Below are 57,671 nucleotides of genomic sequence, written 5' to 3' on the forward strand. Positions count from 1 at the left end.
GGGGGGGCAGATTGAATCAGATGTTCAGCTGCAAGTTTCAACTGTGTTAATACGGAAGGGACATCGTGCTGCTCCAGCTTCTTGGCGTACTCCGTTATAATATGGCCTTCCAGATCGGTAAGAACACCCTTCAGGTGCTTTACGCTGAGCTCCAGACCAACCGCATATCCAGCCGTTCCCCGAAACAGCAGCATGAGCGGTTTGCGACCGCCACTGGACTCCCCCGGACCAATTTCCTGTACAAGCTCATCGCTGATCAGATCGGCAACAAGGTTGGATACGGTTGCTTTGTTGAGTCCCGTAATCTCGGATACCCGCGCGCGGGAAAGGGGGGCATGACGGCGAATGGTATCCAGGACAATGGACTTGTTTATTTTTTTGACCAGCATCTGGTCTCCGGTAATTTTCATAAGAATCAGGCACTCCTATTCTGTATATAAAAGGGTTCAATCATTCATCCCGTGCCGAAGCTATTCGACTATTATAGCGTAAACAACCCCGGAAAAAACAATTTTATTTTACTTTGTTTAACCAATAGACAAAGTATAAGCGATGTGTTAGGATAACGGTGTAAACGATTTCTTTAAAACTATTGAGGAGGCATTTTACATGGCCTATTTTGAATCCGTTAATAAAATCGCGTTTGAAGGCAAAGACTCCACCAACCCTTTTTCATTCAAACATTATAATCCGGAAGAAGTTGTTGCTGGCAAAACGATGGAAGAGCACTTCCGTTTCGGCATGGCTTACTGGCATACATTAACTGCAGGCGGCAGTGACCCGTTCGGTGCGGAGACAGCTGTTCGTTCTTGGGATAAATACTCCGGTCTGGACCTCGCGAAAGTACGCGTGGAAGCGGCTTTTGAATTTTTGGAAAAAATGAATCTTCCGTTCTTCTGTTTCCACGATGTGGACATCGCACCAGAAGGCAACAGCCTGCGTGAGTTCTACAGCAACATCGATACGATCGTTGATCTGATCGAAGACCACATGAAATCCAGCGGCAAAAAACTGCTCTGGAACACGGCGAACATGTTCTCCAACCCGCGCTTCATGTTTGGTGCAGCTTCCACATGCAACGCTGATGTGTATGCGCATGCAGCAGCACAAATCAAGAAAGGCCTGGAAGTGGGTAAACGTCTGGGCGCTGAAAACTATGTATTCTGGGGCGGTCGTGAAGGTTACGACACGTTGCTGAACACAGACATGCAACTGGAGCAAGACAACATTGCCCGCATGTTCCACATGGCTGTAGACTACGCGAAGGAAATTGGCTTTGATGCACAATTCCTGATCGAGCCTAAACCAAAAGAGCCAACCAAACACCAATATGACTATGATGCAGCAACTTCCATTGCATTCCTGCAAAAATACGGTTTGGACAAACACTTCAAACTGAACTTGGAAGCTAACCATGCAACTCTGGCGGGTCACACATTCGACCACGAAATCCGCGTTGCCCGCACAAACGGCATGCTCGGTTCCCTCGATGCCAACCAAGGCGACATGCTGATCGGTTGGGATACGGACGAGTTCCCGGTGGACATGTACGATGCTACATTGACGATGTACGAAGTATTGAAAAACGGTGGTATCGGCCGCGGTGGCGTGAACTTTGACGCCAAAGTACGCCGTGGTTCCTTCGAAGCAGACGATCTGTTCCTGGCTCACATTGCAGGTATGGATACGTACGCAAAAGGTCTGAAAGTAGCTGCGAAATTGATCGAAGACCGTGTATTCGATGACTTCATCGAAAAACGTTACAGCAGCTTCAGCGAAGGTATTGGTGCAGATGTGGTTGCAGGTAAAGCTACACTGGCTTCCCTTGCAGAATACGCGTTGAACAACGAAAACCCACGCAAGAACCAATCCGGACGTCAAGAATTGCTGAGAGCAAAACTCAACCAGTACATCCTGGCTGACTAATACCGGAAGAAACATGTACGAGGCAGGTCATTAGCATCTGCCTCTGTTTGTAAACAAGCTTGTACCATGGAACGCCTGAACAAGCATGACATTCGGACCGTCCCCGTCTTTCCCCTGGGAAGGCGGGGGCGGTTTTTTGATGCTTGAGCTAATGATGCACGAGTGACCTACATGCGTATCAAGGTCTCATTAATAACCAATGACGAACCAAAGTCATTGGATCAATCTTTCCACTATAAGAACGAGTACGTTTTTACTGTTTTGATATAAATGGTTGTCTCAAGATGGTATAGGCAGAACGAAGTGAGCAGAAAGGACCCGAGGAAGCGGTAGCGTTCGCTCAAAGCTTTCTGAAAGAAAGCTGGCTTCGGAAGCATAGGCTTATCCCTGGAATTCTCCCTTTTCAAAGGGAGTAAAGGAAATCCGGGGATAACGGCGATCCGAGGGTTTTCTGATCACGGAGTGACTTTCATGTATACATGGATTTTTCGTGGATATAACCTGTGATAAACGAGAGGAGTTAACCTATGAGTTACGTAATTGGTGTCGATCTGGGAACAAGCGCGGTCAAAACCGTACTGGTTAACCGTGAAGGAAAAGTGGCATTTGAAGCATCTGAGGCATATCCGCTCCACCAGCCAAAGGCTGGATACAGCGAGCAAAACCCAGAGGACTGGGTAGAGCAGACAATTGTCTCCCTGCGCAAATTGCTGGAAGTTTCCGGCGTACAGCCTTCGGAGATTGAGGGGCTTAGTTTCTCCGGGCAAATGCACGGACTCGTTCTGGTGAATGCCGAGGGCAAACCGCTGCGCAACGCCATTCTGTGGAACGATACACGTACAACAGCCCAGTGCCGACGCATCGAGAAGGTGCTGGATGGCAAACTGTTAAGCATTGCCCGGAATCGTGCGCTTGAAGGCTTCACGCTGCCAAAAATCCTGTGGGTACAGGAGAATGAACCGGAACTGCTGCAGCAAGCATCCTTGTTCCTTCTGCCAAAAGACTATGTTCGTTATCGCCTGACAGGGGATTACGCGATGGATTATTCGGATGCAGCAGGTACATTGCTGCTGGATGTAGCAGGCAAACAGTGGAGCACGGAGATTGCCGAAGCTTTTGATCTGCCGATCTCGCTGTGTCCACGTCTCGTGGAATCGTTTGAAGAAGTGGGTACATTGCTTCCGGAGATCGCAGATCAAACAGGTCTTGCGGCTGCAACGAAAGTATTCGCAGGCGGCGCGGACAATGCATGCGGGGCTATTGGCGCAGGCATTCTGAGTGAAGGGCAGACGATGTGCAGCATCGGTACGTCCGGAGTAGTGCTTTCTTATGAAGAACGCAAAGATCTCGATTTCGAAGGCAAAGTGCACTTCTTTAACCATGGGGAAAAGGATGCCTTCTATATCATGGGTGTAACTCTGGCAGCAGGGTACAGCCTCTCCTGGTTTAAGGATACGTTTGCAGCGGACAAATCGTTTGATGTTCTCTTGCAGGGCATTGATCAGGTTCCGGCTGGCAGTAACGGATTGTTGTTCACTCCTTATATTGTCGGAGAGCGTACGCCTCATCCAGATGCGAATATTCGCGGCAGCTTCATCGGCATGGATGCAGGGCATAAGCTTGAGCACTTTGGGCGGGCCGTGATGGAAGGAATCACCTTCTCCCTGCGGGAATCGATCGATATTCTGCGTGGTGCAGGCAAAACGGTCAATGAGGTCATCTCCATCGGAGGCGGCGCCAAAAATGAAGCCTGGCTGCAAATGCAGGCAGATATCTTTAACGCTACTATTGTGAAGCTGGAGAGTGAACAAGGTCCGGCAATGGGCGCGGCGATGCTTGCAGCGTATGGCTGTGGCTGGTTCCCATCCCTGCAGGATTGTGCGGAAGCCTTCATTCGTCCTGCAAAATCCTATGCACCGAATCCGGAAACAGTAGCCGTATATGATGGACTCTTTGCCCTGTATCAGGATGTATATGGACAGACACGCAGCCTGAATGATCGGTTGGCAGAGTATCGTTAATTCATGACATTAATCCAATTGTAGTTAACAGAGGCACTCGCTGAAGCGGGTGCTTTTCTTGTTTTTTATTCAACAGGAATTGAAACCTCGGAAATACGATAAGCGGGGAATCAGAGGGAATGGTGGGTCGTCAGACATAAGCGTATTCCAGATAAGCATAGATTGAGTATAGAGGGTTTTCGAGCCAGCTTACGTACGGGGGTGAGGCGTTGAATGATCGAGAGGAAGATGGAAGACCGCATATTACGCTGTCCATGATTGTTCGCAATGAAGAGCATCGATATCTCAGCCAGGCTTTGCAAACGCACAGGCCGTGGATTGATCGAGCAGTCATCATTGATGATGGGAGCACGGATGATACGGTTGCCATATGCAGAGACCTGCTGGAGGGGATCCCACTGCTATTGGTGGAGAACCCGGCGTCTGGGTTTGCCGATGAAGTGAGTCTGCGCAAACAGCAATGGGAGGCAACGGTGGCTACTGAGCCCGAATGGATTCTGAATCTGGATGCCGATGAAATTCTTACGGCTGATTTTGGTGTGCTGCGTAATCAGCTGCTGAGCGGGAACGAAGACGCCATTTATTTCAGACTTTTTGATATGTGGAGTGATACCCACTACCGGGAAGATCAATACTGGCAAGCGCATGCGTATTACAGGCCATTTCTCGTTCGTTATCGTCCTGAATGGAATTATGAATGGAAGGAAACGCCGCAGCATTGCGGACGTTTTCCGTTAACCATTCAGCATTTTGCCTATGGGTGCCACACTCCGCGTGTGAAACATTATGGCTGGGCTCGCCAAGAGGATCGTATACGAAAATATGAGCGCTATCAGGCTCTGGACCCGGAAGCCAGATACGGCTGGCGAGAACAGTATGAATCCATTCTGGATACAGATCCAAGGCTGCTGCCATGGTTGGATTAGGGAAGGGGGAACATGCATTTTGAAGAAGGTAAAACAAAAGGAAAAGGTGCTGATCGCCAGTCCGGTTCGTCAGACAGCTGCGGTGCTTCGCGAGTTTCTGGAATCTCTGGAACTGCTGGAGCGAACGACGGTGGAGACGGACTATTTATTTGTGGATGATAATGAAGAGGAAGCATCATCCAATAGCCTCCGTGATTTTGCTCTTCAGCATGAAGGAACCGTCTTTGCTTCAGATATTGATGATGAATCCGTTCAGGAAAAAGGGGTATACAACAGGGATGAAGGAGGCCATTATTGGCGTGACGAGCAGATTTGGCGAGTAGCCGGTTTGAAAAATCGCATATTGCAGTATGCCCTGGACCAGAAGTATGACGCTGTTTTCCTGATTGATTCGGATCTTGTTCTACATCCCCGGACGCTGGAGCAGCTTGTCTCCTCCAAAAAGGACATTGTATCGAATATTTTCTGGACGCGCTGGCAGCCGGACACAAGGGAAATGCCGCAAGTATGGCTGCAGGATGAGTATGCCTTGTTTCGCAAAGGCGGCAAGATCGAGGCGGGCAAGGAGATTGAAGACGAGAGCACTCAAACGGAGGCTTTTTTGAATCAATTGCGTGTGCCTGGCTGTTACGAAGTAGGCGGGCTTGGCGCATGTACGCTCATTCGCAAGTCTGCTCTGGAAGCAGGAGTTTCCTTCGATCAGATTCCCAATGTATCGTTCTGGGGCGAGGATCGCCATTTTTGCATACGTGCCCAGGCACTGGGTTTTCGTTTATACGTGGATACCCACCTGCCGGCTTATCATATCTATCGCTTATCTGAACTCCCCGGCGCAGCTGCTTATAATCGCAGGGTCAGACGAGGAGAAGAGGCGATCAGCATTACCCTGTGTATGATTGTAAAAAATGAAGAAGTTTCCCTCGCCAGATGTCTGGATTCGGTGAATGGCATTGCTGATGAGATTGTTATCGTGGACACCGGTTCAACAGATGGCACGCGCCAAATAGCTGCAAGATACACGGAGAGAGTTATCAATTTTGAATGGATTGACGACTTTGCAGCCGCGCGTAACTTTGCCTTTGATCAGGCAACCAATGAATACATATTATGGCTGGATGCTGACGATGTGTTTGAACCGGATGACCGGGCGAAGCTCATCGCCTTGAAACGTTACCTGGATCCCGCTGTCGACAGCGTTACCATGGCCTATAACCTTTCATTCACGCCAGAAGGGAAGGTGGCCTATAGTCTGAGACGGAATCGGCTGGTACGTCGTGATCGTAATTACCGCTGGATTGGTGCAGTGCATGAATATCTGGAAGTTGGCGGCAATCTGCTGCATAGCGATATTGCGGTGACCCATAAGAAAGATAAGGAGTACACGGATCGCAACTTGAGGATTTACCGCAAACGGGAGGAAGCAGGAGAACATTTCTCTCCGCGGGATCTTTATTACTTTGGCAATGAACTGAAAGATCATGGACAGCATGCGGATGCTATTGCGTATTACGGGAAGTTTCTGGATACCGGTCTTGGCTGGGTGGAAGATCAGATTGCGGCATGTCAGAAAATCGCAGACTGTGAAGCAGCACTTGGCCGCCCTGAACAGGAAGTTTCAGCCCTGCTGAGATCCCTGGCTTATGATCTGCCGAGAGCAGAGATCTGCTGCCGCCTGGGCGGTTATTTTGCGGACCGCGGAGATTACCGAAAGGCGCTGTTCTGGTATCAACAGGCGACCCTAGCTGTGCGTCCTGCAGATCCGATGGTTGTACTGAACGAAGCCGCATGGACGTGGATGCCCCATTTGCAGCTGTGTGTATGTTATGACCGGTTGGGCAACCGCGCCAAAGCAAAGGAGCATAATGATATTGCTATGGCGTATCACCCCACACACCCCAGCATGTTGTACAACGACCAGTACTTTAAGGATATGGAAAAGGAAGGTGTTCTGGAGGAGGCCTAACTCAAGGCAAAAACCTCTTTTATAGTTATGGTTCGGATGGGTGGAACTCCACCAACATTCGTCCATGATTACAAGAGAGGTTTTTTAGTTTTGTATTTCAACAAGTGGAGAATCGTTTTACAATATGAATTAACGGAAAAGCGGTGATACTAATACTGTCTTCGGCTGCCGAATCTATGAAGCAAGGGGAAGCTCGAATGAATTTGACGGAAGTGCTATTGGAGTCGAGGCTGGTTGCCATTGTTCGCGGCATTAGCCGGGAAGCTGCCATAACAGCAGGGAAAGGCATGACAGATGGGGGAATCCGGCTGATGGAAGTGACGCTGAATACACCCGGCGCGCTTGAGATTATTGGAGACTGGCGGACTCAGCATGAAGGACAAGCTTATGTTGGAGCAGGAACGGTCCTGAATGTGGAGATGGCTAAGGAAGCCGTCGCAGCGGGTGCGCAATTTCTGGTATCGCCCAATGTCGATCTGTCTGTAATTGAATATGCTGTAGAACATGGGGTGGAGATTTGGCCAGGAGCCATGACGCCTACCGAAATTGTAGCTGCGCATGAAGCAGGTGCACGTGTGGTGAAGTTATTTCCGATGGCGAGTCTGGGGCTGCCGTATTTGCGGGAGATCAAGGCTCCACTCAATCATATTCCACTGCTTGCAACGGGTGGAGCTAATCTGGACAATATTACGGACTATTTTGCTGCTGGTGCAGCGGCAGTTGGACTTGGCAGTGCACTTTTGCCAAGAGAGGCACTGGAGGCAGGAAATCATGAACAGATTGCTGCATGTACACATGCATTTGTGGAAGCAGCGAGAGGCATAAGGTAAGATAACACAATCAACAATATGTACATTTGGGTATATATAAAAGATGTGGCTGTTTAACAGGGCGTTAATGGTATTGTCGTAGAATAGGTGTATGACAAAGGCCGGAGAGGAGAAGTGCACAGTGAAAGCGAGAACGATGATTGGTGGAGTTATTGCTGTTGCCGCTGTAACGGCAGGTGGCTTATGGAAGGCAGCGGTGAAGAGCCAGACACCCAAAAAGATCCCCATTACGCTTACCCCACCTATGCCATTCGAAGATGTAACCTTCGAGAGTGGAGGTGGGCGGGTTCACGGATGGTTTATTCCAGCTGGGGTCCACGTTCCCAAACCGTGGCCGCTAATTATTATAGCCCATGGCTGGGGTTCCAATCGATCACGTGTACTCCGCTATGCCCGTCCCATCTGGGAAGCGGGATATGCTCTCTTCATGTATGATGTTCGAAGTCATGGAGCAAGTGATCCGGTAAAAGCGGCATCTGCCTACCTGTTCCGTGATGATCTGCTCGCAGCATTGCGCTACACGACTTCCCGGCCGGAGATAGATCCGGGTGCCATCGGTGTGTTGGGGCATTCGCTAGGCGGTTTGGGAACCATTATGGCAGTAACGGAACATATTCCGGTATCGGCAGTCATTACGGATTCCATGCCATCCCAGTTCGAAGTGATTGTCAGTTCGGAGCTGAAACGTCGGCGATTGCCCCTGTTTCCACTCGCCCAGTTGATTCCGCGAATCTGGTTCTGGCGGCTGGGGGAATCCCTGAAAACGTATCGTCAACGGGACCCCGTCCTGCTTCTGAATGAACGGCGCAAAGGCATGCAGCTGCCGATGCTCATGGTGCATTCCAAAGGAGATAATTTTATCCCGCCAAGTGAACTGGAGTACTTCATGTCCAAGGCAGATCCGCCTGTCGAACATCTGTGGGTCAATAGCGGCGGGCACAGTTGTTCAGAGGAAGATCCTGTATTCTGGCAGACCGTAATCCCTTTCCTGAAAAACCATGTACAAGTTCAGGCGAAATCGACCGATTCCAGTGCTGCTGTAATAGATCGTGAATGATCATAGAGCCTACATAATGTTGCAGGCTGACATAGAGAACGCCAACCAGATTGGCGTTTTTTTGCTGTTCAGCATCTTTTGAAAAAATTCTCATTTGTAAAATTGTTGGGAAAAGGACGATTAAAAAGGAAGCTTATGGTATCATAGAATAGACTGACCATATTCATGCGGAGTTATTTGGCATGCATCCATGTGAACATTTGCTTCAACCCAAAGATATGGATTAATGCAAAAAGTTGATGTGTGAAATTGAAGGGAGAGGTCCAGATTTGAGTTTTCAGATTCGATTCAAAATGATGACAGCCAAAGCTGCATCAGCAGCCATGGCGGCATTGCTTCTGGCATCGCAGACTCCAGGGTTTGCAGGCAGCGTGTCAGCAGCGCAAGCAGAACAGGTAACAGAAGCTGCACCGGGGGAAAATGAACAACTAGACATGACTAGCAATGACGTGCCTGAGGGGGCTAAGATCTCCTCCAAGCAAGCCAGTGAGAATATATTGAAACTGTTTCCCATGCTAAAGAAGGCTACCATTACATCGGCACAATTTGATCCGAATAACCGATTCCCTCCGCTCGAGTACAAAACATGGGACATCGGATTCCAGATTACCGAGGGTAATCATTCGATGGGGTTTAACGCATCTGTACATGCAGGGACAGGGGAAGTACTGAGTGTGCATATGCCGTCTGATTTACTGGATAAGCAGTTGTCTGATTCGGAAGTCAAACTGACCAAGGATGAAGTCGAAGAACAGGCTGTGGCCTTTCTGTACAAGGCAATTCCTGGATTGAAGGAAGACGCATATGCAACTTTGGGAGATCTGTACCAAACGGCAGGGCAGCAATCGTTGTTCGGCAGAACCGAATATCAATTTGCGTACCAACTGAAGCATGACGGTTTGTTATCTGAGGCGGAGACGGTTTACATAAGTGTGGATCAAAGTGGCCTGGTAACAGGTTATTCACGAATGACGACCGCAGCGGAATATCCTTCATCGAAACCGGCTGTACCTGCAGAGAAGGCACGGCAGCAATTCGAAGAACAGTTCGATGTAGAACTCGCCTACATTAAGAAAAACAGCCTGTCTTCTAAGCAAGGTCAGCAGTACTATCTGGGATATATGCCGAAGGATTCCAGCATGGTTCCGCTTGAGGCGAATACGTTGGAACGGTTCAACGCTATGACTGGGAAAGCCATTACTGAGGATACCGTACAGCAGGACAAACCGCTGAAAGGCAGCGCTGCCGCTTTTGTTCCAGCGAATGGACAGAGACTGAATGCCAAGCAGGCAGAGAACCTGGTTAAAAAGAACTTTGATATTCCGGAAGGATACAAGTTGGATTACAGCCAGTTAAATAAAGGAAGCTACTGGAGTCCGAACAATCAGGTCTGGAGTCTGAGCTGGAGCAACCGAAACGCGAATATGTCCTATATGTTCATGCGAGACATTTCAGCGCAGGTGGATGCCACCACCGGACAAATTTACAGCTATAGCCTGTATCAGCGAATGAGTCCGGATGCTGCAGAAGAGAAACTGGCTGAAGAAAAAGAAGGCAAATCCGTAACCCGCACGCAAGCCGAGAAACTTGCAATCCATTCGGTTATTGCACTTGTGCCGGATGCTACAGAACAGTTCAAGCTGTCCAGCGTGCTTGAGGTAGAGGACGCCCGTACATTTATCTTTCAACGCTACCTGAATGGAATAGCGGTTAAGGATGATCTGGTACAGGTACAGGTCCTGAAGGATGGAACGATTAGCGAATTTTATGCCAATCTTGCTGCAACGCCTGAGCAGCTGCCCGCAAGCAAGGAGCCGGCGATTAGTTACGAAGAGGCGAAAGCTGCCTACCTGGAAGAATTCAAGCTGGTTCTGGCATACTCCCGTTACGGTGGACATGGTACGAGCAGTGGCCAAGTCACTCCGTCGGGAATAAATCTTGCGTATATGCCTACACGGGATGATAAATCGATTTACGGCAGCTATGAAGTACTTGATGCCAATACAGGCGAATGGATGTCTTTGTACAGCACTTCCAGCACGGCAGTCCAAGCTGCACCTAGTGACATTGCTGGTCATGTGGCTGAAGAAGCAATACTCAATATGAACAAGCATGGTGTCCTGATTCCTGATGAACAGGGACGCGTCTTTCCGGATCGGGTGATCACCAGAGGAGATTGGTTTAACTACCTCGCTAGAGCGGTTAATCCGAATCTGGACTTATATTACACTGTGAACGGGAATGACAAGCTGTATGCGGACATTACGGCCGAGAGCCCTTACTATCCAGCCGTGCGTACATTAATCGACCAGCGCTGGCTCGCGGGCAATGATCCGGAAGTCAATCTGAATCCACAGGAGGAGATGACCCGGGAAGAACTGGCTGTTCTGCTTGTTCGTATACTTCGTTACGAGAAGCTGGCTGGTTTCTACACCTTGCCATCGGATCTGCCCAACCTTGTCGATGCAAATGCCGTTACGAACAAGGGTGCGGTATCTCTCAGCATGAAGCTGGGGTTGCTGCCTTCCATTGAAGGGCGTTTCATGCCGGCACGCAAAGTGACCGTGGCTGAAGCGGCACAGGTACTGGAGCTGTTGGCCCAGCTGCAGGGCAAGACGGATACGTTTATGACAGGCAGTCGCCTGTATTAAGAAGTGTTTTTGCATAACCTGGCGTAGGAAGTCATAGGATGGATATAACGGTTATGTGTTATTTGCTGAAGACAAGGGAGACCTTCTGCGGAAGGTCTCTTTTGATTCTTTTCGACAAAACTAGAAGCCTGACGCCAGATGCTTTTGTGATACAATGAGGCATGAGAACTTTGCAAAGAGAGGTGGTATCCTTTCATGGGCAAGAACGGGAAACGAGTGATCACCATATTGCTGGCAGGCTGTCTGATCGCTGTGGCGTTACCGCGCACGGTGGACCTGGATCAGTTGTATGCTGCTTCGGGCACATCAGACATATCCACAACGACGGATTTACGCCAGACGTTGCTTACTGCAATGTCGCAGCGGACGGAGGAGCTTGTTTTTACATACAAGGGCGATGTGAAAGGTCTCAAAAAACAGCTGCAGAGCTCCATTGATGAAGCAATGACCAGTGATCCCTATATCCAATATACCGTCAAAAGTTATGCTTTTAATTATAAAGGTTCCAACGTGTCCGCCGAGGTCCATGTGAATTTGTCCTACCGGGAGACCAAAGAACAGACCGATTACGTTAACCGTAAAGTGACCAGTGTCTTAAAAGAGATCATTGCACCAGGCATGACGAATCATGAGAAGGTGAAAGCGATCCATGACTGGATTGTTCTTAACCTTGCCTACGATACAACTCTGCAAAAATATACGGCATATGACGGACTCGTCACAGGCAGCACCGTATGTCAGGGATATTCCCTGCTTGCTTACCGCATGCTGGAGCGGGTGGGCATTGATAACCGGATCGTGGAAGGTACAGCGGGTGACCAACTGCACGCCTGGAATATCGTGAAGCTGGACGGGAAGTGGTACCATATGGACACAACCTGGGATGATCCGACACCTGACCGCAAAGGGAAGGTTAGTCATAATTATTATTTGCTCAGTGACGATGAAATGGCACGTGACCATATATGGTCGGGCAAAGGCAAATACCCGGCTGCAGCTGATCCCTATCGGAAAGCCTTGCAAACCTTGATGCAAACAGGAGGAAGCAAGGCAGCTGCATATCAGAAGCTGTATCATACTCTGGAATACTCGCTCTATGACGAGAAAGATGCGATTAGTGGGCATTCCGCACTGGAAACCAAGGTGCAGAACGTGCTGAAGGATGGCGGAACCACGTTTACTTTCAGATACAAAGGTACAGAATCAGGCCTGGTTGAAGATTTGCAGCATTTATACCAGCTCGGGATGAAATCGATATCGTATTATGTGTCCAAAATGGAAGATACGACAGACCTGCGTGTCAAAATTAACTGGACCTTATGACGTCCCGCTATGCGTACTCAAGCTAGAATATGGTGTGAAGTTTACAAGGATGCTCCGATGAGGAGCGTCCTTTTTTTGTGTTTTAAGGTTCCAGTCAGACCTGTAATAAAGAGTTGTCTATTTTTTGTATATATGCCCTTGGTATTCTAATTCTTGGCCTATTGTTATGCCAACATTACGCTAGAGGGGGATATGCAACGGATGAAAAGAAAAGTGAGCATAGTGATCATTGCTTTGCTGCTGGTTACACAATTAATGCACGGATTTGCATTTACTCAAATCACACATGCTCAGGATATTACAGTCACGTCAGAGGGGGAAGGGGGAGCTGCTCAAACGCCAGGCCAAGAAGAATCGGCCGAAGCTGTGGATGTGGATCCTGGCGAGGTCACGGTGCCTGACACCACCGAACCTGATTCCGCTGAACCTGATACTGCTGAACCGGATACCACCGTACCGGACAGCACTGTACCTGTCACTCCTGAATCAGGGGAGGCAGCAGAGGGTGCAGAGACTGTAGTGGATGGTCAGGAGAGTATGACAGCCATGGCAGCAGCCTCAGAGATCCAGGAACAAATAATCACAAGTGTTCAAATGTATGATGAAATTCCAGGATATGATGGGAATGGGAACATTACACCGAAAGGCAATCCGGTCGATCAGATTCGTCCGAATGTGAATGATCAGGTAGCAGTTGTCTTCGGCTGGTCATTCCCGAGCGATTCTCACGGTTATGGAGGGGGATCAACCTATACGTTCAATCTGCCAGACAAATTCAAGATTGAATCGCAATTAAAAGGCAATCTGGATGGTGGAGCTGGCGAATATGTCGTCAATCCGGATGGAAAGGTGACGTTTACGTTCAGTGACCTGATCGAAGGTGCGCAGCTGCAAGGCAGCTTTTATGTATGGGTCAAATATGATGCAAGCAAGATGGAAGGCGGCTTAAAGCAGCCATTCGATTTCAGCTCCATTGGACAAGGCATTATTGATGTGCATTTTGCCAATACGGCTGTGGACAAACTGACGAAATCAGGGGTTGCGAATAAAAACAATTTCAACTCGGATGAAATCGTATGGACCGTTGATTTTAACCAGGGTGAAAAAGAAATCAAAAATGCGGTACTTGAAGATGTTTTTCCAGAAGGGCTAAACCTCAAGGGAGATATCGAGATTCGCCCGTTGGAAGTTCAAATCAATGGATCGGTAAAAGCAGGAGAAATCACGCAAACAGCATCACAGTTTCCGGTTTCCCTTGGCAGCATTAATCAAGGCTACCGGGTGACGTACACAACGAGTGTCACAGCACCGACGGAGACTCCTTTTACAAATCGTCCATATGAAAATCAGGTCAACCTTACTGGTGATGATGGATACCAAGAAACCGCTAAAGGTAGAGTAAACATTAGCTTTAATGAACCGCTGAATAAATCCGGTCAGGATAGCGGTTATGATCCGGTAACCCAAACGATCACTTGGAAGGTTCAATACAACTACAACCAACAAGCGATTTTGAAGGAAAATGCATGGATTGAGGATCATTTTGACACGACGAAGTATGCGCTTGTTCCTGGTTCGGTCCAGGTAAATCAGGTAACGATCAATGATAATGGCAGCTCTTCCGGTTCGACGCCGGTGGAATCAGATGATTATACGGTGGAGGATATTGGTACAGGATTTAAGGTGCACTTCAAGAATGACATATCCAGCGCTTATGAAATTGTGTATCAAACCAAAGCCATCGATCGTGTGTACAAAAATGCGACCGTATCCAATACAGTCAAAATGTACGGCGGATTGGAAAAAACAACGACAAAAGACATCCGAGAAATCATTTTCGCCAAAAGTGTACAAAGTGAAGATTTCAATAAGAAAGAAATTGAATGGAAATTAGTAATAAATAGTGATCGGAAAGACATGACAGACATTGTCATAACGGATGATTACGAAGGCAGACATATGAAATTGGTGCCCGGTACACTGGAGATCACTGGACCTCAGGCAGATCAGTTTGTGCAGGACCCAATCGCGGCCACAGATGACTCTGAATATGAAAAAGGATTCTCCATTCGACTGGTAGATGGCGGTATGATCAGTGGCGAACACACCATCACATACAAGACAAGCTTTGATCCGACAGCTGGAATGCCAACAGGTAATGTATACCGCAACACGGGCACGATTGTTTGGAAAGAGTCGGGTATAGAACAGACTTCAATAACCAAGTGGGCAGATGTCACACCACAAAGTTATACCATTGAGAACGGAAATAAAAAGGGTGAGTACAGCGCCAAGGACAAAACCATCACCTGGACGATCGATGCGAACTATAATTTGTACGACATTCAGGATGCAATTATCCAGGATAACTACATTGGTGATCAATCCTTTGTAGATGGTTCCCTGAAAGTGAACAAGCTGCTGTTGGAAGGGGAAAATAATGTTATCGACATTGGTGACGAGGTTTCTCTGACCGATGGACAATTTCAGCTCAATTCGAACGGGAAGGGCTTCAGACTGGATCTGGGCAACATCGGCAAGGAAGCCTATCGGATTGTTTATAAAACGAGCCTGGATGGCGAATATGACATTGACGGCACGTACTCCAATCATGCAACCTTGAGTGATGGAGAAGGTGGAGAGGTACGATTTAATAAATCGGCCACTGTAACACCTGTACACGGCGGCGTTTATGTAGCCAAAACAGGTAAGCAGGAAGGCACAAGTGATCTGGCCTCCTGGACAGTAAACATCAACCCAAGTCAATCCTACATTCCAGCGGGTTCTGAGCTGACCGATACCCTATCGGACAATCAGATCTTATTAGCGGATTCCCTGAAGTTGTACCATGTCGATCTTCCGGCGGACAATTCCGGTAATGTTTCTACCAAAGCCGGTGCTGTGAGCACGGATGATTATGAATTGGTTGTAGAGGGGAACACATTTACATTTAGGTTCCTTAAGGCAGTCAATACTGCATTTATCCTGGAATATCAATCGTTTATTAATGCGGATAGCGGCGATCGAATTTCCAATAAAGTTGACTTTGCAGGTCAGTCCTCCTCCGTGCTGGGTTCAGATAGTAAGGAAGGTATCCGCGTTTCACTGGCTGGAGCAGGTGGAGGTTCATCTACCGGACTTGGTCAGATTAAGATTAAAAAAGTAGATGACACCGGGGCTCCATTAGAGGGAGCGGTATTTGAAATTTATAATGCATCGGGAAGCATGCTTCTTGAAACATTGAAACCTACAGACTCCAATGGAGAAACCAGTTCAACCAGAAACTATAGATTGAATGAGAACGATGGAATTCCGTACAAACTAAAAGAAGTTTCCGCGCCGATGGGTTATTTGGTAGACTCCGAGTATGGATCTGTTACAGGCAAAACGGTCGCATTTAAAGATGCGGACAAACCGTATGAAATTGAAAACAAAAAAATCCGTCAGGGCTTCCAATTAACCAAGGTTGACTCTGTTGATACCTCGAAGACGTTGAAAGGTGCAACGTTTGAACTGTACTTGAAGAAAACGGATCAAACCAGAGAAAAGATTGGTGAGAATTTAACGACAGGTGAGGATGGAAGAATCGCAGCAGGCGATTTGCCGCCAGGAGATTATGAGCTGGTTGAAGTTGTCGCTCCAGAGTATTACACACTGGATGCAGCGCCGATTCCATTTACCATTGTCGCTAATCAAACTCAGATCGTTACCCTCACGCAAACCAATGCAATGGGAACGGATGGCAAGTTGGTTATTACCAAAGTCAATGCCAAGGATCAGTCTGTGTTAAGCGGAATTGAATTTGAACTGCGTGACAACACTGGTAGCGTAATTGGCAAAGATGTTACGGATGTTAACGGTGTAATTGAATTCGACAGCTTACCTTACGGTCCATACACATTGGTAGAGACGAAGGCGGACGGTTTCGTGATCGAACAGCCTGAAACGCTTGTATCGATTATTCAACCGGAAACCAAGTTAACCATAGAAAACAAAGAAAATGACCGTTCTGTCAAATTGGTTAAAACCAATGAATCCAAAACGCAACATCTACAAGGTGCTGTTTTTGAATTGCTTGTTCAGACGGCCCTGATGGATCAAAATGGAGATTGGGAATTCCAAGTAGTTCCAGACATTGATGAAGCACAGCTTACAACCGATCTAAACGGTGAGCTTTATCTGGAGGACCTGGAGCCAAACCGATATCAACTGGTTGAAGTTAAGGCACCCTCAGGATATGTTTTGGATAACACTCCAGTTGAATTCGAGATTACGAATAAGCAAACGGAAACCGTTGTTGTTGAAAAAATGAATAAAGTCATTGTCATTCCGGGTGGTCCGAGTACACCAAGCAATCCGGGAACACCAATACCGGAGACACCAACAACACCAACACCAGAGACACCGGCACCAGAAACATCAAATCCAGGAACAACCGTTCCAGGTACTGTAGTTGTTCCGGGTACGGATCCAGAACCAACTTCCCCGGGGACGTCAGTTCCAGAACCAACGGTTCCTGAGGATCCGACAGATCTGGAGTCCGCGGGCACTTCACCGGATTCAGCAAACCCAGCCGTTCCTGGTGAGGACCCGACGTCAGTTGCAAATGCAGGTGATGCAAATGCAGGTGATCAATCGAACCCGGGCAATGGGCATGAGGAGAATGCTTCTACTCCTTCAGAAACCGATGTCGCGGGGGCACAAAATGCTCAAAACCAACAATCCCAAGGCATGCTTCCTAAGACAGGAGAAGAGAGCCGGGCAGGGTACACCTTTACCGGAGCAGCTTTGATTCTGCTGGGCTGTCTAGGTTATTGGTTTACTCGCCGTAGACAGCAAATGAAGCATAACCAAGCTTAATATACCGCGTATCTTTAGTTGCATGACTACAAAAACACCCCTGTGTATATGCTTGGAGGATTAAATTCCTCCAAGCATGCACCAGGGGTGTTTAATTATGAAGTGGATCTACGAAAGATCTCGATCACGAGCATCCGTGGTATCGGCAACGGCTCGGACGATTAGCCGATGTGTCGGGTTTATCAATGGATCACAAGTGATTAGGGTCAGCACCTGTCCCAAATGTGGATCCTCAAGCACAGACAGATCCGTAGGCTCCACAACGGAAATTCGATCGATGTTGTATCGGATTTGAGTTTGATCCGCTAATGTAACATCAATCTGGTCGCCAATCTCCAGTTCTCCGAGCCGATTGAACAGGCGTCCTTTTTTATGAGCACGGTGGGCTGCTATTGCTGCATTTCCTTCACTGCCAATCGGAGCTGTTTCCACCAGATGGGTTGCTGATACCTTCATGTTGGCTTCCGTGGCATCCTCAAGGATGGGCAGCTGGACATCAATCTTGTCTATGACGATGACGCCTAGCGCGCCTGAGTCTACATTCGGTATACGTTCTTCCTCGATGGCTGGATCGGGGGATCTGGTATCGCTCATGGCTTGTTCAAATGAGTAATTAAGTTTGGATAAGTCGGATTGGAGGTTGTTCATGACTCTGTCCTGCTGCCAGTCATAAAACTTTTCCTGTAGAGATGGAAATAGAATGACAAATATCCCCAAAAGAATGAGAAGGGAATAATATTTTTTCATGCGCATAGGCCCCTTTTATGAATGAAATGTACTGAGGTACTATCTTACCTGAGCGACATATACAAAACCTGAACAAGACAGACAGACAAAAAAACAGGCAGCCTCTTCTCCACTTCGGGAGAGAATGCTGCCTGTACGTTTTGCTTCCATATATTCATGCAGATTGATAAAAACTATTCGGCAGAAGTTGTGAAGTCACATTCCTGCAGTGGAACCACCTTGGTTTTTTTGATCCATTTATAACCCAACCAGAGGATCAGGAATAAAGGTACACTCAGGTAAGCTACGAGAGCTCCGCTCCAATCAATTTGGTCACCCGTAAACGCCTGATAGTTCTGGCCGATGATGACGACAATACAGAGCACAAAGGCGAAAATCGGTCCGAATGGGAACCAACGTGCGCGATAGGGCAGATCTTTCAAATCCCTGCCTTGAGCAACGTAAGCACGACGGAAGCGATAGTGGCTAATTGCTATCCCGAGCCAAGTAATAAACCCGCACATGCCTGATGCATTCAGCAGCCAGGTATACACAATACCATCGCCGAACAGGGAGGCGAGAAACGCCAGCATGCCAACAGCTGTGGTTACAAGCAGGGCATTCATCGGAATCCCTTTTTTATTCAGTCGTCCAAGGAAACGCGGTGCCTTGCCATCACGGGCAAGAGCATAGAGGACCCGGCTTGAGGCGTACATGCCGGAGTTCCCGGCAGACAGCACAGAGGTCAGAATGACAGCATTCATGACTGAAGCTGCAATGGCGAGCCCGGCTTTTTCAAATACGAGCGTAAACGGACTGACACCGATGTTTTCCAGATCACCCTTCAGCAGGTTTGGATGAGTATACGGAATGATCAAACTGATTACGGTGATCGCCAAAATGTAGAAGATCAGGATCCGCCAGAATACCTGCCGAATGGCACGAGGTACATTCTCACGCGGATTTTCACTCTCGCCGGCTGCTACACCAATCAGCTCGGTTCCCTGGAACGAGAACCCGGCAGCCATGAATACACCAAGCACAGCGAAGAATCCGCCATGGATCGGTGCATCGCCTACAGTAAAGTTGCTGAATCCGACTGCTTCTCCGCCCAGGATACCGAAGATCATAAGCACACCCACGGTAAGGAAGATAATGACGGTAGCAACCTTGATAATGGCGAACCAGTACTCGGACTCTCCATAACCTTTAACGGATAATACATTTAGAGCAAAGATTAAGACAAGAAACAGCAGGCTCCATAACATGGATGAGCTGTCAGGGAACCAATATTTGATGAGTACCGTAGCCGCGGCCAGTTCGGCAGCAATGGTAACCGCCCAGTTGTACCAGAAATTCCAGCCCATGGCGAAGCCAAGTGCAGGATCAACGAAACGCGCAGCATACGTATTGAACGAACCGGAGTCAGGCATGAAAGTAGCCAGTTCTCCAAGGCTTGTCATCAGAAAATAAACCATGATGCCTACGGCCGCATACGCAATCAGTGCACCACCCGGACCGGCTGTGGAGATGGCGGTGCCGCTTGCGAGGAACAATCCTGTACCGATGGAGCCACCGAGGGCGATCATCGTCATATGCCGTGCACGCAATCCTTTTTTCAGGGAACCGTCTGTTGTTATTGTTTGTTTGTTGCGGTCTTGCAATGAAAACACTCCTTCACTCAGCGTACTGATGATATGGATCAATGAGGCTACACACAAAAGACCGCAGGCTTCAGCCCGCGGTCTTTATATCCATTGTCCGCACCTGTCCCAGATGTTATAAGATAGCTCAACACAGAAGAATTCATACCACCCAAGCTGGCTGGTTTGGATCTCTGTGACAGTTCTGTACCTTTCGGCAGCAGCCCCAACCGTACTGGACAACGTAAGGAACCGTCCAGCAGGCTTCGGCGGGTGCACCTTTCGGCTGATCTCATGAGCGGCTCCTTAGCGCCTCCTTCAGCTTACTGATCGCACCCGCGACCTCTACCTCATCATCGTGGATGAGGTGTATCTATTGTCTATGAAATTATTGAATAGCAGAACGTTACATGCCATGTTCTGTTGCTCAAACAGACATTCAGTATACCTTTCCTGTCTTCATCATGCAATAACAAAAGTTGGATGTTCCCCGAATGGGGATTATTCCGTCTTTTTGTTGCGTCCAGCCATTTGCTGCCACACCGTACCAGCAGCCTGTTCGCCGGATTCAATTCGCTCGAGTGCCATCTTGGCCTGGAGGCTGACCTCAAACTCGGGGTCATCGGCTGCCTTCCGCAGAGCCTGTTCCGCTTCTTCGGTTCCCACTTCGTATAAGAAACGCGCTGCACGCCAGCGTACCAGTTTGCTGCTGTCGGTAAGTGTTGCTGTCATCGCCGCGGTTGCAGCCGGGTCGCCGATGTCGGACAATGTATCTCCAGCGGTACGACGTACGGCGGGGGAGCTGTCCTTAAGTGCTTCATACAGTAATTCCATGGCTTCCGGCGTACGAATGTCACCAAGATAAACAACGGCCAACCGGCGTATTTGCATCTTGCTGTCATGGAGGGCACGAGCCACAAGTGGCAGGCGTTCTTCCGTGGGTTCCATGCCGTCAAAGGCCGCGTAACGCACGTTCCAATCCTCACTGCTCAGCGCTTCTTCCAGTTCGGCACCTTCCAGCTGACGACGCCGTTCCACAAACTCTTCCGCTTTGGTACCATGCGCAATAGCCTGTTCGATGACTTGCTTCAGACGCTCCGGCGGGTAAGCGGCTTCCAGTTCCTGCTCAACCTCGCGGGCAATATCCGGCAGTTCACCATAACGCACACCATAATCGCTTAATTTGCGTTCCTTGATCAGGGTTGCGCTGGCGACTTCGGTAACAGCTTTAACGAATCGATCGGATAGGGAGATCCGTTCCTCTTTGGCACCGGCCTTGACCCGAATCTGCATGGGTACACCACGGAAAAACTGAACGAACACCTGTGCTTCACCAAAGTGCTCGCCTGATGCGTCTTCGGATTCAATCCAGTCCAGGTCAATTCCTTGTTGTCCCAGACGGCTCTGAACTTCTCCCAGAATGACAGACCAGTCTGCATTACCCTTGCGGTCCAGCGCAACGAAGTCTGTGGTATGAAATACACTTTTAACGCCAGGAATATGTAGCATCTGGCGGATAAATGCTGGAGCAGACCGTTCATTGTCCAGCGTGTATGTTTTGCGGATCCCGTCCTCCAGACGTTCATCGAGGTGAAGCATCATTGTGTTGGGACTGGGCGTTGGTTCAATTGAAATAATATTCATCGGTTCATAACCTCCTGTACCGGATTCTACATTAAAGTTCCCGTGATAGAACGGGTATACTCCTATTTTACATGAATGGGCGCAAACTGCGAAATGGTTGATGAACCTTACATAGTTGTGTGAGAAGTACTAAGATTGTTAACACTTCTTTCATGTTCACTCACAAACATTTTTAAATGAAGATTGGCACAATAAATAGAATGAATCAACTGGAGGTAACAGCTATGGAACGTATAACCGTACTTTCGGACGGAAACCGCGGTATTGCTTATGAGAATATTATTGAAATGTTCAATCAATGGATAGTGGAAGGGCAGGAAATATCCATTCGGGACAAAGAACAAAACGAGAAGAAGCGCCCGATAGCCACTTGGGAAAAATCACGTTACTGTATTATCGATTACATGGATGCCAGCCAAGCGATCTCTGCATCCAATGCAATCCGGGCCTTTTTGCCGCAGATTCCTCTGCTGGTCATTACGGATTTTCAATCGTTAATTCGCAGACAGCATTTGCAGCAGGTCACGGGTAACGGCGTTATCAAAATGATTCTGTGGAATCAACGTGAACCACATCAACTCATGTTGGACATGCAGGAGTGGTTGCACTCCACGCTACAGAATCATGAAGAGGCCATGCCCTCCGCCGTGTCGATTCAAAAATTCACACGGAGAGGGCATGGCCATTAGATAGGCTTATTTAGATCACATCACATACTTATAGCCTGTCCCCCAAACAGTTTTGATATAGCGGGGATTTTTGGGATCAGGTTCAATTTTTTTTCGCAAACTGGAGATGTGTACATCAATGGTACGATCCAAATAGGCTCGCTCCGAACCTTTGATTCGGTCCATGAGTTCATTACGGGTAAATACTTTCCCTGGATTCCTGTACAATTCCTTCATAATCTCAAATTCAATATGAGTGACCTCGATCTCCACTCCATTCACAAAAAGGGTTCGTCTATATTCATTTACACTCACATGCCCCGTATCTTCGGACGGCTTATCCTCTTTTGCCGGTTTATCGGGATAGGAGATGGCGGATCTGCGCAGCAGTGCCTTGATTCGTGCGTCGAGCTCCTTCAGACTAAAAGGCTTACACAAGAAGTCGTCAGCGCCATTGTGCAATGCTCTGAGCCGGTCATTCAGCATCGTACTGGCAGAAATCATGAGAATGGGTACAGTGGAATGCTGGCGAAATGCATCTACCAGATCATTTCCATCCATTTCGGGCAGCATCAGGTCAGTGACAACAATATCCGGTTGGAACCGTGGGAAAAGTTGAAGTGCCTCACGGGCATGATGAACCCGTTCTGTTATGTATCCTTCCTCCTCAAGAAAGAAAGCAATCATGTCAGCCAGATTTTTCTCATCTTCTATAAGAAGTACTTTGATAGACATAGAGGTCACACTCCTGGTGAAAAGAATTTGTTAAGAAATTACTAAAAAAACGCTGTGTTTTGTGTAGAAATACCACAAATTTTTTAATGTTTATATTCCAAAATATAGGTTGTATATGTAGGGGAGTACAAACTCGAGCAGAACTTCAGTATTTTACCATAGCTGTGTCTATTTTGCCGATAAATCAAATTTTGCCAACGAAAAAACCTTGTGATAATTACAGTATAATGTATCTGGGGGAAATGAGGAAAGAAAAGTAGGCAGAACGGCTCTAGCTTATAGGAGGAACCAACGTTGTTGTTAAACTGGGAGAAAGAAACGAACCAAGAGGACTTCAGCCCATGCTTAAGTTAAAGGCAGCCCAAATGCTGGGATGGGTGATAGAAAAGCTTCGGATTGCATGGATCGGTACCGTGATCCTGATTGTGCTTGGAACGCTAGGGAGCATCTATCCACTAACGTTGTTTTATGGCGTCCAATTGATGTTTGGCAGTGCAGCTGCACTTGTTGCCCTGCGTTTGCATGGCGGCATCTATGGATTTATTACCGTGACTGCAATCAGTGGACTACACCTGTTGTATACAGGGCCAACTTCACATAGTTTATATATGATTTGTGCTCATTTCATTGAATTGATCTGGATGCTGGGATGGCAGATCCGCTGGAAAAACGGAAGTATCATGAAGGCGAATGCTGTATTCTGGGTCGTTATGTTATTGCCTGTGTTAGGTTATGGGCACTTCATCCTAAACGTAAATTTGGACGATGTAAAGTATGCATATATGCATATCGCTGTAATCAGCATGGTTAACGCGTTGATCGCTGGATTAGTGGTAGACTTCTGGATTACCAATGGCGAGTCGCAATCGAAGAGGACAGGCACGATCCCTCTGAGCAGAATTGCTTTTAAATACGTAGTTGTTTTTGTTGTGGTTGTATCTCTTTTTCTTTTATCTGCGGACAGCCGCAGACAGTTAAATCAAATTAACGAGAATATTGTATTTAATTTGGAGCATGCTTCGAATGCAGTGATTCAGGATTTGGACGAGCGATATTTAACGATTCAGAATATGCAGCAGAGCATGGTGCGTTATCATCATCTTTTAGATGTGAATGTGATTATTCTGGATATCCATAATCGGGTGATTGCCTCCGGACTGGATAGCTTACAGATTGGCGAATATCTGAATACGGGCAATTATCGTTATTTAAGGGAAGGGCAATCCTCCATTATCTTTCGTCCAGGAGATGCTTATTACAGTGATGCGCTCACCTACTGGAAACATGCTTCATTTATCTATAAGGCGGATATGTCTTCGGGCTTACCCTATAGTGTCTTTGTGGAGACTAGTTCGGCCAATTATTATCCCCGGATTGAATCCATCTATCTTACAACACTTCAAAGCCTGTTTCTCATTTTTGTAACTTCCATGGTTGTGGCCGCTCCTTTGAGCAAAAAGGTTGTAAGTCCTCTGATCAGACTCACCCGGATGACAGGTTTACTCCCGAGGCTGTTATTTCGAAACGGCAAGATGGATTGGCCAACAAGTCATGTCACCGAGGTTCAAATTCTGATCGGCAATCTGCGTAAAATGGCAGATGTTCTTCTGGAGCAATTCGAGCAGATTCGTCAGGATAAGTTGACGCTGGAAGACAGGGTTCGTGCACGGACCAAGGAATTGAAAAATAGCGAGGAGATCAAACGGGCCATCATCGATTCATCGATTGATGCCATTATTGCTGTGGATTCCAACGGGTTGATCATTGAGTTCAATCCCGAAGCCGAAAGGATGTTTGGATTGAAACGGGAAGAGGTCATCCTTGAGACTGATGCACCATCCCTTTTTCAGGGAGCGAGTTGTATGGAAATCAAAAAAATGCTGGAAAGATTCGAATATATTCAAGGCAAGCGGCATGCAAACGTCGAGGAGATTTCAGGCATACGCAGAGATGGTTCTGTATTTCCCATTGAATACAAAATTGTGGAAATTCAACTGGGTAACAATGAAAAGCTGTATAACCTCTTCATCAAGGATATTACCGATAAGACAAGAGCAGAAGAAGAACGTGTGCGCCATGCGCTTGCGCTGGAGAGACTGAATACAGAGCTGTTTAATGAGAAAATCGCCATTCAGGAACAGCGTGATATTAGTGAACACTTTATTGAGTCGGTCCGGGAAGGGCTTGTCATGTCAGATCGCTCCGGTACCATCACCATCGTTAATCGAAGGATAGAAAAGATGTTCGGCCTCGGCAACTTCCTGGGCAGATCCATTGAAGAATTTGCCCAAGCCATTGATCAGGTTGTCTTAACGGATGATTTCAATCTGGTGGAGCAAACGAAGGCATTTTTACATGGGGAACGTTCCTTCGTGGAGACTGAATTTATATTTAATAATATGGAGAAAAGTGTGTTCTCCCTCTATATCAAGCAAGTGGATGTACCTGGCAAAAACCATGGGTTCCTGCTTGTATTCCGTGACCGTACGGAAGAAGAACGTCTGAACCGGATGAAAAACGAGTTGATCAGTGTGGTGTCCCATGAGCTGCGGACGCCCGTAGCCACCATCATGGGTTATGTGGAATTAATGATGATGTATGATTTACCCGCTTCACAGCGTCAGGAATTCATGGAAACCATCTCGTCGGAGGGCAGCCGGCTGAGCAGCCTGCTTGATGACGTACTGGATATCCAGCGTCTGGACAACGATGGTATGACTTATCATATGACCTATGTACCTCTGCTCGAATTGATTGAGGGGGTTGCCGAGCAATGGAATATCAAATCGGTTCAGCGCATTTATGTGCATGCCTTTAACGGTGACTTCTTTGCGTATGCGGACCAGAACCGGATGGTTCAGGTCCTTCATAACCTGGTTGGCAATGCAGTCAAATATTCGCCTGGAACAGACCGGATTGACATCACCCTGTGGGAAGAAGACGAATGGATATGCATCGATGTGCGTGATTACGGAATAGGCATACCGGAGAACGTGCAGGACATGCTGTTTACCAAGTTTTATCGTGTTGATAACTCGGACCACAGGCAGATCGGGGGAACCGGACTTGGACTGTATATCTCACGTAAAATTGTGGAAGACCATCATGGAACGCTTACGTTTTTATCTGCATCTGACAAAGGAAGTACATTCAAGATTCGATTGCCAAAGCAGGAGGATCTTCTGTAGGCAAAATGTCAGATCCTCAAGCCTTTATTTTTCAGTGAACGATATGCTGAAGGATAAGGGCTTTTTTGTTTTTAAATTTTCAGGATAAAAAAACATGATCTTTTGCAAACTGTCTATAGAGCCATAATTTGCATTCGTTTCAAAAGGAGGATGGCAGGTATATGTTTCGCAAACAGGAGAAAACGCTCATTATTGTCTGCCTGGTCGCAGCAGTTGTCGTACTGTATGCCGTTGTGAAGAGTATCATCCGTATCATGAGTTATTAAGATTTCGGACAAACGAGTGCAAGAGAACTGTACATAAAGACTAATGTTGAAGAGGAGTTGTCACCCATGTCATCGCTGGACCCTGTTCTGCTCAGCCGGATTTTGACTGGCCTTACCTTGGCTGTGCACATTATATTTGCCTCAATCGGCGTAGGCGTTCCGCTAATGATTGCGCTAGCCGAGTGGCGGGGGTTACGAACAAACGATATCCACTACACCTTGCTGGCACGCAGATGGGCGCGGGGGTTTGTGATTACCGTTGCCGTGGGTGTTGTAACCGGAACCTCCATCGGTCTGCAGCTTAGTTTGCTTTGGCCGATGTTCATGCGGGTAGCGGGCCAGGCCATTGCCCTGCCGCTGTTTATGGAGACGTTCGCCTTTTTTGTGGAGGCGATTTTTCTGGGGATTTATCTGTATACATGGGATCGGTTCAAGAAGAAATATACACATATGCTGCTGCTTATTCCGGTAGCACTGGGATCATCGGCTTCGGCAATATTTATCACAACGGTGAATTCCTTCATGAACCAGCCTCAAGGGTTTACGTTAATCAATGGCATCATGAAGGACATTCATCCGATTGCAGCCATGCTCAATCCCGCCACACCAACCAAGGTTTCTCACGTGCTGGGATCCTCGTATACGCTGAGTGCGGGTGTCCTTGCAGGCATCGCGGCGTTCAGTCTGCTTCGTGGCCGCGACCATGTCTATTACAAAAAGGCACTTAAACTGACCACGGTGTGTGCACTTGTATTTGCCGTCAGCACGGTCATGCTCGGAGATTCCTCGGGTAAGTTTTTGGCCAAATACCAGCCGGAGAAGCTGGCGGCAGCCGAATGGCATTTCAAGACCATGAAAGAGGCTCCACTCGTCTATGGGGGAATTCTGGACGAGAATAATGAGGTGAAATATGCGATTGAGATTCCCTATGCGCTCAGCATTTTGGCAGGGAATCGACTGGACACCGAAGTAAAAGGGCTGGAAGAATACCCCGCTGATCTGCGGCCGCCGCTGTCCATTCATTACATGTTCGATCTGAAGGTAACGACAGGGGTGATCATCCTGCTGATTCCTGTCCTGTATGTGTTCCGCCGCTGGCTTCCTGGAAGAAAGCCGTATCCGAAGTGGCTTCTGCTCGGTATCGTTTTCTTAGGTCCGCTGGCCATGGTTGCCATAGAGCTTGGCTGGATGTTTGCCGAGGTGGGCAGACAGCCTTGGATTCTGCGGGGGTATATGAAAGTGTCGGAAGCTGCAACGACCTCTACATCTGTAGGCTGGATGCTGGTTCTGTTCATTCTGCTCTACCTGGTCCTTTGTTTTTCGGCTATCCGGGTACTCAGCAAGCTGTTTCGTAACAAGGAAGCAGAGAAAGAGCTGGAGTCGCTTGGCCTGGAAGGAGGGATCGTCCATTGAGCTTTGAAATTGCAGGCATCGCGATTCTATGGACGTTTCTGTTTGGCTACCTGATTGTGGCTTCCATTGATTTTGGAGCAGGATTTTTCAGTTTCTACAGTTTGTTGACGGGACATGAGAACAAGATTCACAACATTATTCAGCGTTACCTGTCGCCCGTGTGGGAAGTCACGAATGTGTTTCTGATCTTTTTCGTAGTGGGGCTGGTGGGATTCTATCCGGATAGCGCCTTTTATTATGGAACAGCTCTGCTGGTCCCCGGCTCCCTTGCCATTGTGCTTCTGGCCATTCGGGGTGTTTATTACGCGTACAACACCTATGGGAATCATGGAAAAAACAGTCGTATCTACATGGCTTTATATGGTGCGACGGGTTTGCTGATTCCGGCTGTATTCTCCACCATTTTGGCGATATCCGAGGGCGGAATTATCGAGCAGGTCGGAGAGCAGGTGTTTTTTCGCTGGGGTGAATTCCTGACGAATCCTTACACATGGTCGGTCGTGCTGCTTGCGCTCGTAAGTGTGCTATATATTTCGGCGATGTTCCTTTCCTATTATGCCAAGAGGGCAGAAGATGAGACTGCATTTGAAGTGCTGAGGGAGTATGCGCTGCTGTGGAGCTTGCCCACGATCTTTGCCAGTTTTCTGGCTTTTTTACAAATTAACAAACAAAATCCGGTGCACTTTGAGCAGATGGTCAATATCTCGTGGATGTTTATCGCCTCGTTTATTTGTTTTGTTGTTGCGGTCTCTCTCGTATGGAAACGAAAGTATCTTGGCTGGTGCTTTATCGCCGTGATGCTGCAGTTTGCCTTCGCCTGGTATGGATACGGACGGTCACATCTGCCATACATCCTGTATCCCTACATTAATATTTATGACAGCTTCACCAACCGGACGATGGGCATTGCACTCATTACCGCATTCAGTCTCGGTCTGCTGGTGCTTATTCCATCGCTGATTCTGATTATGAAGCTGTTCCTGTTTGATGCGAATTATGTCCGTGGCCAATCGGGCAAAAAGAAAGGGTGAACCTCATGAATCTGGAAGGCACAACAGGTATTCCGGGGATAACGGGTTTGAGTTTTTTTGAGGAATTCACGATCATGTATGCTCCACCTCTGATTATCGTAGCCGCTATTGCGTTTCTGTTCGTCTATCTGGCTGTATGCAAAAACCCAAAAGATTAATCACTGCTCTTTTTTTCAAAGAGGCTTAGGATGGGTTAAGATATTAGGAAGGGAGGAGGGCCCTTTCATGCCGAAAATCCGTTATAACAATATTGATAATGTAAGTACGGACAAAACGTTGAAGGAATTCAAGCAGTGGAGGGAGCAGCGGCGGAGCAAGGTGAAGGATTATTCGTATACCGTGCCCAAGCACCCGCCCGAGTTGGATTATCTGCATGCCAACCGGGATGAGACGACCATCACCTGGATCGGTCACTCCACTTTTTTTATTCAATATTATGGACTGAACATCGTGACTGACCCCGTGTGGGCTGAAAAAATGGGATTTCAACGGAGACTGGGTCCCCCTGGTATTCCCATTCATGATATTCCACCGCTGGATGTCATCCTGATCTCCCATTCCCACTATGATCATTTACATCTGGCATCATTGCGGAAGCTGGTCACCGCCAAAACGTTGCTCATCGTACCGGATGGGCTCAAACGAAAAATGGTACGCAAAGGTTTTCATCGTTGCCATGAGATGAAGTGGTGGGAGCATATGGTTTTAGGCGGTGTCAAAATAACTTTTGTTCCTGCACAGCACTGGACTCGCCGAACGTTATTTGATACGAATACGTCCCACTGGGGTGGATATGTATTAGAGCAGAATCATGCACTGACGACTTCCGCTGAGGAGAGTGCGGCTGCAAGCGAGCAGAAGGAAGCATCCACTGGATCGCAAACAACTCAAACATCGAAGCAACCAGGGGGTCCGCCCGTGTTGTATTTTGTGGGTGATACAGGATATTTCCAGGGCTTTAAAACTATCGGAGAACGCTTTGACATTGGTGTCACTTTAATGCCAATCGGTGCCTATGACCCGGAATGGTTTATGACATCCCAGCATGTAACGCCGGAGGAAGCGCTGCAAGGATTTGTGGAGACCGGTTCACAACTCATGGTTCCGATGCATTATGGCACGTTCAAACTTGCGGACGATACACCCAAGGAAGCACTGGACCGGCTTGAAGTCGAGCGTGAACGACTTGGAATCCAAAAAGAGCGAATTCGGGTACTTGGACATGGTGAGACGCTACGTATTCGTCACGAGGATCATCAAAAGGACTAACAAAAGCGATCCAGATATGTTAGTGTAAAGATATATCCGCATGAATTTCACATTTACCAAAACTTTAACGAGTAAAAAGCGGCCAATTTTCGAATTTGCCGCTTTTTTGTGTTATAATATGGTGCCAGAATAGGCTACGGGATATTGAATCCATGATTGCTATTAATGCAGTATGCAGATTATTAAAATAAAGGATGGTATGCTTAATGATTAGTACAAGCGGCATCACGCTCCGCTACGGAAAACGTGCACTTTTTGAAGATGTGAATATCAAATTCACACCAGGCAACTGTTACGGCCTGATCGGCGCCAACGGAGCCGGCAAATCAACATTTTTGAAAATTTTGTCCGGTGAAATTGAAGCAAACTCGGGAGAGGTGCACATCACCCCGGGCGAACGTATGGCCGTTTTGAAGCAAAACCACTTTGAATATGATGAGTACCCTGTTCTCGAAACCGTAATTATGGGTCACAGCCGTCTCTACTCCATCATGAAAGAGAAGGATGCGCTGTATGCCAAAGCAGACTTTACAGAAGAAGATGGTCTGCGCGCAGGTGAGCTTGAAGGTGAATTTGCCGAGTTGAATGGCTGGGATGCTGAGCCGGATGCAGCCGCACTCCTGATCGGTCTGGGTATCGATCGTGACATGCATGAGAAGAAGATGACAGAACTGAGCGGTAATGAGAAAGTTCGTGTTTTGCTGGCACAGGCATTGTTTGGCCGTCCAAACAACCTGCTGCTCGATGAGCCTACCAACCACTTGGATCTCGAATCCATTCAATGGCTTGAGAACTTCTTGATGGATTATGAAGGTACTGTAATTGTCGTATCCCATGACCGTCACTTCCTGAACAAAGTATGTACTCACATTGCGGATATCGACTTTGGTAAAATCCAGCTGTATGTAGGTAACTATGACTTCTGGTACGAATCCAGCCAATTGGCACTTGCTTTGCAGCGTGATGCCAACAAGAAGAAAGAAGAGAAGATTAAAGAACTGCAAGCCTTTATTCAACGCTTCTCGGCGAATGCCTCCAAGTCGAAGCAAGCGACTTCGCGTAAGAAGCAGCTCGACAAAATTACGCTGGATGATCTTCGTCCATCAAACCGTAAATATCCATTCATCAACTTCAAACCTGAACGTGAAGCGGGTAAACAATTGTTAACCGTGGATCGTATCAGCAAATCGATTGATGGTGTCAACATGCTGAATGATGTCAGCTTTGTGGTAAACAAAGGGGATAAAATTGCATTCGTTGGACCTAATGGTAATGCTAAATCGCTGTTGTTTGACATCCTTATGGGTGAAACGGAAGCGGATAGCGGTGAATATACTTGGGGTGTAACGACATCACAGGCTTATTTCCCGAAAGACAACTCGAAATACTTCGACGGTGTAGAGATGACTTTGGTCGATTGGCTGCGCCAATACTCCAAAGATCAGGACGAAACGTATCTTCGTGGCTTCCTGGGTCGTATGCTCTTCTCAGGCGAGGAATCCCTGAAAAAGGCTAGTGTGCTCTCCGGGGGAGAAAAAGTCCGCTGTATGCTGGCGAAAATGATGCAAACAGGTGCCAATGCCCTGATTCTGGATGAGCCAACGAACCACTTGGATCTCGAATCCATTACCGCGCTGAACAATGGTATGATTGATTTTGACGGCACCATGCTGTTCACTTCCCATGACCATCAGTTCATCCAAACGATTGCAAACCGGATTATCGAAATTACGCCAAATGGCATTATCGATCGCCAAATGAGCTATGATGAATATCTGGAGAGTGACGAAATTAAAGAACTGCGTAACAAAATGTACCCTGTTGAAGCTTAATTAAGGCAACAACGAGCAGGTTAAAAACGCCAGTAATACAAAGAACCGCAAGCCCTGTTGAAGGAGCTTGCGGTTCTTTTTGCATAGATAGGTTCCAGGTATCTCTAGGATCCACCCGTACGGCGGCGCTGATTGTTGGGCTTTTTGTTGTTTTGACTCTTCATCGCTTTTGGTCCGCCTTCAAAATAGGCGCTGGATTGGTTACCGGAGTTCGCCTGTTGTTTCTTTTGCGCCAGCTTCTGGCGTATGGCATCCTGCAAACTGATTTTCTTCGGTTCAGTGTTTTCGCTCATCATTATTTCCCTCCCGGTCTTACAGTAAGCCGTCCGGATTGGACGGGATGTACTTATTTTATACGTTTTGCAAAAGCCCCACAAGGGCAACCTGATAATAAGCGGGGATCCTTGACTTTTTGACTGGCGCAACATTTTTTCTCTACGCCTACAGCAATGCAGCTTGGCAACTTTGTTTCAGCATCCCTACAGCCATGCAACTTGGCAACACTGTTTCTATAGACCCACACGGGTGGCATTTGGTACCATGGAAAAACCGTAATACGAAACGTAAAAGGAGTGTCGCCCGGTTTGAACGCTTATGAGGAAATACGTAAAGGGGAACGAGGGGCCTGGGTCAGTATCGCGGCCTATCTGGTATTGTCCGCCTTTAAGCTAATCTGTGGATATTTATTCGCTTCCAGCGCCTTGCTGGCAGATGGTTTTAATAACCTTACGGATATTGTTGCTTCGGTTGCTGTATTGATTGGGCTTCGGATTTCCCAGAAACCACCCGATTCAGATCATGCTTATGGCCATTTCAGAGCAGAAACGGTTGCTGCCTTAATTGCTTCCTTTATTATGGCCATGGTCGGGCTTCAGGTATTAGTCGAAGCAGTACGTTCGTGGTACGAAGGGGACTTTGCAGCTCCTAATCTATGGTCAGCAGCGGTCGCTGTAATCTGTGCAGTGGTTATGCTCGGCGTGTACCGCTATAATCATCGATTGGCATTACAGATTAACAATCAGGCCCTCATGGCAGCTGCCAAGGACAATCGTTCAGATGCCTGGGTAAGTATCGGAGCCGCAGTCGGGATTGTGGGTGCACAATTCGGAATACCGTGGTTGGACAAGGTAGCTGCGATTGCTGTCGGGCTTCTGATTTGCAAAACCGCCTGGGAAATATTCCGGGATTCCACGCATCGCTTGACGGACGGATTCGATCAGGAACAGTTAACGGATCTTAGATCATCTGTCGCCCGGGTTCCTGGTGTGGAAATGATCAAGGACGTCAAGGCCCGTGTACATGGGAGTCATGTACTCGTGGATGTAGTGATTGAAGTGGATGGCGGGCTTAGTCTGATTGAAGGTCACCAGATCTGCGATCAAGTGGAGGAACGGTTGAAGCGATCACATAATATTATGCATGTTCATGTGCACGTAGAGCCGAGAATGGATGATTTGGCAGACCATTCGTGAAATGTCTGAGAGGGCAGGTAACGTTTGTTAAAAAAAAGAGGACAGTCGCTGTGTGCGCTGTCCTCTTTACTTATGTTTAGAACGATTATACGATACTATTGAATGGCAACGTGGATCCACGCTTTGCCTTTCCAAGTGTATACTTGAACCCATTCGCCGCCATCGAAACCGTCTACAACTTCACCTGTTGTATCGATAACTTGGGCACCCAGTGCACCGATTGGTTTACCGTTAGGTGTATCGTAGAACCATGTGCGCTCCAGCAGGTTGAGCAGCATTGTAGGGACAAGAACTTCGTCACCCGGTTTTACAACAGGCTCGTCAAAGATTTTGTCTTCATCCGTTCCATAAGTTGCACCAGTAACCGTCTCCACTGTGCCTTCAACCGTTTCTACAACCGGTTTGTTCACTTCAACCGCAGGTGTAGTTTCAGCAGGTGTTGTTGCCTCCGTTCCTGTCTCTGGGGTTACTGTTCCAGTAACCGCTTCCTCAGCACCGGCAGCAGCAGCCATTGAACCCATCAAAGTCAAAGCAGCGGCAAAACTTACGATTTTTTTCATTTGTTTTTCCTCCTCGGGTTAGGTATGTAATTTGTTGTTCTGTGTTAAAAGTAACCAGGCAAGCTCACTTATGAATCAACATTTTAACAATATTTTCTTTTATTCTCCAGTGTCAACTGGAGCATATGTGGGTATAAGGAAATCTTGTGAATATCAGACTTGAGTGGGAGAAAACCGGGTTGGCTATGTAAGAAAAGTCCTGTTTGTTCATAAAGGAACTGTTTGGAGCGGAATAAGGATGGAATAGACCCGAAAGGAGTGTAATACATAATAATTAGGTGGGGGACCTTTTGGCCTGGGTCGTTTGATGCAAAAAAGGTGAGAGCATAACAAAAGCCCAACGGCTTTTGCAAGCGCGTTAGGCTTTTGTATGTAATCTTGTTAAATAAGTGGCGAGATTAACTTGATTCATCGCATTCGGCTGCGTCCGGTAATCAGGGAGATGACGAACAATACAACAAAGATGAAGAAGAGAACTTTCGCGATGGAAGCCGCTGCCTCAACAATTCCGAAAAAGCCGAAAATACCTGCAACAAGAGCAATAATCAGAAATAGTACAGACCATTTCAACATGAGTATTCATCCTTTCGTATAGAGATTCGGGGCGCTTAGCGTTAATGCCGCCGCCGTGTTGTAGTTGTTCTTTAACCTAGGGTTTTTACCTTGAAACATAAGGGCTTTTTCCAAATTAAGTATATGATGAAGTTCGATTCGAATTTGTTTCGCACTTGAAATGGTCGGGTAACTATAGCAATAACAAAACGATGTAAATGAGAAAGCGAGGTTCTTCTATGATCTATCAAATTAGTGTTGCCTTGATTGCAGTGGCGTTTGCAGTGCTGGTTTTCTTCTTAATTCGTACATTGAAATCTGCTCAAGGCTCGCTCGACAACGTATCCAAGACACTTCAGGAAGTTCAAAAGACGATTGATGAACTGAGCTATGAAGTCAAACAGACGGTAAGGCATGCCAACGATATTACTGTCGACGTACAGCACAAAATGAAGCAAATTGATCCGGTAATGGAATCGGTACAGAATCTTGGGGAGGTTTTGAATGAGGTGACAGAGGCTGCCAAACAGGTATCCACGACCATGATCGCCAAATTTCAAACCAAACGAAACAATCAAGAACAGCAGAACAAACGTTCAGAGGTAGCCAAAGTACAGACAACGCCTGCGACACCGAACGATCGGACCCTGCAAAGTTATCAAGCTACATATAATGATACTGCAAAGGGCGGGAAAAATTGGGTGAAATATATTGATCTGGCCGCAAATGTTTGGCAACGTATGCGCAAGTAACGTGACCGCTGTGTAATCCTGAATGTCTTTCAGAGCGGTGATGAACTGAACTAAATGAAAGGGTGAGAATCATGATGAAACTACTGCTTGTTATGTTTAGCGTAATTTCTCCCTTTTCCGTTCAACCGGCAGCAGCAGTACCTGCTGCTCAAGATATGCAATGGACGGTAGTGGAAGAGGAAGTACCAGAGGTTAATCTGGCTGCTGATCGATCCGGACCGGTTCAGCATTTTCGGACTCTGAATGGCATCTCTCTGAATGACAGCAAAGGTCATATTTTAGCAGAGAAAGGTCAGCCGCTTCAAAAGAAGGTAGATCCATACCTTGGTTGTCCTGAATTTGAATTCAATGATGTCAAGGTTGGGCTCTGTGAGGATACCGGAGAAATCCAGTATGTGCACATTGATGGAACCGAAGGCCGATTGAAGCTCAATGAGCAGTGGATCGACATGGATATTGAGTCCATCCGCGAGGTTTTGGGCGAGCCCTATGTTGTGGCTGAAGATGGAGAAGTGTATCTGCGAGGTCATCAGGCCATCAAGGTTTATATGAAGCCTGGCACCGAGCGGATTGATGGTGTTGATCTTTTTGAGGATCATCTCCAGTAAAAGGGAAAAAGTTTCTTCTAAAGAAGCGTTTCAATCAAATATCGTAAGGTTATATATTAAAAGCAGCTCGAAATGAAGATTATCAGAGGAGAGGGGAAACGATGAATTCAACCAATGCGCAAGTTTATGCAAAAGTGGTAGAAAACGGAGTCCAAGCGGTAGAAGCGGTGAAAGAACTGCAGAATACCGGATACCTTGCTGATCATATCTTCGTTCTGGCCCACGAGAAGGATCGTACGGATCGAATTGCTGATACAGCTGATGCCAAGGAGATCGGTATCAAGGAGGAAGGCGTATTCGATTCCATGGCGAATTTGTTCCGTTCACGTGGTGATGAACTCCGGGCCAAAATTGTATCCATGGGCTTTACCGAAGCTGAGGCGGACTTCTACGAGACTGAACTCGATAAAGGCAAAGTGCTTGTTATTGCCAAAAAGAAAGATTAATTGGTATACATGTTAACCGAAGCATCCTGAAAAGGACAGGCTTTAGGATCAAAAACATAGATAAGGAATGGGGATATCCCCATTCCTTATCTATGTTTTTGCGAGTTTGGAAGCGGGATCAGAACGCAGCAAAAACAGGGCAGCAAGCAGGTGTGTTTTCCTGTAGTGGTGCCATTTACTGATAGAAGTTTTTTGCTTTTGAGATTATAGTTATAGTAGGAAATATTATGTCTACCGCCGTATTGATCGCGAAAAATGTATATTTTGGGTTGTTACATGACTTGATAAAAATCGACAAACCCGGAACGGAACGCCACAGATAAGGGAGATAGAAATGAAAATACTTATTGTTGACGACAATCCGACGAATGTCATTATTATTCGAGAAATTCTGAAAAAAGAGAACTATCGTGACATTTTAACGGCAAGTTCAGCCATGGAAATGTTTGAAGTATTGGGAATTGGGGAGGAAAACAACGAACTCCGTCCGAAACCGTCGGATATTGACCTTATTTTGCTAGATATGATGATGCCTGAAATGGATGGGATCGAAGCCTGCAGAATTGTGCAGAAATTCGAAAATCTTAAGGATATTCCCATTATTATGGTTACAGCGATCGGTGACTCCAAAAAACTTGCCGAAGCATTGGACGCCGGAGCGTCGGATTATGTAACGAAACCGATTAACAAAGTGGAACTGATGGCCCGAATTCGCCTCGCTCTCCGTCTGAAGCAGGAAAAGGACTGGCATAAGGAACGTGATCAGCGCATCCAGGACGAGCTTAAGCTGGCTGCCATGGTACAGAATGCGGTATTAAGTCCGGCTATCGAAGATCCGTTGTTCCATGTCAATGCGATCTATAAGCCTTCATTCGAACTTGCGGGGGATCTGTATTCATGGTACCCACTTGGGGAAGGCCGTTACGGAGTACTGCTGCTGGATATGATGGGGCACGGAATCTCTTCCTCGCTGTTTACTATGTTCATTGCCTCGGTACTAAAAGATACGGTTACGACCTATGTGGATCCAGAGAAGGTGATTCAGGAGCTGAATCGTCGTTTTAACCAACTGCATTTGGAAAAACAGTTGGTACAGTACTACTTTACAGCTATTTACCTGGTTGTAGACACCCGAATGAAGCGTATTGATTATGTCAATGCAGGGCACCCACCAGCTTTATTTTTCCAAGGCGATGGAAGTGTAACCACATTTGATTCGGTTTGTTGTCCGGTGGGGTTGTTCGACAAAATGGATATTGAACCGCAGACCATTCATTATGAGGGTGAGGGACATATTGCACTCTATACGGATGGCTTAACAGAAGCTGTTCAAGGAGACCAGGAGGAACAACTCCAATTTTTGATTGAACAGTTAAAAGGTGAACATCAATGGAATGAACCTGCGATGCAGGCGTTATTTTTTGATGATGAAATTCCGCAGGAGCGGGATGATGATAAATGCTTGGTATGGATCACATTGAATAAAGGGGCGGAAGCTGAATGAAGATCAGGAATAAACTGCTGATTGGCTTTACTGCTCTCATGGCTATTCTACTTGTGCTCACTTTCGTGAGTTACGAGCGGATGAGTAGTGCCAATCAACAGATCGATCAGATGTATCAGGATCGTTATCTGAAAGTCAGGAACACTTCATCGGTACGTGGAGAGGTCAATGACATAGGAAAATTGCTGACTAACTTGTTGCTTAATCCGAACAATTCGATTAGTGCCGCCGATGGTGAACTCAAGGAGATGGAAGAGAGAGGAGAAGGCTATCTAGAGGAAGTACGTGCACGGGCAGATAGCGCAGGTGAGCATCAATTGGTCGACCGTGTCAATGAGGCCTGGGTAGCCTATGGTGCGTACTCAACGAGACAGCTCAGCCTCTTGTCTCAAGGGCGTATCGAAGATGCCAATAACTACCGTAATTCAACAGGGCTCGCTGTGCAAAAGGAAGCTGTGGATAGTCTGAATGCACTCTCTCGTTTTCAGGATCAGGAGATTGATACGGAGATCAAGCAAGCGAACGAGGAATTCAACCGTGCTGTTCAGATTACCGTAGGCATTATGATTGTCGGGCTTCTGTTTGCACTTGGCGTTATCCTCTGGGTGCTGCCAAGCATTACAAGAGGTCTGAATACGGTGTCGATGATGATTACAAGTTTTGGTAAAGGCCGATATCGCACGATCAGACGTATTCAGGTCAAGTCCACGGACGAGATCGGGCAGATTGCCAGTGTATTCAAAGATGTATCTGCTGATTTGGAAGAAAAACTAGAAATAGAGAAGGCTTATATGAAGGCCCAGCAGGATCAGAACTGGATGAGCTCCAATATAGCCAGAGTACCTGAATTGCTGCGCGGCATCGGTTCAATTCGTCAGATTTCGCAAATGTTTATTAGCGAGTTTACACCAGTGCTTGGAGCACAGCTCGGCGTGGTGTATCTGATTGATGAAGAGAAGCACCCCGATGAATTGAGACGGTATGGTGCTTACGCCTTTGAAGAGAACGAGGACGTTGGCAAGGAAGTATATCGGGTTGGTGAAGGGCTAATCGGCCAGTCAGCTCTCGATATGAAACCGATTATTCTAGAAAATACACCTGAAGATTATGTGAACATTGGTTCTGCCTCAGGCTCTACCCGTGCTACCAGTATCATGATTTATCCTGTCGTTTTTGAGGATGAGCTGATCGGTGTGGTCGAATTGGCTTCTTTTGAAGGGTTTAATGATCTGCATAAGCAGTTATTCTCCCAGCTGATCATGAACTTGGGCGTCATTCTTAACAATGTTCGGCGCCGCTTGCGCGTGGAAGAGCTGCTGCGTGAGTCGCAGGCACTTACAGAAGAACTTCAGGTGCAATCCGAGGAACTGCAAACACAGCAGGAGGAATTACGTCGCTCCAATGAAAACCTGGAAGAACAGACGGGGGCTCTTAAGCGCTCTGAAGAATTGCTCCAGCGTCAGCAGGAAGAGCTGGAACATTTCAATACCGAGCTGATTGCCAAGACCCGTGCACTTGAAGAGCAGGTTCGTGAAGTGGAAGAGAAAAATGACGAGATTGAGAAAACGAAAACACAGCTGGAACAGCAGGCGATGCAGCTGTCGATGACAAGCAAATACAAGTCCGAATTTTTGGCGAATATGTCGCATGAACTTCGAACTCCGCTGAACAGTCTGCTCATCCTGTCCCAATTGCTGTCTGAAAATAAGGAAGGCAACCTCAGCAGCAAGCAGCAGGAATATGCTCAAACGATTTATATGTCGGGCGCAGATTTGCTTAAGATGATTGATGAGATTTTGGACCTTTCCAAAGTCGATGCGGGCAAGATGGATATCAATTATGAGACGGTTCGAATGGATGAATTGACCGCTTTTGTGGAACAAAACTTCGGGCCTATGGCGAACAAAAAAGAACTGGATCTAAACATTCAATTCGACAGCACTTTACCTGAATGGGTGTATACCGACAGTCACCGTGTGAAGCAGATTTTGCGCAACTTGCTGTCGAATGCCTTTAAATTTACCAATCGGGGATCCGTAAGCATTATTGGACGGAAAATGACACCTGAGGAACTTCCGGGTTATCTGAATACCAATCAAGAGTATGTCGGATTTACCGTGAAGGATACCGGGATCGGAATACCTTCTGACAAAACGGATTTGATCTTCGAGGCCTTCCAGCAAGTTGATGGAACAACCAGCCGCAAATACGGGGGTACCGGACTGGGATTATCCATCAGTCGTGAGTTGGCACGTCTATTGGGCGGTGCGATCCAAGTCGAATCCTCCGAAGGTGTGGGCAGTGCGTTTACATTATACCTTCCTGACAATCATGAGGAAGCGGCTCCGGAGGACGAAGGAGTTATCGAAGCAGCCGCATCTGCAGAGTATGATTCGTCTGCAAGACGGTCCCGAACCTTGCGTTCAAGCCGGCAGACTGTAATTGCACCGGATCCTGATGCCACTTCCCTGATGGAGATGCCAGCAACCGACACAGCTGTATCCGTGCATGTAGAGGATGATCAGAGCAATCTCATCGAGGGAGACAAAATATTGCTCATTATTGAAGATGACGTCAACTTTGCTCATATTTTGATGGATATGGCCAGAGGAAGAGGATTCAAGGCGATTGTGGCAACGCAAGGAGACAAGGGGCTCGACATGGCCCGTCAATATTTGCCGGATGCGATTATTCTCGATATTCAGCTCCCGGTCATGGATGGTTGGGCCATCCTGGGCGAACTGAAAAGCAGCTCGGCAACACGTCATATACCAGTACATGTTATTTCTGTGATTGACGATATGAAACAGGGATTGATGATGGGCGCAATTGCCTACCTGAAAAAACCTTCCAGCAAGGATTCGCTGGATAAAGCCTTCTCGCATATCGAATCCTATACAGAGAATCAGTTGAAACGTTTGCTTATTGTGGAAGATGATGAAGTTCAGCGTAAAGCCATTATAGAACTCATTGGACATGATGATGTGGCCATAACCGCTGTATCTACAGGCAGTGAGGCTTTAACGGAATTGCATAGCCAGCGGTACGATTGCATGGTACTGGATCTGATGTTGACAGACATGACCGGATTCGAATTGCTGGATCAGATCAGGGATGATCAATATCTGAATGATCTTCCGATCATTATCTACACAGGCAAGGAGCTGGATAGCAAGGAAGAGATGAAGCTCCGCAAATATGCGGAGTCCATCATTATCAAAGACGTGAAATCACCTGAACGTTTACTTGATGAGACAACCTTGTTCCTGCACCGGGTAGAAGCCAATCTGCCGGAAGACAAGCGAAGAATTTTGCAGAAGCTTCATAACAAGGAGACCTTATTTGAAGGCAAAAAAATACTGCTCGTAGATGATGATATCCGAAACGTATTTGCACTTTCGAGTGTGCTTGAAGGTTACCGAATGGATGTTACGTTTGCTGAGAACGGGCGTGAAGCCCTGGAGATTCTGGATAAGAATCCGGAGATTGATCTTGTACTCATGGATATGATGATGCCAGAAATGGATGGATACGAGGCTATGACACGGATTAGACAGATTCCAAGGTTTGAGAAACTGCCAATTATTGCGCTGACGGCCAAAGCCATGAAGGATGATCGGGGTAAGTGTATTGAAGCCGGCGCATCCGATTATGTGAAAAAACCGATCCAAACGGATCAACTGTTATCATTAATGCGTGTGTGGCTGTATTCGTAACCCGATAGTTTGGGTAATGAACAACAATACATCTATTACGCAAGTAACAAATGAAGAAGTGGAGAGAATCTATGACACCGTGGGAACCTACCGAGGCTGATGAACAATCGGTCCGCATGCCGCAAGACGAAGAACGCGAATTGATTGAGATTGAGTTGTTATTGGAAGGTATGCACCGTCTATATGGATATGATTTCAGAAATTACGCATTGCCGTCTTTGAAACGAAGAATCTGGCATTATGCCCATTCGGAAGGTGTTAAGACGATATCCGGTCTGCAGGAACTGGTTTTACATGAGCGTTCTGCATTTGAGCGTTTCGTACAAAACCTGTCCATTCCTGTGACCGAGATGTTTCGCGATCCTACGCTGTTCCGGACGTTCCGTGAAAAGATCATTCCTGTGTTAAGAACATATCCGTATATTCGGATTTGGCACGCGGGTTGTTCCACGGGCGAAGAAGTGTATTCCATGGCGATCATGCTGCATGAGGAGGGTCTCTATGATAAGGCACGCATCTATGCTACCGACATGAATGACCGTTCTTTGCAGCAGGCCAAGGAAGGCGTATATGGCATCGAAAAGATGAAACTATACACGACAAACTATTTGGAGGCAGGGGGTACAAGAGCCTTCTCCGAATACTATACAGCGAAGTATAACTCCGTTATGTTTCATCCTTATTTGAGGAAAAACATTATTTTTGCGGAGCATAATCTGGCAACTGACCGGTCATTTAACGAGTTTAACGTTATCTTTTGCCGCAATGTAATGATTTATTTTAATGATGAACTGCGGAATCATGTGCACGGGCTGTTTCATGAGAGCTTGAGCCACTTCGGCATCCTTGTGCTGGGATCCAAGGAATCAATACATTTTACGGAATTCAGCGATGCCTACGAGCCGTTAGACCGGACGGAAAAAATATACCGGAAGATCAAATAGGGGGTTAGGGTTAGCCATGGGGCTCAATGAACCAATCCACATATTATTGGTAGATGACCGCCCCGAGAATCTGCTTGCTTTGGAAGCAGTATTGGAATCGGAACAATATAAACTCGTCAAGGCAACTTCTGGAGAAGAGGCACTTCGATGCTTGCTTAAAGACGAATTTGCGGTCATTGTGCTGGATGTGCAGATGCCTGGAATGGACGGAATTGAGACAGCAAAGTTAATTAAAGCGCGCGATAAATCAAAGGATGTACCGATTATTTTTATCTCTGCCAACAGCAGGGAAGCAGAACATTTATTTGCCGGGTATTCGGCGGGTGCCATCGATTACATGGTTAAGCCGTTTATTCCTCAAATTTTAAAATCGAAAATTGATGGGTTTGTTGAAATGTTCATTACAAACAAACGGCTGAAAACCCAAACCATGCTGCTTCACCAGAAAACACAGGAACTCGAAAAAATGAATCAGCAGCTTATTCAGGCCAAAGAGGAAGCGGAGATTGCGGCAAATGCCAAAACCGAATTTCTCGCCATGATGAGTCATGAGATCCGGACACCGATGAACGGTGTCATCGGTATGGTTGATTTGCTGATGGAGACTGAATTGAAAGACGATCAGAAAGAATACGTCGATATCGTAAGACGAAGTGCGGATGCACTTGTAACAGTTATTAACGATATTCTTGATTTTACGAAAATGGAATCCGGGAAGATGGAGCTCGAGGAGCATCCATTTGATCTCGTTACATGTATAAAAGAAGTTCTGGGCCTGTTTGCTGTGGAAGCGGGGAAGAAGAATCTGGAGCTGGACTACTTTTTGGAGGATTCTGTCCCGGAACTGGTTTATGGAGATATGGCGAGACTGCGTCAGGTCCTAATGAATCTGATTGCCAATGCAATCAAATTTACGGATCAAGGCGGAGTGTATCTGATCGTATCCATTAACGAAGAAAAAGACGGCAGAATGACGCTGGAATTTGCAGTAAAAGATACAGGGATAGGCATTTCATCTGACAAAGTGGATCGCCTGTTTCAACCATTCTCCCAGCTTGATACATCCATGACACGCAAATACGGCGGAACCGGGCTGGGACTGGCTATTTGCCGAACGCTAGTGGAAATGATGGGTGGGAACATCTATCTGGACACGAGCGAAAAGCGTGGTGCTACCTTTATCTTCACAATTCAGGTTCAGCGTTATGTAGAGACGGAGCTGTTAAATGGGAATGGAGAAGAACGATCGGAGGATATGGAACGTTATGAAATGCAGCCTTCCGTATTAATTGTCGATGATCATCCGATTAACCAGAAATTGATGGCCATTATGCTTAGCAAGCTGGGCTTTATCTCGGATACCGCTGAAGATGGACAGAAGGCGCTGGATATGGTTCTAGAGAATCCGAACTATGATTATATATTTATGGATTTGCAAATGCCGGTGATGGATGGCTTGGAATGTACACGCAGGATACGGGAAAGTCTGCCCAAAGAAAAACAGCCTGTCGTATTGGCCATGACTGCAAATGTAATGGAAGGTATCCAGCAGCGCTGCCTGGCTGTCGGGATGGATGATTACATCAGCAAACCCGTCAAAATGGGAAGTGTGAAGCAAAAATTGTCACGATTTCAGGAGGAGCGGCAAATCTACAAATCCCCCTCGTCAGCCATGAATCATGCCAATTGAAATAATTGTTAATTTGCTTTTTGTTTCATGTGGGCTCAAGTTGGGTTATTAGGTAAGGAAACCATTGATCAGGAGAGAGATGTCTAATGAATACAAATAAAAATGAAAAATTCAATGCAAAGACCGAAACACAAAACGGCGTGTGCACGGTATACCTTACTGGCGAACTGGATTTGTCAGTAGCTCCTGAATTTCGTTTGGTCATGGAGCCGCTTGTGGACAACAAGGAACAGGATTTGATTATTAACATGAAGGACCTGAAGTATATCGATAGCACAGGGATTGGAATCCTGTTATCTGTTCTGAAAGCACGACATGGAATGGAAGCACGCTTTGAAGTACAAGAAGTTCCTGCGCAGATTCAGAAGCTTTTTGATATGACGGGTATTGCCAAATTCTTTGTCTCACAGAAGAATTCCCAATAGGAAAGGATCGAAAAAGGAATGAATGCAGAAGTTCAAAGAGTCACCCTTAACTTACCGGCGACAGCTGATTACGTGGATATTGTAAGACTTAATCTTTATGGTGTTGCGTCCAAAATGGGATTTTCTTATGAGGACATTGAGGATATGAAAGTTGCTGTATCTGAGGCTTGTAACAACTCTGTACTTTATGCCTACTCACACGAAGGCGGCATGGTTGAGGTTGTTTTTGAAGTGGACAGCGACACGCTGGCAATCACAGTCAAGGATGAAGGTGCAAGCTTCGAAAACGTCAATCCTGCAGTATCGCGTGCAGGCCTTCACGACACTGAACTGACAGATGCCCAAATTGGCGGACTTGGATTCTATCTAATGCAAGCCCTGATGGATGATGTCAGCGTGGAAAGTGAGACGGGCAAAGGTACGAAAGTAGTACTCGTAAAACGTCTTGCAAGAAGTGAGGAGAAAGTATGAATGAAAAAGTGACTCCCCCAGAGTCCATGTCTGAATCCGTAGGTTTGATCTGGGAGTACCAGCAGACCAAGGATAATGAAATTGCAACAGTTCTTATCCGTAAATATGAACCGATGGTAAAAATGGCGGCAGGTAAAATTGCCCGGAATCGTCCGGATCTGTATGAAGACTTATATCAGACCGGCCAAATGGCTCTGATTCGTCTTCTTCAGCAGTATGATATTAATCTCGGTATTCCGTTTGAACCATATGCTATGAAAAGTATGATCGGTCATATGAAGAACTACCTTCGGGACAAATCTTGGTATATTCAGGTACCACGACGAATCAAGGAAAAGGGTGCTCTTGTACAGCATGCCATTGATGAATTGACGGTGAAGTTTGAACGCTCACCAAGTGTGGATGAGATCGCTGAATACCTTGATCTGACCCCTGAGGAAACCATCGAAGTGTTGGCTGGTCGGGAATGTTACCACTATGTTTCACTCGACTCCCCTCTATCTCAGGACGAGAGTGCAGCAACGCTTGGTGAACTGATCAGTGCAGACGTGAACGACTTTGATTCGGTTGAAAAACGGATGGACTTGCAACAGGCATTGGGACAGTTGAAGGAACAGGAACAAAAGGTGCTTATTTTGGCATTTCAGGATGGTCAGTCTCAACGGGCAATTGCTCAGAAATTGGGCGTATCCCAGATGAGCGTTTCCCGAATTCAGAAGAGAGCTACTGAAAAATTGAAACAAATCATGTCAAATGCTTCAATGTTATGAAATGTGAAGCCCTGATGTTGTTAAGTACGGCATAGAGAAGGACACGTGATTCCACTGGAATACATACGTGTCCTTTTTTGAAATTTGTTCAGAGATATGATTTATAGGAAAGCGGGAGTGGTATTGTGACGTTGGATAAGGTCAAGCTGGCAGACAGGCGAGACAAATTATCTTTTTCGGGGCAGTGGGAATGGTGGGACTGGGTGGCACCAGAAGAGGGGGACATGGCTGAGGTATTGGAGGAACTCACAGAAGTATTCCCAGAGATGCAGTATTGGCTTCGCAAAATTCCCGAGGTGCATTCCAACTATCTGTCTGTACGATTTTTGAATGGGACAGAGCCAGTCATATTTGGTTCACTACTGTACGCTGTCAAAAATGAGAAAGATAGTGAACGCAAGGATAATCAGATGTTCTTCTATGTAGACCAAAACAGCTTGGTAACGATCAATTTGGACGATAACACAAGGGGGATCATGAATACGGGGGAACGTTCAGCCATGCTGCAACAGTGTACCACGGCTCGCGACGGGATGTTTGTACTGTTCAGAGCCATATTGCACTATTACCATGTAGGAATGGATCAATTTGAAACACATTTGCGGGAACTGGAACGAAAGATGGAATTACGTAATGCCCGGACACTGATGGACCAGATCCTTGAGGCACGTTTTGAACTCTTGTATTGGAGCAATTTGTTTATTCCCTATTCCGAATTAATGGCTGCTGCCCGTGAAGCCTATCTGGACGAAATGGAGGACAGTCGCTTCTTCAAGCAGCTTCAGCACCGTATAGAGCGTATGGAGCGCTTATTTCAGCATTATGAAAAAGAGATCGACACACTCATCTCGATAGATAATGCGACTTCCGGTGTACGTGGTAATGAAATTATGAAGACACTAACCATCGTTACTTCAGTATGTACGCCCGCAACGGCTGCCGGTGCAATCTGGGGGATGAACTTCGAAAACCTGCCTTTGATTGATAAGACATGGGGGGTTGTATTGGTCATCTCACTCATCCTTGCCAGCATGGCCAGCATGTATGTATGGATGATGATGAAAGGCTGGACCGGAGATCTGTTAAGGGTGAAGCCCACGCAGCGACCGGCTGATGACCCCGATAAACGAGGCAAATCCGTGCGGAAAGGATAATCGTTCTTATCGCCTAGCTCTTGTAATCTTCAATATACCCAAGCAGATCTGCAATGTATTGTCCTACAATCGGCATGTTCACAAACTGGCTGAGTATAAGTCCCAGGAGACCCAAGACAACGAAGGTTCCCAGTGTAAGTCCGAGTCCTCTTGCCATACCAGCCGTGAAATTGGTAATGATGCGTTTTTTGGGACTGGTGTAATTCTCGATAATATCCTTAATCTGTGCTTTTTCCAGACTGTCTGCAAGCTGGTCCAGTCGCGTGTTCAGCTTTTTTACTTCATGGCGCAATTCAAAAGGGTGTTCTGCCGTGTCATACTGCTGTGATGGTTTAGTTCCGGTAACGGGGGTGTTTCCGTTTAATGTGACTTTACTCATGTCAGTCCTCCTCCTATTACACTGGATGAAAAATAGCCAGCTGAAACTCAGCTGGCTATTGACCATTCGCTCAAGCCCTTACAGGCTGGTCGAATTCAGCTCTTTTCGTGTATCTTCCTTTGCATCCTCGGAAGCGGAAGCGACTTCGCTGGTCGCTTTGGTTGCTTCATCAGCTACATCTGCGGAAGCCTTTCTTACCGAATCCATAACATCGTTACGGCCTTGGTTTACTGTTTTGGCGATATCCGACGTTTTGGTAGAAACCGTTTTGGCCAGTTCAGTCGCCTTGTCGGTTACGACTGCCGCAACTTCCTTGGTACGATCAGTAACCATACCAACCTTCTCGGAGAGGTCACCCCGGAGCTCCCGTCCTGGTTTAGGAGCGAAGAGCAATGCTGCTGCTGCTCCCAGCAAACCACCGATGAAAATACCTTTGGCGAAAGTCGAACCGCTTTGTACAGGATATTGATCTTCTGCTTTATTCATGTCAAATCACTCCTTTTTTAAATTAAGAAACGAATAACGAAACAACGAACACCTTGTTGACCGATCAGGCAGCCTGTCTGAACAGTCTGGACACAAGCCCCAGCAAAAAGACAAAGAGCGCTGTACCAATGATGGCAGGGATAATAGCGAAGTTACCGATAACCGGTCCCCAGTTACCAAGCAACAGTGCGCCCAGCCAAGCTCCAACAAATCCGGCAATCATCGCTCCGATGATGCCTCCTGGCATATCGTGACCGGCAAGTGCATCTCCAATCAGGCCGATGATAACTGCCAATACAATGCTAAGAATGATGCCCCACATAACAACCGCCTCCTTTACACTTGATGCAGGATGTTGTCTGTTCGCGTTTGCTTACTTCGTATATAAACGCCGTGCATCAAGCTGAAACAACTGAAACAGATATGGGCAAGCTGGAAGTGGAAAGAAACTCAGATCATTCGTTTCATTGCACCCATCATGCAGACGAGCCAGGCCAGTCCGGCAACGAATCCGGCAAATACGTCTGTAGGATAATGCACACCAAGCATAATTCGACTTATTCCGATGAGTCCAATAAACCCTATACCGCAGACAATAGGCAGTATGATGGAGGCGGATCTTCTCTGTCTTTCGATTGCCCAGATTACAAAAAACATGCCATAGAACCCCATGGAAATCATGGCATGACCACTGGGGAAGCTATATCCATGAACCACCATTAAATGATCAAGTTCAGGACGGCTTCGACGAAAAATTTCTTTCAGTCCTGTATTAAGAAGCCACATGACTGCAAAGCTGCCAAGGATTACATAACCATAGATAAAGGATCGTGGACTGCGCTGTATAAAGAATAAGGCTGCCGCACAGATTGCTGCCAATGCCGAAATTTTGAAAGAACCGATTGCAGTAATGAAGGAAATGACAGGCAGCAGTGCAAGACGAGATTCAGAATGGAGATAAAACCAGTGTTGAATCTGATCATCCAACTGAATGATAAAATGTGTCCCTAGCCAAGCACCAACTACGGCCAGAAGGATAACAAGAGCAGAACTGAACAAAACGCCTACTCCACTCCAGACAAAGAGGGAACGCCAGGATAAACGCGGGGAACTTCCAAAGAAAGATGAATTGCTTTCACGCAGCATGATGGGATCTCCTTCAATTAAGATTGGTTATTAGTTCCAGATTGGTATAGGCTTACCCGAAAAACATGTCGAAAAAACTGAAAAAACATCGTTTTTGTACTATAATTTAAAGATATCCCATGCAGCGTAATGACGCAAAGCAGAGATGAGACTGGGAGTATAAAGGAGAGAACTCGCATGGAGAGTGCGTTGTTAGTTAAGGAATATCGTGCAGGCGTTATGGAATGCGCCCACTTTGGACACATAAGCATCACGAATGAGAAAGGGAATGTCGTTTATTCAGCGGGGAATCCGCACTTTAGAGCGTTTACCCGCTCATCTGCCAAACCTTTTCAGGCCATTCCAGGCATTCGTGCAGGTATTGCAGCCCACTATGGGTTATCATCCAAGGAAATTGCAATCATGGCATCTTCCCATCGTTCGGAGCCCGAGCACATTCAGGTGCTGGAACAACTGTCGGCCAAAATCGGTTTGGGAGAAGAGTGCCTGATCTGTGCCGCCAGTTATCCGTTGAATGAGGAGAGCCGGAATCAATGGCTGCGCAGCCAGGGGGAAAAACGGCGTATTTTGCATAATTGCTCGGGTAAACACCTCGGTATTCTGGGTTACAGCCGCATGAAAAATTTCGATCTGGAAAGTTATGCCGAAAGAGAACATCCAGTGCAGCGTGAAATTTTGGAGACGATGGCTGGTATGGCTGGAATTGATCAGAAGGAAATTGAACTGGGGACGGATGGCTGCGGCTTTCCGGTATTTTCGCTGCCATTATCGGCCTTGTCGAATGCTTATTTGAAGCTCGCCTGCCCGGATTTAATCGAAGATGCCCCGACACGGGCAGCGGTAGAAACCATTACGTCGGCAATGAACGACCAGCCTCTTATGGTTGGAGGAACTGGACGTGTCGATTCGGTACTTCTTGAAGACAGCAACATTGTTGCAAAAGGTGGATTTAAGGGTGTATTCGGTTTTGCCTTGAAAAAGGAAAGACTCGGCGTAACATTTAAGGTGCTCGACGGTTCTGAGGATGAATGGGCATGGATTGCTCAATCCATTCTTGAGCAGATTGGATATTCCAACCGGACCACCATTGAACGGCTGTCCCATGTTTTTCCTCCCGAAATTCGCAACGATGCTGGAAATATCGTAGGACATACAGATTGTGAATTCGTGCTTCACTCACCTGATGAAAGCGTATAACCATAAGCTAGGGGCGTGATTAGAATCCCCGGACCTCGGGTAAAGATGAGATACCAACTGGTATTGATTTATAAGCATTCATATACACGCAAGACCTGCTGCGCAGGTAAGCGGCAGCTCTAAACCCTTGGAGGTGGATGAACATGATTAAAGTAGTGACATCGGAAGAAAGGCACACGTCGGATCGAGGTTGGATACACAGTGAATTCAGCTTTTCTTTTGCGGATTATGACGATCCAAGCAACGCCCATTTTGGCTGCCTGCTGGCCCATAATGACAACACGCTGATGCCGCAGGAAGGCTTTAAACGACATCCACATCATGACCTTGAAATTGTTAGCTATGTTATATCCGGTAAGTTGAAACATACAGACAGCATGGGAACCGAACAGGTGCTTGAGCCGGGAACCGTACAGGTGATGAGTGCAGGAACCGGGGTGGAACATTCGGAAACTAATCCGTCTGAGGATGAACCGGTGCGTTTCCTGCAAATGTGGTTTCTGCCATCTCAGCGCATGCTGAAGCCATCGTATACAAATCAGCGATTTGAGCAGCAGGCCCAGCTTAACCGTCTGTGTCCCATTGTTTCCGGGCAAGGAGGGGAAGGGGCCGAAGGCGCGCTGCACATTTCCCAGGATGTGACGTGTTATCTGACCCAATTGGAATCCGGGAAAAAAATCATGTATCCACAGCATGAAGACAGGCGCACGCATTTTTTCCTGATCAGTGGCCATGTGGAGATCACATGTGCGGACGGGAACTTTAACCTGAAGCCAGGGGATGCTGCCCGTATTCGCAAAAGCTGTGATCTGCAAATTACGAGTACGGGGAGCGAATCCGCTGAATTCGTACTGGTAGATTTGCCTTAACAACAAGTCATGCAGAGCAAATGATTGGTTTGCATAAGAACAAAAAGGACCTGTTCTCCCATGAAGGGGAGAACAGGTCCTTTTTGCTGAAATCTGCTGAATTTGGGATTAGCTAAACTTTACGAAGTTTTCCGAGTTCGGAAGCAACAGCTTCCACTTCGGAGATACTGAGATGCTCTTTGCCCAGGACCATCTCGTAAAGGTCGTACAGATCCTCGTACTTGTCCAGTGGGAAAGCCGAAGCCTGCATGGCTGCACCGCTGGCCATCCGCAGCTTGGTTTTAATCGCTTCAATCATATATTCCATGTTGGCAGCGTTCGCTTGTGTTAAATCCATCGTTATGTCCATCCCTTCCGTATCGGAAACTGTAGTCATTGTATCATGATTGGACAGGCACAGGCCAATGCTTTTGCGGGTATAGCTCTTATCGGATAAAATATGAATACAACCATCGTTTAATGTGGATCGTTACGTGTAAAGGAGAGGAAACAGATTGGCAGCATACAAGCGGGATTTTGTGCGCCACCAGGGCCGGGAAATCCCAAAAAGTGTTTCGGGAGAAGAACTGATCCCATTTTTCAGACACATCTACCAGAAACATTCACCTGATGAAATAACATTTGTCTGCATTGGTACAGATCGTTCCACTGGAGATGCACTTGGGCCCCTCACCGGAACCCTGCTGGAGGAGCATGGAGTCGGCCATGTCGTGGGGACGCTGTCTGTCCCTTGTGATGCAGATACGCTAGAGAAACGAATGGCTCAAATTCCGGCGCATCAAGCGATTGTTGCGATCGATGCCTGTCTCGGTCCCAAACATGCAGCGGGTACATATTATCTTTCGCACCGTGCACTCCTTCCGGCAGAATCGGTGGGAGGCAAACTGCCGCCCGTTGGACAATATAGTGTGGCAGCAGTCGTAAACACCAATGGACCGAGGCCATATTCCATCTTACAGATGACTTCGCTTCACTTCGTAATGGGTATGTCCCGAACGATCGCCGATGCTGCGTTGGAAGCCTGGAAAACAAGATAAACGTTTCATTCATGGGATGAAAGCTTAATAATATACAACTTGAACTACAAGAAGCTTGTTATATAAAATGAACGTGATCAATTCAATTCGCGCAGAGAGAGGGATTCATATGGAAAAAGTGATGTGTGATGGAACGACGATATGTTATGCCGAACAGGGTAAGGGAGAAGCCATTATTTTGCTCCACGGCTACTGCGGCAGTTCGTCCTATTGGGATGAAGTAGTGCCGGAGCTGGCACGTCATTATCGCTGCATCGTACCCGATCTGCGTGGACACGGCAAGACAGACGCGCCTATGGGCAATTACACAATAGATCAGATGGGTAATGATGTCCTGCAGTTAATGGATGAACTGAACGTGGAAAAGGCAGTCCTGCTCGGACATTCAATGGGAGGATATATCGCCCTTTCCATCGCTCAACGCCATCCGGAACGATTAAAAGCTTTTGGTTTAATTCATTCTACTGCATATCCGGATAGTGAAGAGGGCAAGGAGAAGCGCCTTCGTGCAGTATCCACCATTCAGACAGAGGGCATTGTAAGCTTTGTGGATGGATTGGTTCCAGGCTTATTCGCTCCGGAACATGTGGAATCATTATCGGCACAAGTATCACGTGTCAAGGAAATCGGGTACCAGACCGCACCGCAGGGAGCTGCCGGGGCCGCACTGGCTATGCGGGAACGTCCGGATCGCCGGGATGTTCTATCAGCTACACCGCTCCCGGTTTTGCTGGTTGCAGGCGAGAAGGACCCTATCATTCCGCCGGAACGCACTTTTACAAGTGACAAGCCGCATATCGTCCAAGCAGTAATTGCCGGTGCGGGCCATATGAGCATGTATGAGGCACCGGAACAGTTGATTCAGGTCATTCAACAATTTATGAACGGATTACCAGAGGCATAACTTACGGGAATTAACCATTTACCGGATTACTTTTTCACTTCTTGTGGAATGTCACCATGACAGGACCCCTGCCACGTCTTCATACGACGGCAGGGGTTTCTTCGAGTTACGGCATCCATGAGGCAAGAAACCAGCTTTGGCTTTTTGTCATGGCATGGATTAAACTAAGGATAATGGATGATGATTCGAATGAGCGAACGAGGGGGCATATCTAATGTTCAGAAAAGACTATCTGCTCCGCATGATTGAGGAAATGACCGAGGCGATCGGCAAAGCATTAACACTCCGACAGCAGCGGAAACATACGGAGGCGCTATCGGAGCTGGACGAGCTGCTTCGCAGGCAGTTTGGCATGAACTTGTCTCTGCTGAACTCTCTGCCTGCCGAGGATGTCATTGAAATGTTTCGTTTTCGCGGGATCATTGAAGTGGACAATCTGCAGCAAGCCGCCCGGCTGATTGAAGAAGAAGCTTATATTTACGCAGAGAAGGCCAGAGTGGAAGGTATCAGTGATCAGGAAAAACAGGATTCAGAGGATGAAGGACTTACCCGGTTAATGAAATCATTACACTTTTATTTATATGCCCTGAATCATGGTGCCAACCCGAGGCTGCTGGAAGCACCGGAACGCGTCGAATCCATACTGGAGCAAACAAAGGAATACGAACTTCCTGCCCGTACGGAAAAACAGCTTGCGCTGTATCGTGAACAGCAGGGGCGATATGATCAGGCCGAGAACAGCTGGTACAGGGCGCTGCAGGTTGGGGATGGACTTCCCGTGAATTATCGTGACGAGGTACGGTCCTTTTACGAACGTTTACGCAAGCTTGAAGACGAGCAACTGGAGCAAGGTGGCCTGCCACGTGAAGAAGTCGAGGAAGGACTCGCTGAGTTAACCCGCTGAGTGGTGGGGAAAAACAAGTGACAAATGCATTAGGGCTTGTTAGGTGCCTTTACTTGGAGAGCCAACGGAATTGTGGTATGGTTACGGTTGACCAAACCAAATCGAAAGTGAGATGTACCCCGTGGATTCATTGCGAAAGCTTATACAAGACATCTTTGAACAGAATTCGCTGATTACAGCGACCTGGAGCCAGCTGCGCAGACGGGACAATGTCTCGTATACCAAAGTGCAAGTCAAGCCGGTAACGCTGAAGAATCAGCTGCATTATCAATTCGCATTTCATTACAACAACAAAGTGCTGCACGAGAATTTGACTCCGGCTGAGGCGATAGAACGCATGACTTTGCTGTGCGAAGAGACGTTTCGTCAAGGGCTGCTCTGTACGACAGAGGCAGATTATCAAATTTTGATCAGCAAAAAATATAAAGTTTCCATCCTGACCAAATCCCCATCCAAGACGGCGGTGGATCTCTCGCATAACCGCAAGAAGCAATATGTGCTCGAAGATGGAGTCCCTGTCTCCTTTTTGGTTGAACTGGGGATTATGAATGAAGAAGGCCGGGTACTGGCCCGCAAGTATGACAAATTCAGACAGATCAATCGTTTCCTTGAGATGGTTCAGGATGTCATCCCGCACCTGCCGGAGGGACGCCCGCTTACCATTGTTGATTTTGGCTGCGGCAAGTCTTACCTGACTTTTGCCCTGTATCACTACCTGTCGGTACAACAGCGCAGATCGCTTAAAATTATCGGTCTCGACCTGAAGGCAGATGTTATTGAACATTGCAATGATCTGGCAAACAGGCTGCACTATGGTGATCTGAAGTTCCTTGTTGGTGACATTGCAGATTATGACGAATTGAATGAAGTGGATATGGTCGTGACCCTGCATGCCTGTGATACGGCTACAGACGCTGCTTTGGAGAAGGCAGTTCGTTGGGGCGCATCGGTTATTCTCTCCGTACCGTGCTGCCAGCACGAATTGTTTGATCAGATCGAATCCCCTGTGATGAATCCGTTATTGTCCCATGGCATTTTGAAGGAGCGCTTCTCCGCACTGGCGACAGACGCCATTCGTGCCAAGCTTCTGGATCTGATGGGATACAAAACGCAGCTGCTGGAATTTATCGATATGGAGCATACACCGAAAAATATATTGATTCGTGCCGTACGCGGCCAGGCAGGTCCAATGACTGACATGTGGAGGGAATACACGGAATTCCGTGATTTCCTACATGCCGATCCGTATTTGGAGCGCGCTTGTGCAGATCTGCTGCCGGATGGTGCCAAGTCGATTGGAACAACAGAGACCGTTGTGACGGAAGGGAATGCAGAGCGTTCATCCGAAAAATCCACAACCGGTGCAGATTCCTGTGATCATTGCTGAATGATCTAAAGGTTAGCCGATAGTTGAAGATCGTCTGCCATGTCCATGAATGGGACATACTGGTAGGAGGGTCTCGCCATGAATGCGAATAAATGATGTATTATATATGAATCGAAATGACGACGATTATGCATAAGACAGAAGACCCTATGAGGGAGCTTCTGTCTTTTTTTATTTTTAGTGCACGCTGAGCATGATCGAATAGGATTGGGAAATTTGCGATTATGGTTCAACAAGATGGAAAGGAGGTGGGCGGATGGAAAAGCTAGGAGACGATGATCGTACGGTTAAGCATCAAAACCACAAGGATCAGCCTGGGATGAAGCATTCGGTATGCGGTATGGAGCCAGCACTCTATACGGCGGGAGGAACCTTGCGTTATGACGTTAAGCAGAAGAAGATGACGAAGTGTGAGATACAGAATTCGGCATTGACGATTACGCTGGGCTTGATTGGTTCGATCATGTTGATGGCTGCATGTCTGGGGAGAGGTTTGTATTTTCCTGGGGATGTATATCGGGTCATTCTGTTCACCGCCTGGAGTCTCCTGATGGGAGGGAGCACGCTGCTTCTGTTATTCATACTCCAGAGAAGGAAAAATAATATCCTCTCCAGTGGAGGTAACAAACAAACGAAAATGCGACTTCTGCAAATGACTCATACTCGCTGGGTGATCTGGCCCGTTGTGATGATGTGTTGTTATGGTCTCCACGCCTGGTCAGGTTCTGTAAGTACACAAGGCAGTTTGGATGAAATGCTGCGTTGGGGTCTGCTGGCTATGTTTGCCCTGTTGGCAGGGATACTGGCTTCGCGCATGAATGGCTTGCGATGGTTTGCCTTCGGCTGGCAGGCAGCAGGCGGCCTGCTTGTGCTGAGCGGCATACTTGCCGTGTGCGGTGTCCTGCCGCTGCCCTTTGGGGTCATGCGGACTGCCGACCCCGAGATCAGTTCCGCCGGCGCGAGGCTCGGCGGGCTGCTGCAGTACCCCAATGCGTACGGCGCCGTTGTCGGCATGTACGCATTGGAGCGGCTGGCTGCAGTTGCGCGTGCCATGGCCCGGCCTGTGCCGGCCTGGCGGCTTATCGCAGCAGCGCTGCCGCTTATGCCCGCGCAAGCTGCGCTCCTGCTGAGCGAGTCGCGCGGCGCCTGGCTGGCGACCGGCCTCGCCGCAGCCTGCGCCTTCGCCTTGCAGCGGCGCGGGCATCGCCTGCCGCTGCTGCTGGCCACGGCCGCGCCTCTGGCGAGCGCGGCCTGGCTGTACGGCCAGCTGGCTGCTGCCCAGCTGGCGCCCGCACCCGTGCCCGGCCTGCTGGCACTGGCCGGGGCATGGGCAGCTGCGCTGCTCGGCACGCTGCTGCTGTGCCGCCTGTGGCACTGCGGCGCCAGAGCGCGCGCCGCAGCCTTGACGGCCTTGGCGCTGGCGGTTACCGCCGCCGCCGCGCTGGCCGTGGCCTCCACCGCCGAACGTCTCACGGCGGGTGTCGGCACAGGGCTGTCCCGCCTTCAGATGTGGCGGGACGCCCTGGGGCTCTGGACCGAGGCCGCATGGTTCGGCCACGGAGGAGATACATGGCGCAGCATGTACCGCGCCATCCAATCCTCGCCATATGTCGGCGGCGAGGTACACAATGGCCTCATCGACATTGCCCTCGATACAGGCTTGATCGGCTTAATCATCATCTGCACCTGGTTTGCTTTCAGCCTGCGTAATACCAGGGAGCATGCACCTGGGCTGATGCCTTCCATGCTTGTTTTTGTTTTGCATGGGGCCATGGATTTTGACTGGAGCTTTACGCTCATGTGGATGCTGTTTATCTGGCTGGGAGCCTGGGCATACGCATATAAGAATGAAAGGCATATGTCCGCTGCTGAAGAGCTTGCTCCATTCCATGCGAGACAGGCATCCGTGTCATACACGAGTGATCCATCCACACAACAATCACGCTTGCCTGCTTGGTTTCGTTATCCAGTTATGCGGGCAATGCCAAGGGTAACCGGACTGGCCATTGTGATTTGGCTTGGGGGAACTGTATGGCTGGCCAGTCAAGGTGTAATAGCCGAAGCGCAATACCGCTCGGCTAGAACTGCAATGGAGGGAACCAATCAGCAAAAGGCAGCATTTATTGCTGCTTTTCAGTCGAATCCGTACAGGCCGGAGATCATCATCTCCCTTTCACGTACGTTTGAATCAAATGATGCAGAAGCACTCCTGCTGAATAGCTTGTCCCACTCCCCGGGAGAGCCGCAGCTCTACCAGGAGCTGGGGGAACGTGCAGCCCAAGCAGGGCGGGGAACACAGGCTGGTGCTTACTTTGAGCAAGCAATT

Annotated in this window: 50 protein-coding genes and 1 riboswitch (2 of these 51 running past the window's edge); of the genes, 35 read left to right on the forward strand and 15 right to left on the reverse strand. The window is 47.5% G+C overall.

All coding sequences use genetic code 11. The features are described 5' to 3' along the window. Positions 1–410, reverse strand: partial view of an ROK family transcriptional regulator gene (locus HP552_RS09660; protein ID WP_175395305.1) — the 5' portion only. Its footprint begins 757 nt before the window's first position; the window shows 410 of its 1,167 coding nt (coding positions 1–410); its start codon is at positions 408–410; its stop codon lies beyond the left edge, outside the window. A gap of 199 nt (positions 411–609) precedes the next feature. Between HP552_RS09660 and xylA the strand changes: the two genes are divergently transcribed. The 9 genes from xylA to HP552_RS09705 all read left to right on the forward strand — a co-directional run bounded on the left by xylA (position 610) and on the right by HP552_RS09705 (position 17,557). After that, positions 610–1,926, forward strand: coding sequence for a xylose isomerase (gene xylA, locus HP552_RS09665; RefSeq protein ID WP_175395306.1), 1,317 nt, complete (start codon positions 610–612; stop codon positions 1,924–1,926). 527 nt (positions 1,927–2,453) lie between these two features. Further along, the gene (gene xylB, locus HP552_RS09670) at positions 2,454–3,947 is read left to right on the forward strand and encodes a xylulokinase (RefSeq protein ID WP_175395307.1); all 1,494 of its coding nucleotides are present in this window, start codon (positions 2,454–2,456) and stop codon (positions 3,945–3,947) included. Between the two features lie 209 nt (positions 3,948–4,156). Continuing rightward, a complete protein-coding gene (locus tag HP552_RS09675) occupies positions 4,157–4,873 on the forward strand; it encodes a glycosyltransferase (protein WP_246310825.1) in 717 nt (238 codons plus the stop codon). A gap of 19 nt (positions 4,874–4,892) precedes the next feature. Continuing rightward, positions 4,893–6,836 carry a glycosyltransferase gene (locus HP552_RS09680; RefSeq protein ID WP_246310826.1) on the forward strand — a complete coding sequence of 648 codons (1,944 nt, stop codon included), beginning with the start codon at positions 4,893–4,895 and terminating at the stop codon, positions 6,834–6,836. 197 nt (positions 6,837–7,033) lie between these two features. After that, positions 7,034–7,666, forward strand: coding sequence for a bifunctional 4-hydroxy-2-oxoglutarate aldolase/2-dehydro-3-deoxy-phosphogluconate aldolase (locus HP552_RS09685; RefSeq protein ID WP_175395309.1), 633 nt, complete (start codon positions 7,034–7,036; stop codon positions 7,664–7,666). 121 nt (positions 7,667–7,787) lie between these two features. Beyond that, complete coding sequence (locus tag HP552_RS09690; protein WP_312884260.1) at positions 7,788–8,723, forward strand: alpha/beta hydrolase; 936 nt, start codon at positions 7,788–7,790, stop codon at positions 8,721–8,723. Positions 8,724–8,992: 269 nt separating this feature from the next. After that, positions 8,993–11,374, forward strand: a complete 2,382-nt coding sequence (locus HP552_RS09695; protein WP_175395310.1) for a YcdB/YcdC domain-containing protein — start codon at positions 8,993–8,995, stop codon at positions 11,372–11,374. 195 nt (positions 11,375–11,569) lie between these two features. Further along, on the forward strand, positions 11,570–12,697 hold the full coding sequence (locus HP552_RS09700) for a transglutaminase domain-containing protein (RefSeq protein WP_175395311.1): 1,128 nt from the start codon (positions 11,570–11,572) through the stop codon (positions 12,695–12,697). 201 nt (positions 12,698–12,898) lie between these two features. Then, positions 12,899–17,557, forward strand: a complete 4,659-nt coding sequence (locus HP552_RS09705) for a collagen binding domain-containing protein (protein WP_175395312.1) — start codon at positions 12,899–12,901, stop codon at positions 17,555–17,557. Positions 17,558–17,665: 108 nt separating this feature from the next. On the opposite strand, the gene HP552_RS09710 is transcribed toward HP552_RS09705, so the two are convergent. The 3 genes from HP552_RS09710 to HP552_RS09725 form a co-directional block, all read right to left on the reverse strand. After that, entirely contained in the window at positions 17,666–18,304 is a 639-nt protein-coding gene (locus HP552_RS09710; RefSeq protein WP_175395313.1) for a class D sortase, read from the reverse strand. A 173-nt stretch (positions 18,305–18,477) separates the two neighbouring features. Beyond that, complete coding sequence (locus HP552_RS09715) at positions 18,478–19,947, reverse strand: amino acid permease (protein ID WP_175395314.1); 1,470 nt, start codon at positions 19,945–19,947, stop codon at positions 18,478–18,480. A 115-nt stretch (positions 19,948–20,062) separates the two neighbouring features. Further along, a riboswitch (Lysine riboswitch) is annotated at positions 20,063–20,282 on the reverse strand. A gap of 145 nt (positions 20,283–20,427) precedes the next feature. Then, positions 20,428–21,570, reverse strand: coding sequence for a virulence factor (locus HP552_RS09725; protein WP_175395316.1), 1,143 nt, complete (start codon positions 21,568–21,570; stop codon positions 20,428–20,430). Between the two features lie 224 nt (positions 21,571–21,794). Here HP552_RS09725 and HP552_RS09730 point away from each other — a divergent pair, with 224 nt between their 5' ends. Continuing rightward, positions 21,795–22,259 carry a hypothetical protein gene (locus HP552_RS09730; protein ID WP_175395317.1) on the forward strand — a complete coding sequence of 155 codons (465 nt, stop codon included), beginning with the start codon at positions 21,795–21,797 and terminating at the stop codon, positions 22,257–22,259. A gap of 15 nt (positions 22,260–22,274) precedes the next feature. On the opposite strand, the gene HP552_RS09735 is transcribed toward HP552_RS09730, so the two are convergent. Then, positions 22,275–22,973 (reverse strand): response regulator transcription factor, encoded by a 699-nt coding sequence (locus tag HP552_RS09735; RefSeq protein ID WP_175395318.1) that lies wholly within the window; start codon positions 22,971–22,973, stop codon positions 22,275–22,277. Positions 22,974–23,314: 341 nt separating this feature from the next. Here HP552_RS09735 and HP552_RS09740 point away from each other — a divergent pair, with 341 nt between their 5' ends. The 6 genes from HP552_RS09740 (at position 23,315) to HP552_RS09765 (ending at position 31,972) form a co-directional block, all read left to right on the forward strand. After that, positions 23,315–26,161 carry an ATP-binding protein gene (locus HP552_RS09740; protein WP_175395319.1) on the forward strand — a complete coding sequence of 949 codons (2,847 nt, stop codon included), beginning with the start codon at positions 23,315–23,317 and terminating at the stop codon, positions 26,159–26,161. Positions 26,162–26,493: 332 nt separating this feature from the next. Beyond that, positions 26,494–27,840, forward strand: coding sequence for a cytochrome ubiquinol oxidase subunit I (locus HP552_RS09745; protein ID WP_175395320.1), 1,347 nt, complete (start codon positions 26,494–26,496; stop codon positions 27,838–27,840). Next, complete coding sequence (locus tag HP552_RS09750; RefSeq protein ID WP_175395321.1) at positions 27,837–28,871, forward strand: cytochrome d ubiquinol oxidase subunit II; 1,035 nt, start codon at positions 27,837–27,839, stop codon at positions 28,869–28,871. The genes HP552_RS09745 and HP552_RS09750 overlap by 4 nt, the downstream gene beginning before the upstream one ends. A 5-nt stretch (positions 28,872–28,876) precedes the next feature. Then, the gene (cydS, locus tag HP552_RS09755) at positions 28,877–29,029 is read left to right on the forward strand and encodes a cytochrome bd oxidase small subunit CydS family protein (RefSeq protein WP_175395219.1); all 153 of its coding nucleotides are present in this window, start codon (positions 28,877–28,879) and stop codon (positions 29,027–29,029) included. Between the two features lie 67 nt (positions 29,030–29,096). After that, the gene (locus tag HP552_RS09760; protein WP_175395322.1) at positions 29,097–30,140 is read left to right on the forward strand and encodes an MBL fold metallo-hydrolase; all 1,044 of its coding nucleotides are present in this window, start codon (positions 29,097–29,099) and stop codon (positions 30,138–30,140) included. A gap of 206 nt (positions 30,141–30,346) precedes the next feature. Next, entirely contained in the window at positions 30,347–31,972 is a 1,626-nt protein-coding gene (locus HP552_RS09765; RefSeq protein WP_175395323.1) for an ABC-F family ATP-binding cassette domain-containing protein, read from the forward strand. A 104-nt stretch (positions 31,973–32,076) separates the two neighbouring features. Here HP552_RS09765 and HP552_RS09770 read toward each other — a convergent pair whose 3' ends face one another. After that, positions 32,077–32,265, reverse strand: coding sequence for a hypothetical protein (locus tag HP552_RS09770; protein ID WP_095292429.1), 189 nt, complete (start codon positions 32,263–32,265; stop codon positions 32,077–32,079). A gap of 291 nt (positions 32,266–32,556) precedes the next feature. Between HP552_RS09770 and HP552_RS09775 the strand changes: the two genes are divergently transcribed. After that, positions 32,557–33,444: a cation diffusion facilitator family transporter gene (locus HP552_RS09775; RefSeq protein ID WP_175395324.1), complete on the forward strand. Its 888-nt coding sequence runs from the start codon at positions 32,557–32,559 to the stop codon at positions 33,442–33,444. A gap of 95 nt (positions 33,445–33,539) precedes the next feature. Here the strand turns inward: HP552_RS09775 and HP552_RS09780 are convergent, their stop codons facing one another. Both HP552_RS09780 and HP552_RS09785 read right to left on the reverse strand, forming a co-directional pair. Then, positions 33,540–34,004, reverse strand: a complete 465-nt coding sequence (locus tag HP552_RS09780) for a hypothetical protein (RefSeq protein WP_175395325.1) — start codon at positions 34,002–34,004, stop codon at positions 33,540–33,542. Positions 34,005–34,412: 408 nt separating this feature from the next. Further along, positions 34,413–34,577, reverse strand: coding sequence for a DUF1328 domain-containing protein (locus HP552_RS09785; RefSeq protein WP_017692264.1), 165 nt, complete (start codon positions 34,575–34,577; stop codon positions 34,413–34,415). A 218-nt stretch (positions 34,578–34,795) separates the two neighbouring features. Here HP552_RS09785 and HP552_RS09790 point away from each other — a divergent pair, with 218 nt between their 5' ends. The 11 genes from HP552_RS09790 (at position 34,796) to HP552_RS09840 (ending at position 47,036) form a co-directional block, all read left to right on the forward strand. Continuing rightward, positions 34,796–35,308, forward strand: a complete 513-nt coding sequence (locus HP552_RS09790) for a DUF948 domain-containing protein (protein ID WP_175395326.1) — start codon at positions 34,796–34,798, stop codon at positions 35,306–35,308. Positions 35,309–35,379: 71 nt separating this feature from the next. Beyond that, complete coding sequence (locus HP552_RS09795; RefSeq protein WP_175395327.1) at positions 35,380–35,916, forward strand: hypothetical protein; 537 nt, start codon at positions 35,380–35,382, stop codon at positions 35,914–35,916. Positions 35,917–36,017: 101 nt separating this feature from the next. After that, entirely contained in the window at positions 36,018–36,362 is a 345-nt protein-coding gene (locus tag HP552_RS09800) for a YflT domain-containing protein (protein ID WP_175395328.1), read from the forward strand. 334 nt (positions 36,363–36,696) lie between these two features. Then, positions 36,697–37,866, forward strand: coding sequence for a PP2C family protein-serine/threonine phosphatase (locus HP552_RS09805; protein WP_175395329.1), 1,170 nt, complete (start codon positions 36,697–36,699; stop codon positions 37,864–37,866). Next, positions 37,863–41,582 (forward strand): response regulator, encoded by a 3,720-nt coding sequence (locus tag HP552_RS09810; RefSeq protein WP_175395330.1) that lies wholly within the window; start codon positions 37,863–37,865, stop codon positions 41,580–41,582. The genes HP552_RS09805 and HP552_RS09810 overlap by 4 nt, the downstream gene beginning before the upstream one ends. A gap of 71 nt (positions 41,583–41,653) precedes the next feature. Further along, positions 41,654–42,526: a CheR family methyltransferase gene (locus HP552_RS09815; protein ID WP_175395331.1), complete on the forward strand. Its 873-nt coding sequence runs from the start codon at positions 41,654–41,656 to the stop codon at positions 42,524–42,526. A gap of 16 nt (positions 42,527–42,542) precedes the next feature. Beyond that, positions 42,543–44,216: a response regulator gene (locus HP552_RS09820; RefSeq protein WP_175395332.1), complete on the forward strand. Its 1,674-nt coding sequence runs from the start codon at positions 42,543–42,545 to the stop codon at positions 44,214–44,216. Positions 44,217–44,302: 86 nt separating this feature from the next. Further along, positions 44,303–44,641, forward strand: coding sequence for an STAS domain-containing protein (locus tag HP552_RS09825; RefSeq protein WP_095361785.1), 339 nt, complete (start codon positions 44,303–44,305; stop codon positions 44,639–44,641). Between the two features lie 18 nt (positions 44,642–44,659). Beyond that, positions 44,660–45,112, forward strand: coding sequence for an anti-sigma B factor RsbW (gene rsbW / locus HP552_RS09830; RefSeq protein WP_175395333.1), 453 nt, complete (start codon positions 44,660–44,662; stop codon positions 45,110–45,112). Beyond that, positions 45,109–45,882, forward strand: a complete 774-nt coding sequence (locus HP552_RS09835) for a sigma-70 family RNA polymerase sigma factor (protein WP_095292462.1) — start codon at positions 45,109–45,111, stop codon at positions 45,880–45,882. The genes rsbW and HP552_RS09835 overlap by 4 nt, the downstream gene beginning before the upstream one ends. A 125-nt stretch (positions 45,883–46,007) precedes the next feature. Continuing rightward, a complete protein-coding gene (locus HP552_RS09840) occupies positions 46,008–47,036 on the forward strand; it encodes a magnesium transporter CorA family protein (RefSeq protein WP_312884264.1) in 1,029 nt (342 codons plus the stop codon). A gap of 13 nt (positions 47,037–47,049) precedes the next feature. Here the strand turns inward: HP552_RS09840 and HP552_RS09845 are convergent, their stop codons facing one another. The 4 genes from HP552_RS09845 to HP552_RS09860 all read right to left on the reverse strand — a co-directional run bounded on the left by HP552_RS09845 (position 47,050) and on the right by HP552_RS09860 (position 49,047). Next, positions 47,050–47,415, reverse strand: coding sequence for a DUF5665 domain-containing protein (locus HP552_RS09845; protein WP_175395334.1), 366 nt, complete (start codon positions 47,413–47,415; stop codon positions 47,050–47,052). 78 nt (positions 47,416–47,493) lie between these two features. Continuing rightward, positions 47,494–47,901, reverse strand: a complete 408-nt coding sequence (locus tag HP552_RS09850; protein ID WP_175395335.1) for a YtxH domain-containing protein — start codon at positions 47,899–47,901, stop codon at positions 47,494–47,496. Positions 47,902–47,965: 64 nt separating this feature from the next. Continuing rightward, positions 47,966–48,223, reverse strand: coding sequence for a GlsB/YeaQ/YmgE family stress response membrane protein (locus HP552_RS09855; protein WP_175395336.1), 258 nt, complete (start codon positions 48,221–48,223; stop codon positions 47,966–47,968). Between the two features lie 128 nt (positions 48,224–48,351). Further along, positions 48,352–49,047 carry a phosphatase PAP2 family protein gene (locus HP552_RS09860; RefSeq protein ID WP_175395337.1) on the reverse strand — a complete coding sequence of 232 codons (696 nt, stop codon included), beginning with the start codon at positions 49,045–49,047 and terminating at the stop codon, positions 48,352–48,354. Between the two features lie 177 nt (positions 49,048–49,224). Here HP552_RS09860 and HP552_RS09865 point away from each other — a divergent pair, with 177 nt between their 5' ends. Together HP552_RS09865 and HP552_RS09870 are read left to right on the forward strand one after the other, a co-directional pair. Further along, positions 49,225–50,244, forward strand: coding sequence for an asparaginase (locus tag HP552_RS09865; protein ID WP_175395338.1), 1,020 nt, complete (start codon positions 49,225–49,227; stop codon positions 50,242–50,244). A 143-nt stretch (positions 50,245–50,387) separates the two neighbouring features. Beyond that, positions 50,388–51,113, forward strand: coding sequence for a pirin family protein (locus tag HP552_RS09870; protein ID WP_175395339.1), 726 nt, complete (start codon positions 50,388–50,390; stop codon positions 51,111–51,113). A 112-nt stretch (positions 51,114–51,225) separates the two neighbouring features. On the opposite strand, the gene HP552_RS09875 is transcribed toward HP552_RS09870, so the two are convergent. Beyond that, on the reverse strand, positions 51,226–51,450 hold the full coding sequence (locus HP552_RS09875) for a DUF1128 domain-containing protein (protein WP_175395340.1): 225 nt from the start codon (positions 51,448–51,450) through the stop codon (positions 51,226–51,228). Between the two features lie 157 nt (positions 51,451–51,607). Between HP552_RS09875 and yyaC the strand changes: the two genes are divergently transcribed. The 4 genes from yyaC to HP552_RS09895 all read left to right on the forward strand — a co-directional run bounded on the left by yyaC (position 51,608) and on the right by HP552_RS09895 (position 55,345). After that, positions 51,608–52,150 (forward strand): spore protease YyaC, encoded by a 543-nt coding sequence (gene yyaC / locus HP552_RS09880; RefSeq protein WP_175395341.1) that lies wholly within the window; start codon positions 51,608–51,610, stop codon positions 52,148–52,150. Positions 52,151–52,259: 109 nt separating this feature from the next. Beyond that, complete coding sequence (locus HP552_RS09885; RefSeq protein ID WP_175395342.1) at positions 52,260–53,054, forward strand: alpha/beta fold hydrolase; 795 nt, start codon at positions 52,260–52,262, stop codon at positions 53,052–53,054. 214 nt (positions 53,055–53,268) lie between these two features. Continuing rightward, positions 53,269–53,958, forward strand: a complete 690-nt coding sequence (locus tag HP552_RS09890; RefSeq protein ID WP_175395343.1) for a DUF6483 family protein — start codon at positions 53,269–53,271, stop codon at positions 53,956–53,958. 112 nt (positions 53,959–54,070) lie between these two features. Continuing rightward, positions 54,071–55,345 (forward strand): class I SAM-dependent methyltransferase, encoded by a 1,275-nt coding sequence (locus HP552_RS09895; RefSeq protein WP_217506370.1) that lies wholly within the window; start codon positions 54,071–54,073, stop codon positions 55,343–55,345. Positions 55,346–55,723: 378 nt separating this feature from the next. Here HP552_RS09895 and HP552_RS34960 read toward each other — a convergent pair whose 3' ends face one another. Together HP552_RS34960 and HP552_RS34965 are read right to left on the reverse strand one after the other, a co-directional pair. Beyond that, on the reverse strand, positions 55,724–55,879 hold the full coding sequence (locus tag HP552_RS34960) for a hypothetical protein (protein WP_246310827.1): 156 nt from the start codon (positions 55,877–55,879) through the stop codon (positions 55,724–55,726). Between the two features lie 165 nt (positions 55,880–56,044). Then, positions 56,045–56,398, reverse strand: coding sequence for a hypothetical protein (locus HP552_RS34965; RefSeq protein WP_246310828.1), 354 nt, complete (start codon positions 56,396–56,398; stop codon positions 56,045–56,047). A gap of 133 nt (positions 56,399–56,531) precedes the next feature. On the opposite strand from HP552_RS34965, the gene HP552_RS34970 reads away from it, so the two are divergent. Next, positions 56,532–57,671 carry the 5' portion of an O-antigen ligase family protein gene (locus tag HP552_RS34970; RefSeq protein ID WP_246310829.1) on the forward strand. It continues 288 nt past the right edge of the window, so the window shows 1,140 of its 1,428 coding nt (coding positions 1–1,140); its start codon is at positions 56,532–56,534; its stop codon lies off the right edge, out of view.

Source organism: Paenibacillus xylanilyticus (assembly GCF_013359935.1).
GTDB lineage: Bacteria > Bacillota > Bacilli > Paenibacillales > Paenibacillaceae > Paenibacillus > Paenibacillus xylanilyticus.

Bases quoted from the DNA above. Each gene is read 5' to 3' on its own strand.
- xylA (WP_175395306.1), top strand. From the start codon at position 610: ATGGCCTATTTTGAATCCGTTAATAAAATCGCGTTTGAAGGCAAAGAC.
- xylB (WP_175395307.1), top strand. From the start codon at position 2,454: ATGAGTTACGTAATTGGTGTCGATCTGGGAACAAGCGCGGTCAAAACC.
- HP552_RS09685 (WP_175395309.1), top strand. From the start codon at position 7,034: ATGAATTTGACGGAAGTGCTATTGGAGTCGAGGCTGGTTGCCATTGTT.
- HP552_RS09700 (WP_175395311.1), top strand. From the start codon at position 11,570: ATGGGCAAGAACGGGAAACGAGTGATCACCATATTGCTGGCAGGCTGT.
- HP552_RS09705 (WP_175395312.1), top strand. From the start codon at position 12,899: ATGAAAAGAAAAGTGAGCATAGTGATCATTGCTTTGCTGCTGGTTACA.
- HP552_RS09710 (WP_175395313.1), bottom strand. From the start codon at position 18,304: ATGAAAAAATATTATTCCCTTCTCATTCTTTTGGGGATATTTGTCATT.
- HP552_RS09725 (WP_175395316.1), bottom strand. From the start codon at position 21,570: ATGAATATTATTTCAATTGAACCAACGCCCAGTCCCAACACAATGATG.
- HP552_RS09730 (WP_175395317.1), top strand. From the start codon at position 21,795: ATGGAACGTATAACCGTACTTTCGGACGGAAACCGCGGTATTGCTTAT.
- HP552_RS09735 (WP_175395318.1), bottom strand. From the start codon at position 22,973: ATGTCTATCAAAGTACTTCTTATAGAAGATGAGAAAAATCTGGCTGAC.
- HP552_RS09740 (WP_175395319.1), top strand. From the start codon at position 23,315: ATGCTTAAGTTAAAGGCAGCCCAAATGCTGGGATGGGTGATAGAAAAG.
- HP552_RS09745 (WP_175395320.1), top strand. From the start codon at position 26,494: ATGTCATCGCTGGACCCTGTTCTGCTCAGCCGGATTTTGACTGGCCTT.
- cydS (WP_175395219.1), top strand. From the start codon at position 28,877: ATGAATCTGGAAGGCACAACAGGTATTCCGGGGATAACGGGTTTGAGT.
- HP552_RS09760 (WP_175395322.1), top strand. From the start codon at position 29,097: ATGCCGAAAATCCGTTATAACAATATTGATAATGTAAGTACGGACAAA.
- HP552_RS09765 (WP_175395323.1), top strand. From the start codon at position 30,347: ATGATTAGTACAAGCGGCATCACGCTCCGCTACGGAAAACGTGCACTT.
- HP552_RS09770 (WP_095292429.1), bottom strand. From the start codon at position 32,265: ATGAGCGAAAACACTGAACCGAAGAAAATCAGTTTGCAGGATGCCATA.
- HP552_RS09780 (WP_175395325.1), bottom strand. From the start codon at position 34,004: ATGAAAAAAATCGTAAGTTTTGCCGCTGCTTTGACTTTGATGGGTTCA.
- HP552_RS09785 (WP_017692264.1), bottom strand. From the start codon at position 34,577: ATGTTGAAATGGTCTGTACTATTTCTGATTATTGCTCTTGTTGCAGGT.
- HP552_RS09790 (WP_175395326.1), top strand. From the start codon at position 34,796: ATGATCTATCAAATTAGTGTTGCCTTGATTGCAGTGGCGTTTGCAGTG.
- HP552_RS09795 (WP_175395327.1), top strand. From the start codon at position 35,380: ATGATGAAACTACTGCTTGTTATGTTTAGCGTAATTTCTCCCTTTTCC.
- HP552_RS09800 (WP_175395328.1), top strand. From the start codon at position 36,018: ATGAATTCAACCAATGCGCAAGTTTATGCAAAAGTGGTAGAAAACGGA.
- HP552_RS09805 (WP_175395329.1), top strand. From the start codon at position 36,697: ATGAAAATACTTATTGTTGACGACAATCCGACGAATGTCATTATTATT.
- HP552_RS09810 (WP_175395330.1), top strand. From the start codon at position 37,863: ATGAAGATCAGGAATAAACTGCTGATTGGCTTTACTGCTCTCATGGCT.
- HP552_RS09815 (WP_175395331.1), top strand. From the start codon at position 41,654: ATGACACCGTGGGAACCTACCGAGGCTGATGAACAATCGGTCCGCATG.
- HP552_RS09820 (WP_175395332.1), top strand. From the start codon at position 42,543: ATGGGGCTCAATGAACCAATCCACATATTATTGGTAGATGACCGCCCC.
- HP552_RS09825 (WP_095361785.1), top strand. From the start codon at position 44,303: ATGAATACAAATAAAAATGAAAAATTCAATGCAAAGACCGAAACACAA.
- rsbW (WP_175395333.1), top strand. From the start codon at position 44,660: ATGAATGCAGAAGTTCAAAGAGTCACCCTTAACTTACCGGCGACAGCT.
- HP552_RS09835 (WP_095292462.1), top strand. From the start codon at position 45,109: ATGAATGAAAAAGTGACTCCCCCAGAGTCCATGTCTGAATCCGTAGGT.
- HP552_RS09845 (WP_175395334.1), bottom strand. From the start codon at position 47,415: ATGAGTAAAGTCACATTAAACGGAAACACCCCCGTTACCGGAACTAAA.
- HP552_RS09850 (WP_175395335.1), bottom strand. From the start codon at position 47,901: ATGAATAAAGCAGAAGATCAATATCCTGTACAAAGCGGTTCGACTTTC.
- HP552_RS09855 (WP_175395336.1), bottom strand. From the start codon at position 48,223: ATGTGGGGCATCATTCTTAGCATTGTATTGGCAGTTATCATCGGCCTG.
- HP552_RS09860 (WP_175395337.1), bottom strand. From the start codon at position 49,047: ATGCTGCGTGAAAGCAATTCATCTTTCTTTGGAAGTTCCCCGCGTTTA.
- HP552_RS09865 (WP_175395338.1), top strand. From the start codon at position 49,225: ATGGAGAGTGCGTTGTTAGTTAAGGAATATCGTGCAGGCGTTATGGAA.
- HP552_RS09870 (WP_175395339.1), top strand. From the start codon at position 50,388: ATGATTAAAGTAGTGACATCGGAAGAAAGGCACACGTCGGATCGAGGT.
- HP552_RS09875 (WP_175395340.1), bottom strand. From the start codon at position 51,450: ATGGATTTAACACAAGCGAACGCTGCCAACATGGAATATATGATTGAA.
- HP552_RS09885 (WP_175395342.1), top strand. From the start codon at position 52,260: ATGGAAAAAGTGATGTGTGATGGAACGACGATATGTTATGCCGAACAG.
- HP552_RS09890 (WP_175395343.1), top strand. From the start codon at position 53,269: ATGTTCAGAAAAGACTATCTGCTCCGCATGATTGAGGAAATGACCGAG.
- HP552_RS09895 (WP_217506370.1), top strand. From the start codon at position 54,071: ATGTACCCCGTGGATTCATTGCGAAAGCTTATACAAGACATCTTTGAA.
- HP552_RS34965 (WP_246310828.1), bottom strand. From the start codon at position 56,398: ATGGCACGCGCAACTGCAGCCAGCCGCTCCAATGCGTACATGCCGACA.